Source organism: Occallatibacter sp. FHG110214_02, assembly GCF_059115385.1.
On record NZ_JBZYWK010000009.1, the window covers coordinates 115,194 to 172,864 of the forward strand.

At 57.6% G+C, this 57,671-nt stretch carries 46 protein-coding genes (2 of these 46 cut by a window edge); 25 read left to right on the top strand and 21 right to left on the bottom strand.

Annotated features, from left to right (window positions below; all coding sequences use genetic code 11):
• Nucleotides 1-2,495, bottom strand: the 5' portion of a protein-coding gene (locus AC5S3R_RS10470) for a TonB-dependent receptor (protein ID WP_494266983.1). It extends 388 nt beyond the left edge of the window; the window shows 2,495 of its 2,883 coding nt (coding positions 1-2,495); its start codon is at nucleotides 2,493-2,495; its stop codon lies beyond the left edge, outside the window.
• Nucleotides 2,496-2,666: 171 nt separating this feature from the next.
• On the opposite strand from AC5S3R_RS10470, the gene AC5S3R_RS10475 reads away from it, so the two are divergent.
• Together AC5S3R_RS10475 and AC5S3R_RS10480 are read left to right on the top strand one after the other, a co-directional pair.
• A complete protein-coding gene (locus tag AC5S3R_RS10475) occupies nucleotides 2,667-3,377 on the top strand; it encodes a response regulator transcription factor (RefSeq protein ID WP_494266984.1) in 711 nt (236 codons plus the stop codon).
• A gap of 3 nt (nucleotides 3,378-3,380) precedes the next feature.
• Nucleotides 3,381-4,790 carry a sensor histidine kinase gene (locus AC5S3R_RS10480; protein ID WP_494266985.1) on the top strand — a complete coding sequence of 470 codons (1,410 nt, stop codon included), beginning with the start codon at nucleotides 3,381-3,383 and terminating at the stop codon, nucleotides 4,788-4,790.
• Here AC5S3R_RS10480 and AC5S3R_RS10485 read toward each other — a convergent pair.
• Both AC5S3R_RS10485 and AC5S3R_RS10490 read right to left on the bottom strand, forming a co-directional pair.
• Nucleotides 4,787-7,237 carry a zinc-dependent metalloprotease gene (locus AC5S3R_RS10485; RefSeq protein ID WP_494266986.1) on the bottom strand — a complete coding sequence of 817 codons (2,451 nt, stop codon included), beginning with the start codon at nucleotides 7,235-7,237 and terminating at the stop codon, nucleotides 4,787-4,789. The genes AC5S3R_RS10480 and AC5S3R_RS10485 overlap by 4 nt on opposite strands.
• A gap of 51 nt (nucleotides 7,238-7,288) precedes the next feature.
• On the bottom strand, nucleotides 7,289-8,419 hold the full coding sequence (locus AC5S3R_RS10490; protein ID WP_494266987.1) for an alpha/beta hydrolase: 1,131 nt from the start codon (nucleotides 8,417-8,419) through the stop codon (nucleotides 7,289-7,291).
• A gap of 88 nt (nucleotides 8,420-8,507) precedes the next feature.
• Here AC5S3R_RS10490 and AC5S3R_RS10495 point away from each other — a divergent pair, with 88 nt between their 5' ends.
• From AC5S3R_RS10495 to AC5S3R_RS10505, 3 genes are all read left to right on the top strand, one after another.
• Nucleotides 8,508-9,578: a Rieske 2Fe-2S domain-containing protein gene (locus AC5S3R_RS10495; protein WP_494266988.1), complete on the top strand. Its 1,071-nt coding sequence runs from the start codon at nucleotides 8,508-8,510 to the stop codon at nucleotides 9,576-9,578.
• 1,188 nt (nucleotides 9,579-10,766) lie between these two features.
• On the top strand, nucleotides 10,767-11,225 hold the full coding sequence (locus tag AC5S3R_RS10500; protein WP_494266989.1) for a TlpA family protein disulfide reductase: 459 nt from the start codon (nucleotides 10,767-10,769) through the stop codon (nucleotides 11,223-11,225).
• Between the two features lie 383 nt (nucleotides 11,226-11,608).
• Entirely contained in the window at nucleotides 11,609-12,529 is a 921-nt protein-coding gene (locus AC5S3R_RS10505) for a TIGR03435 family protein (RefSeq protein ID WP_494266990.1), read from the top strand.
• Nucleotides 12,530-12,696: 167 nt separating this feature from the next.
• On the opposite strand, the gene ftsH is transcribed toward AC5S3R_RS10505, so the two are convergent.
• The gene (gene ftsH, locus AC5S3R_RS10510; RefSeq protein WP_494266991.1) at nucleotides 12,697-14,616 is read right to left on the bottom strand and encodes an ATP-dependent zinc metalloprotease FtsH; all 1,920 of its coding nucleotides are present in this window, start codon (nucleotides 14,614-14,616) and stop codon (nucleotides 12,697-12,699) included.
• A gap of 278 nt (nucleotides 14,617-14,894) precedes the next feature.
• Nucleotides 14,895-16,235: a tRNA lysidine(34) synthetase TilS gene (gene tilS / locus AC5S3R_RS10515; RefSeq protein WP_494266992.1), complete on the bottom strand. Its 1,341-nt coding sequence runs from the start codon at nucleotides 16,233-16,235 to the stop codon at nucleotides 14,895-14,897.
• A gap of 215 nt (nucleotides 16,236-16,450) precedes the next feature.
• Here tilS and ispD point away from each other — a divergent pair, with 215 nt between their 5' ends.
• The 4 genes from ispD to gltX all read left to right on the top strand — a co-directional run bounded on the left by ispD (nucleotide 16,451) and on the right by gltX (nucleotide 20,409).
• On the top strand, nucleotides 16,451-17,149 hold the full coding sequence (ispD, locus tag AC5S3R_RS10520) for a 2-C-methyl-D-erythritol 4-phosphate cytidylyltransferase (protein ID WP_494266993.1): 699 nt from the start codon (nucleotides 16,451-16,453) through the stop codon (nucleotides 17,147-17,149).
• 251 nt (nucleotides 17,150-17,400) lie between these two features.
• Nucleotides 17,401-18,018 (top strand): 2-C-methyl-D-erythritol 2,4-cyclodiphosphate synthase, encoded by a 618-nt coding sequence (gene ispF, locus AC5S3R_RS10525; RefSeq protein ID WP_494266994.1) that lies wholly within the window; start codon nucleotides 17,401-17,403, stop codon nucleotides 18,016-18,018.
• Between the two features lie 245 nt (nucleotides 18,019-18,263).
• Nucleotides 18,264-18,578: a hypothetical protein gene (locus tag AC5S3R_RS10530; protein ID WP_494266995.1), complete on the top strand. Its 315-nt coding sequence runs from the start codon at nucleotides 18,264-18,266 to the stop codon at nucleotides 18,576-18,578.
• A gap of 385 nt (nucleotides 18,579-18,963) precedes the next feature.
• A complete protein-coding gene (gltX, locus tag AC5S3R_RS10535; protein WP_494266996.1) occupies nucleotides 18,964-20,409 on the top strand; it encodes a glutamate--tRNA ligase in 1,446 nt (481 codons plus the stop codon).
• A 73-nt stretch (nucleotides 20,410-20,482) separates the two neighbouring features.
• On the opposite strand, the gene AC5S3R_RS10540 is transcribed toward gltX, so the two are convergent.
• Entirely contained in the window at nucleotides 20,483-20,986 is a 504-nt protein-coding gene (locus AC5S3R_RS10540) for a protein-disulfide reductase DsbD domain-containing protein (protein ID WP_494266997.1), read from the bottom strand.
• Complete coding sequence (locus AC5S3R_RS10545; RefSeq protein WP_494266998.1) at nucleotides 20,983-21,615, bottom strand: TlpA family protein disulfide reductase; 633 nt, start codon at nucleotides 21,613-21,615, stop codon at nucleotides 20,983-20,985. The genes AC5S3R_RS10540 and AC5S3R_RS10545 overlap by 4 nt, the downstream gene beginning before the upstream one ends.
• A 121-nt stretch (nucleotides 21,616-21,736) precedes the next feature.
• Here AC5S3R_RS10545 and AC5S3R_RS10550 point away from each other — a divergent pair, with 121 nt between their 5' ends.
• The 3 genes from AC5S3R_RS10550 to AC5S3R_RS10560 all read left to right on the top strand — a co-directional run bounded on the left by AC5S3R_RS10550 (nucleotide 21,737) and on the right by AC5S3R_RS10560 (nucleotide 27,079).
• Nucleotides 21,737-22,705: a KpsF/GutQ family sugar-phosphate isomerase gene (locus AC5S3R_RS10550; protein WP_494266999.1), complete on the top strand. Its 969-nt coding sequence runs from the start codon at nucleotides 21,737-21,739 to the stop codon at nucleotides 22,703-22,705.
• A gap of 111 nt (nucleotides 22,706-22,816) precedes the next feature.
• On the top strand, nucleotides 22,817-24,598 hold the full coding sequence (locus AC5S3R_RS10555; protein ID WP_494267000.1) for a proline--tRNA ligase: 1,782 nt from the start codon (nucleotides 22,817-22,819) through the stop codon (nucleotides 24,596-24,598).
• Nucleotides 24,599-24,700: 102 nt separating this feature from the next.
• The gene (locus AC5S3R_RS10560) at nucleotides 24,701-27,079 is read left to right on the top strand and encodes a transglycosylase domain-containing protein (RefSeq protein ID WP_494267001.1); all 2,379 of its coding nucleotides are present in this window, start codon (nucleotides 24,701-24,703) and stop codon (nucleotides 27,077-27,079) included.
• A 2-nt stretch (nucleotides 27,080-27,081) separates the two neighbouring features.
• On the opposite strand, the gene AC5S3R_RS10565 is transcribed toward AC5S3R_RS10560, so the two are convergent.
• The 3 genes from AC5S3R_RS10565 to AC5S3R_RS10575 form a co-directional block, all read right to left on the bottom strand.
• On the bottom strand, nucleotides 27,082-31,803 hold the full coding sequence (locus AC5S3R_RS10565) for an Lhr family helicase (protein ID WP_494267002.1): 4,722 nt from the start codon (nucleotides 31,801-31,803) through the stop codon (nucleotides 27,082-27,084).
• 29 nt (nucleotides 31,804-31,832) lie between these two features.
• The gene (locus tag AC5S3R_RS10570) at nucleotides 31,833-32,378 is read right to left on the bottom strand and encodes an adenine phosphoribosyltransferase (protein WP_494267003.1); all 546 of its coding nucleotides are present in this window, start codon (nucleotides 32,376-32,378) and stop codon (nucleotides 31,833-31,835) included.
• Nucleotides 32,379-32,470: 92 nt separating this feature from the next.
• Complete coding sequence (locus AC5S3R_RS10575) at nucleotides 32,471-32,752, bottom strand: acylphosphatase (RefSeq protein WP_494267004.1); 282 nt, start codon at nucleotides 32,750-32,752, stop codon at nucleotides 32,471-32,473.
• 64 nt (nucleotides 32,753-32,816) lie between these two features.
• Here AC5S3R_RS10575 and AC5S3R_RS10580 point away from each other — a divergent pair, with 64 nt between their 5' ends.
• Both AC5S3R_RS10580 and AC5S3R_RS10585 read left to right on the top strand, forming a co-directional pair.
• The gene (locus AC5S3R_RS10580) at nucleotides 32,817-33,389 is read left to right on the top strand and encodes an anthranilate synthase component II (RefSeq protein WP_494267033.1); all 573 of its coding nucleotides are present in this window, start codon (nucleotides 32,817-32,819) and stop codon (nucleotides 33,387-33,389) included.
• A 107-nt stretch (nucleotides 33,390-33,496) separates the two neighbouring features.
• Nucleotides 33,497-34,417, top strand: coding sequence for a hypothetical protein (locus tag AC5S3R_RS10585; protein WP_494267005.1), 921 nt, complete (start codon nucleotides 33,497-33,499; stop codon nucleotides 34,415-34,417).
• 169 nt (nucleotides 34,418-34,586) lie between these two features.
• Here the strand turns inward: AC5S3R_RS10585 and AC5S3R_RS10590 are convergent, their stop codons facing one another.
• Both AC5S3R_RS10590 and trpE read right to left on the bottom strand, forming a co-directional pair.
• A complete protein-coding gene (locus AC5S3R_RS10590; RefSeq protein WP_494267006.1) occupies nucleotides 34,587-35,009 on the bottom strand; it encodes a hypothetical protein in 423 nt (140 codons plus the stop codon).
• A 345-nt stretch (nucleotides 35,010-35,354) separates the two neighbouring features.
• On the bottom strand, nucleotides 35,355-36,893 hold the full coding sequence (trpE, locus tag AC5S3R_RS10595) for an anthranilate synthase component I (RefSeq protein WP_494267007.1): 1,539 nt from the start codon (nucleotides 36,891-36,893) through the stop codon (nucleotides 35,355-35,357).
• Nucleotides 36,894-37,431: 538 nt separating this feature from the next.
• Between trpE and AC5S3R_RS10600 the strand changes: the two genes are divergently transcribed.
• The 3 genes from AC5S3R_RS10600 to AC5S3R_RS10610 all read left to right on the top strand — a co-directional run bounded on the left by AC5S3R_RS10600 (nucleotide 37,432) and on the right by AC5S3R_RS10610 (nucleotide 41,857).
• Nucleotides 37,432-38,709, top strand: coding sequence for a Glu/Leu/Phe/Val family dehydrogenase (locus AC5S3R_RS10600; RefSeq protein WP_494267008.1), 1,278 nt, complete (start codon nucleotides 37,432-37,434; stop codon nucleotides 38,707-38,709).
• A 277-nt stretch (nucleotides 38,710-38,986) separates the two neighbouring features.
• Nucleotides 38,987-39,625, top strand: coding sequence for a CDP-diacylglycerol--glycerol-3-phosphate 3-phosphatidyltransferase (pgsA, locus tag AC5S3R_RS10605; protein ID WP_494267009.1), 639 nt, complete (start codon nucleotides 38,987-38,989; stop codon nucleotides 39,623-39,625).
• 156 nt (nucleotides 39,626-39,781) lie between these two features.
• Nucleotides 39,782-41,857: a phosphocholine-specific phospholipase C gene (locus AC5S3R_RS10610; protein WP_494267010.1), complete on the top strand. Its 2,076-nt coding sequence runs from the start codon at nucleotides 39,782-39,784 to the stop codon at nucleotides 41,855-41,857.
• 502 nt (nucleotides 41,858-42,359) lie between these two features.
• On the opposite strand, the gene AC5S3R_RS10615 is transcribed toward AC5S3R_RS10610, so the two are convergent.
• A complete protein-coding gene (locus tag AC5S3R_RS10615) occupies nucleotides 42,360-43,160 on the bottom strand; it encodes a GvpL/GvpF family gas vesicle protein (protein ID WP_494267011.1) in 801 nt (266 codons plus the stop codon).
• A 450-nt stretch (nucleotides 43,161-43,610) separates the two neighbouring features.
• Between AC5S3R_RS10615 and AC5S3R_RS10620 the strand changes: the two genes are divergently transcribed.
• Nucleotides 43,611-44,543: a S1/P1 nuclease gene (locus tag AC5S3R_RS10620; RefSeq protein WP_494267012.1), complete on the top strand. Its 933-nt coding sequence runs from the start codon at nucleotides 43,611-43,613 to the stop codon at nucleotides 44,541-44,543.
• Between the two features lie 88 nt (nucleotides 44,544-44,631).
• Here AC5S3R_RS10620 and AC5S3R_RS10625 read toward each other — a convergent pair whose 3' ends face one another.
• The 4 genes from AC5S3R_RS10625 to AC5S3R_RS10640 form a co-directional block, all read right to left on the bottom strand.
• Nucleotides 44,632-46,389 carry a DUF885 domain-containing protein gene (locus AC5S3R_RS10625; RefSeq protein ID WP_494267013.1) on the bottom strand — a complete coding sequence of 586 codons (1,758 nt, stop codon included), beginning with the start codon at nucleotides 46,387-46,389 and terminating at the stop codon, nucleotides 44,632-44,634.
• Nucleotides 46,390-46,498: 109 nt separating this feature from the next.
• Entirely contained in the window at nucleotides 46,499-47,002 is a 504-nt protein-coding gene (locus AC5S3R_RS10630; protein ID WP_494267014.1) for a DUF2062 domain-containing protein, read from the bottom strand.
• Between the two features lie 112 nt (nucleotides 47,003-47,114).
• On the bottom strand, nucleotides 47,115-47,738 hold the full coding sequence (locus AC5S3R_RS10635) for a uridine kinase family protein (protein ID WP_494267015.1): 624 nt from the start codon (nucleotides 47,736-47,738) through the stop codon (nucleotides 47,115-47,117).
• A gap of 2 nt (nucleotides 47,739-47,740) precedes the next feature.
• Nucleotides 47,741-48,622, bottom strand: a complete 882-nt coding sequence (locus AC5S3R_RS10640; protein WP_494267016.1) for a purine-nucleoside phosphorylase — start codon at nucleotides 48,620-48,622, stop codon at nucleotides 47,741-47,743.
• Nucleotides 48,623-48,737: 115 nt separating this feature from the next.
• Here AC5S3R_RS10640 and AC5S3R_RS10645 point away from each other — a divergent pair, with 115 nt between their 5' ends.
• Together AC5S3R_RS10645 and AC5S3R_RS10650 are read left to right on the top strand one after the other, a co-directional pair.
• Nucleotides 48,738-49,025, top strand: coding sequence for a PQ-loop domain-containing transporter (locus AC5S3R_RS10645; protein WP_494267017.1), 288 nt, complete (start codon nucleotides 48,738-48,740; stop codon nucleotides 49,023-49,025).
• A 3-nt stretch (nucleotides 49,026-49,028) separates the two neighbouring features.
• Nucleotides 49,029-49,298 (top strand): DUF2277 domain-containing protein, encoded by a 270-nt coding sequence (locus tag AC5S3R_RS10650; protein WP_494267018.1) that lies wholly within the window; start codon nucleotides 49,029-49,031, stop codon nucleotides 49,296-49,298.
• 35 nt (nucleotides 49,299-49,333) lie between these two features.
• Here the strand turns inward: AC5S3R_RS10650 and AC5S3R_RS10655 are convergent, their stop codons facing one another.
• From AC5S3R_RS10655 to cdd, 4 genes are all read right to left on the bottom strand, one after another.
• Nucleotides 49,334-49,759 (bottom strand): hypothetical protein, encoded by a 426-nt coding sequence (locus tag AC5S3R_RS10655; protein WP_494267019.1) that lies wholly within the window; start codon nucleotides 49,757-49,759, stop codon nucleotides 49,334-49,336.
• Between the two features lie 4 nt (nucleotides 49,760-49,763).
• A complete protein-coding gene (locus AC5S3R_RS10660) occupies nucleotides 49,764-51,017 on the bottom strand; it encodes a NupC/NupG family nucleoside CNT transporter (RefSeq protein ID WP_494267020.1) in 1,254 nt (417 codons plus the stop codon).
• A gap of 154 nt (nucleotides 51,018-51,171) precedes the next feature.
• Nucleotides 51,172-52,572: a thymidine phosphorylase gene (locus AC5S3R_RS10665; protein WP_494267021.1), complete on the bottom strand. Its 1,401-nt coding sequence runs from the start codon at nucleotides 52,570-52,572 to the stop codon at nucleotides 51,172-51,174.
• 13 nt (nucleotides 52,573-52,585) lie between these two features.
• The gene (cdd, locus tag AC5S3R_RS10670; protein WP_494267022.1) at nucleotides 52,586-53,014 is read right to left on the bottom strand and encodes a cytidine deaminase; all 429 of its coding nucleotides are present in this window, start codon (nucleotides 53,012-53,014) and stop codon (nucleotides 52,586-52,588) included.
• A gap of 186 nt (nucleotides 53,015-53,200) precedes the next feature.
• Between cdd and AC5S3R_RS10675 the strand changes: the two genes are divergently transcribed.
• The 5 genes in view from AC5S3R_RS10675 to AC5S3R_RS10695 are tightly spaced (at most 23 nt apart) and all read left to right on the top strand, a layout consistent with a single transcriptional unit that may run on beyond the window.
• The gene (locus AC5S3R_RS10675; protein WP_494267023.1) at nucleotides 53,201-55,465 is read left to right on the top strand and encodes a chemotaxis protein CheW; all 2,265 of its coding nucleotides are present in this window, start codon (nucleotides 53,201-53,203) and stop codon (nucleotides 55,463-55,465) included.
• A complete protein-coding gene (locus AC5S3R_RS10680) occupies nucleotides 55,462-55,935 on the top strand; it encodes a chemotaxis protein CheW (protein ID WP_494267024.1) in 474 nt (157 codons plus the stop codon). The genes AC5S3R_RS10675 and AC5S3R_RS10680 overlap by 4 nt, the downstream gene beginning before the upstream one ends.
• Before the next feature lie 23 nt (nucleotides 55,936-55,958).
• Complete coding sequence (locus AC5S3R_RS10685; protein WP_494267025.1) at nucleotides 55,959-56,327, top strand: response regulator; 369 nt, start codon at nucleotides 55,959-55,961, stop codon at nucleotides 56,325-56,327.
• 1 nt (nucleotide 56,328) lies between these two features.
• Nucleotides 56,329-57,471 (top strand): protein-glutamate methylesterase/protein-glutamine glutaminase, encoded by a 1,143-nt coding sequence (locus AC5S3R_RS10690; RefSeq protein ID WP_494267026.1) that lies wholly within the window; start codon nucleotides 56,329-56,331, stop codon nucleotides 57,469-57,471.
• Nucleotides 57,455-57,671, top strand: the start of a protein-coding gene (locus tag AC5S3R_RS10695; RefSeq protein WP_494267027.1) for a CheR family methyltransferase. It continues 686 nt past the right edge of the window; 217 of the gene's 903 nt are visible here — the first part of the coding sequence; its start codon is at nucleotides 57,455-57,457; its stop codon lies off the right edge, out of view. The genes AC5S3R_RS10690 and AC5S3R_RS10695 overlap by 17 nt, the downstream gene beginning before the upstream one ends.

A 57,671-nucleotide genomic window follows, 5' to 3' on the forward strand; every position in this document is an offset into this window, starting at 1 on the left:
ATATTCATGCTGAACTGCGCAGGCCCATTCCCCATGTTGTATGCGATTCGCGCAGCACTCGCGCTCGGATTGATATCGAAGTCGCCGTATTTCGTCGTCACAACGTCCGTGCTGGCAGTGGCAGACGTCGCATACGAAGGCCGGTCGTTGAACTGGTTGTCTCCATTCAAATCCCCGCCAATCGTAATGTTGAACGGGCTTCCGGAATCCGCAACAAGAAACGGGCTGATCGATATGCCAAACGGAGCCTGGTAATTTCCGCCTATCAGGAAGCGATTGCGAACATCAAAGGTCGCACGCCCGTAGTCCGCACCCGGATTCGTCTGGTTAGAAGGAAAATAAGTAGCGCCCGAAGTATCCGCCTTCGCAAAGCCAAGCTGATAAAACCCGAACAGCGCAAGCTTCTTCGCGCGAATCGAGTAATTCACCATCAACTGGTTCTGGTTGTACACGCCGCCCGACTGGAACTGGTAAATATTCTCGTCAATCCCATTCGGTCGCGTTCCCGTTCCAGCCACCGGGTCATACGTCGAAGCAATATACGCGTTGATATTGTCGCTCATGTACTGATGCACACCACGCGAGTTGATGTACGTAGCAGAGACTGTAGCAATCTTGCCGAACTGATGCTCCACACCCACCGCCGCCTGCATATTCACGGAAGCCTTCAAGTTCGGCGCCAGCGAATAAAGCGTGGGCGCAGCCACGCTGCTGGCCGCAAGCTCTGACGGCGAAGGAGCATTGGAAGTGAAGGTCGGATTCTTCACCACATACTGCTTCTGGTTCACGCCATTCTGATGAATCGCATCCAGCACATACGCTTCCGAGAAGCGGTCAAAGAACCATCCATACCCCGCACGAAAAACCGTACTCGCCTTCTTCCCATTCCGCGCCGCCGGAGCCCACGACAACGCAAGCCGCGGAGCCCAGTCCGCATGATCGCTGATGCGGTTCTGCCCCTCATAGCGAACGCCATAGCTAAACGTAAAATTCGGACGCACGCTCCAATCATCCTGGAAGAAAAACGAAGCATCGAAGAGGTTAACCGAAGCCGTCGTATTGCCTGCAGTCACGTCATACTCCGCAGGCGCGCCCGCCACATAGTCGCCCATCGAGGAATAGATGTAGTTGCCATTGAAGCCGGACGTGGAAGAGTTCACATCATGCGTAAGCCGCAGCCGCGTACCAAAGTTAAGCGCATGCTTTCCTTCCGCCGCAGTGACATAATCCTGAAATTCAAACTGGTCCTGATTATCGTGAACCGTACCAGAGTTGCTTCCGCCTCCGGTAAAATCTCCCTGCACGGTAACTGTCGGGTCGGTATATGAAGCAACCTGCCCATCGCGTGCAGCAATGTACTGGAAGCGCATCTCGTTCACGATCTTCGGGGACACAACCTGCGTGTCGCTAATCTGCAGCGTGTGCTCATGATTCAGCACATCATAAGCCTGCGTCTGCAGCGAAGTTCCACTAACGCCGCTGTTTGTCTGCTTCTGCCGGTCAAACATGTAGCGCACGCTCAACGTATTGTTCGCGCCAAGCTGAAAATCAAAACGCGGACTCACATCAAGCCTCGACTGAGGATTCGCCACCGCAAGCGAATAATCTTCGGGGTTGCCGTTAGCATCAGGAATTTTCGCATTGATGATGGCATTGGATTGGTTGTTGCGGCTGAACACGCTCGCAAACCATGACGCGCTCTTGCTCAACGAACCGCTCGCGCTGCCATTCATAAATGTCGAATAATACGATGGCTCATCCTTCACAAAAGGGTTGAGCGAGTTAAAGCTGCTGTCATTTCCATTCATCATGAAAGAACCATGCAGCTTGTCCGTACCCGGCTTGGTCAAAATCTCAATACGCCCATAGCCCAGCTTGTCATACTGCGCGGAAAACGGATTGCGGTTCACGCGAATCTCGCGAATCGAGCTCTTCGGCGGCAACTGCCCACCGCTGAATCCGTCGATATAAATCTGCCCGCCGCTCGGACCAGCCGCAGGACCAGCAAGCGCCGTCAACTCATTCTGCAAATCATCCGGATCATCTGAAAGAGCATCCAGATCCTTGCCCTTGATAACCAGCGCGCTCGCATTGTTATCCGGGCTCACGCTCACGCCGGTATCTTCCGTGCTGACCTTCACCTCGGACTCAACCGTAATCTCCAGCTTCACGTCCTGCGTTACAACCTTGCCGCCAAACACCATCACGTCGCTCACCACGGCCTTGTCAAAGCCCTGTGCAGTAACGGTCAGCGTATAGCGCCCTGGGACAAGACGCGTCATCTCATACGTGCCCACAGCATTGCTCTTCGCTGTGCGCGAGCTTCCACTCGTGCTTGAGAGCGTAATATCCGCCTGAGGCACCACCGCGCCAGACGGGTCAGCAACAGTGCCCTTCATGCCGCCAGTAGCTTCCTGGGCAAACAAAGTAGCCGTCATGCCAACCACCACCAGCAAGCCGGCAACGAATCGAACAAGAGTAGATTTACGAATCACGATTGCGCCTTTCTGAACTACATCCAGAAGAACGCAAAGCCGCAACGAGTGCGGTTACATTGAGTAACGCTGTGTAAAGTTGTGTCACGCGCTCCGTGACCATTCATTACAAGGATTTTCCGCAAAAGAATGCGCCGCGGCGTTACCCTAATGCAGGAAGCCTGCAAACAGATGGAAGATATCCTCCTGATCGACGACGATGTTGAATTATGCGCCATGCTGACCGACTACCTCGGTCGCTATGACTTTCACGTCACAGCCGTGCATCGCGGCGACACCGGCCTTCAAGCCGCGCGCAGCCGCACCTGGCCCATGATTCTGCTCGACATCATGCTGCCCGGCATGGATGGCCTCGAAGTTCTCAAACAACTTCGCACCTTCTCCTCCAGCAATGTGCTTCTCCTCACCGCTCGCGGAGAAGACGTAGACCGCATCATAGGCCTCGAAATCGGTGCGGATGATTACCTCGCCAAGCCCTTCAATGCACGCGAGCTCCTCGCCCGCATTCGTGCCATCCGCCGCCGCAGCGCAGCACCTGCGCAAGCAGGCAAGTCTTCCGCGCTCATCGTCGATGACCTCGTGCTGGACCCTGCCGCGCGCACCGTCACGCGCAACGGCGAGCGCATCGAACTGACAGATGTCGAATTCACACTACTCGAAGTGCTCATGCGTTCCCCCGGCAAAGTAGTCGAACGCGAAAGCCTTGCCGAAAAAGTCCTCGGACGCAAATTCAGTCCCTTCGACCGCAGCCTCGACATGCACGTAAGCCGCCTACGCAAAAAACTTGCCAGCAAGGACAACACGGAAGACCGCGTCAAAACAGTTCGCGGCACAGGCTATCAGCTTGTGCTCCGCCGAACCGTCGCAAGCGGAGGAAACTAACCCATGCGCGGACTCTTCCTGAAAATCTTTGCCATCTTCTGGATTGCGCAAAGCCTCATCTTCGTCATCTCAACAGCGCTCATCATTCGCCAGCGCTTCCCCAGTCCCAACATTGTCTCCGACGCGCTCGACAGCAACCTCCGGCACAATGCCGCAGCAGGCCTTCAAGCTTACGAATCAGGCGGCTGCGCAAGCTTCGCCAACAACGCCGCGCGCTATGAGCCTTCCGGCTCCGCACTGCTGGATGAGCACGGCCAACTCATCTGCCAAACGCCAAATGCACTATCCCTCGCTGGCCTCGTCCCACACTTCCCCGACAGAGTCGATGGCCGCCAGGTCAACGATCATTCTGTGTGGCTGATCCCAATCACATCCAACACCGGCATCAAATACGAATACGTATGGTTCCAGCCTGCAAGCTCCATTCAAAGACCACAGCCGCCACCGCTGCACCGCAATCCATTCTTCCGCTTCGCATTTCCGCAGTTACCCGTCGCCATCGCAGTCGGCGGCGTCACAACCTTCGTGCTCGTGCTCCTGTTCACACGTCCTCTCGTGCGTCTGCGCAAAGCCGCACGCAAACTTGCTGCGGGAGACCTTGCAACACGCGTCGAAGAATCTCCAACCGCATCCGCAAGCGCACACTCTGACGAGTTCCAAGGCCTCGTTCACGACTTCAACCACATGGCCGAGCGAATGGAATCGTTAGTAGGCGCACAAAAACTTCTCGTGCGCGATGTCTCCCACGAACTTCGCTCGCCGCTTGCACGCTTGAGTGTCGCGCTCGATTTAGTGCGAGAAGACGCTCCCCGCGAACTCGACGAACATCTGGCCCGCATTGAACGTGAAGCCGAAAGACTCAATCAACTCATCGGCCAGTTGCTCACTCTCTCCTCAATGGAAACCAAAGAGGGCGCATCCAATTTCAAGCCAGTCTCTCTCAATGAAATTTGCGAGCAAATTGCCCCCGACGCCGAGTACGAAGCCAAACAGCGCTCCTGCACAGTCAGCCTTGAACAAACCTCTGACTGCACAATCCAGGGCAACTGGGAACTACTCTATCGCGCCATAGAAAACGTAATCCGCAATGCCATCCGCTACACCGAACCCGGAACAGAAGTCACAATCCGCATTACAAAAACAACCGCGGACGCAAAGCAATTCGCAACAGTCGAAGTAAACGACCACGGCCCCGGCATCCCCGAAGCAGAACTCGCCAACGTCTTCCGTCCCTTTTATCGACTCGACAGCTCACGCAGCACGGAGACAGGCGGCTACGGCGTAGGCCTCGCCATCACAGACCGCGCAGTAAGACTGCATGGCGGAACTGTGCGAGCCATCAACCGTGCCGAAGGCGGGATATCCATCCAGATGACATTCCCCGCCTCCAGCCCGGCATATCGCGAAGCTTAATCTTCGTCCTCGCCAATCGGCATTCCCGGCGGAATATCCAAACTCGGCTCCGGCTGAAACTTCGTATGGTCGTGTTCAAAGTCCGCAATGCGCAGGCGAATCGCTTCGCCACCCGCAGTCTTCGGCTGCTCCTGCCCAAGCGCATGCAGCTTGGCCTCCACAATCGCGCTTGCAGCAAAACTCGTCTCGCGATTCTCCGCAAGCCGGAATAGCGCCTCGTAAATGCGCGCCTTCACCGCCTCGCTCACAAGCGTACTCAACCCGCCGGTCTGCGAGTCCGCCGCATGCAACGCCGCATCAATCACGTCATCCAGCGTAGGCATGCTCGCATCCCGCGCGTGATACTCCACCAGCCGATTCGCGCGCGCCGGATTAAACAAGAACTCAAGCTCCATATCCGCCGCGCTCTCCGCTGTCGCAATCGGATCAAACGTAAGCGCCGTGTGCGAAGCAAAACTCTCCACCGTACGCGGTGTTCCCGGCGCACGCGGCGGCAACTGCTTCAGCAGCGACTCAGGAATCGTCAGCACCTCCGGCGATAGCGTCTTCACCACCGCTGCCAGCGCAGCCCGCTGCTCCGCTGCCGGAACAATCTTCGGCTGCATCTGCCCATCGCCGCGCACTGTGTAGCGATAATCCAATCCACCAATAATCTTCGTCGCCGCCTCAGACTGGTAGCGATAAAGCAAGTACAGCGGCACCAGCGTATCCTCAAGCTCCGCCGTAGGCTCGCCCATCCGAATATTGTTCTCGCCAAACCTATCCAGCGCTGCCTTGCGAATCGTCAAAATACGATTCAGCTCCTCCGCAGCATTCGTGCCGTTATCCCACAAGTGCGCAATCGGAGAAGCCGACCCCGCAGGCCGCGCATCCGCATCGCTCAGGTAGCGAATATCCTTGCTCTCCGCTGCATGCAAAATCCCATCCAGCGCCGCACCGTCTTCATAAGGCTTGCCGTTCTTATCAAACTCGCGATAGCCATAATCAATCGCAACCTTATCCCACACGCCAATCCCCACTGGATACGCATGCGCCACGCTCGGCACACCATTCTTATCCAGCGTGATGTAAGGGTGCGGATACTCCATCACGGACATCGTGTCATCCGGCGAGTGCGGCATCGTGCTCGCCGCATAGTTGTGCATCAGCCCCAGCGTGTGCCCGGTCTCATGCGCCGCCAGTTGCCGAATCCGCTGCAACACCATTGCCAGCGCCGCATCATGCTCTGCGTCGGGAATCTTCCCGTCCTTGTACGGAGCCAGAAGCCCTTCCGCAATCAGATAATCCTGACGCCCGCGCAAGCTGCCCAGCGTCACGTTGCCCTTCACAATCTCACCTGTTCGCGGATCGGCAATCGCAGCCCCATAACTCCATCCACGGTTGTAGCGGTGCACCCACTGAATGATGTTGTACCGCGCATCCATCGGGTCCGCCCCCTCAGGCAGCACATCCACCAGGAACGTGCCTTTCGCCCATCCCGCCGCATGAAAGGCATCATCCCACCAGCGGCATCCTTCCACCAGCGCCGAGCGCAGCGGCTCCGGAGCACCGCGGTCCACATAGTAGTGAATCGGCTTCACCGCCTCGCAGTTCTCCGTGCAGTTGGGGTCTTTCTTCACCAGCCGGTGCCGCACAATAAACTGCTGCTCCACTGGCTCGCCCAGCGGAGTATTCATCTCGCGATACTCCGTCTGAAAGAATCCCGAGCGCGGCGAAAATCTGCGCGGCACATACCCCGGCTCCGGCAGCTTCAAAAAGCTGAACCGCTCATGCACCGTCATCGCACTCGGATCAGGCGTAACATTCGCCACCAGCCGCGCACGGCTCGGATCGGAAGTAGCAAGCGTCAACAGGCTCTCCACTTCCGTATTCTCCGGAAAGCTCTTCGTAAACTCGGGCACAATCACCGAGCGCGACTCATCTACGGTGTAGTTGCCCTGCTTCGCGCGAGACAAAGTCTCCGCCACGCCATGAATATCGCGCAGGAAAAACTTCGTCGCATCGACAACCGCAAGGTCCCCGTCCATGCGAACAACCTCAAACCCCGCCAGCACCGAAGTCGGAAACGACTGCGCCACTGCCAGCTTCTCCGCCGGCTCGCTCAGCTCCGTGCGAAACCGTATATTCTCCTCAACCAGCAGAATCCTGTTGCCAACGCGCTCAAAGTGCACCAGCCGCGTTCCACCGCGGCCTTCCGTCTGCCCGCGGTCCAGCCCCAGGTCATTCTGCCCCACGCCATACGGCAGCGAGTCCGCCAGAATATACTCCGGCGACTGCGCGCCCGAGTGTTCCGTCAGCGGAACCCCAAGGTAAAGCTGCCCCTTCTTGGCATCCCAGTGGACAGGCAGCAACGAACCGTCCTGCTTGAGAACAGCATCAGGACTCTGCGCGGCGAGAGACGCCGCAACCGTCAACAGCGCGACAGCAAGCACTCTGCGAGGATTCATATTGAAATTATTTGTACCACTACCGCGCAAATCATCATGCGAAATTCAGATTCACTGCACCGCAACCGGATATCCCTTCCACAGATATTCCAGCGCCTCCGGCAGCGTCTGCTTCCTCACCGCCCCGTCCACATGCCCCGCATTCCGCGCAAAAACAAACTGGTAGGGATACCCCTTCTCCGCAAGCACATGCGCCATTCTCTCGTTCGCCAGCACCCAATCGTGCATCCCATCGCGCATCACGTTGGGATTGAACAAATCGCGGTCTCCCACCTCCAGCCACAACCGTAGCGGCTTGCGCGGCGAAGCCAGAATCAGATGCTCATGAAATTCCCAGGCCCCATGCGGAGTCTTCGCATCGCCAGGCCACTGCTGATTGATGTACGTGCCCGAATACGTCAGCACGCGATGATAAAGCTCCGGGTGATACCACGCCATAATCAGCGCACACGAACCGCCCGAACTTCCGCCCATCGTTGCGCGCCCATCCGGATCGTGAGTCAGCTTGACGTGATAGCGCGACTCCACCTGCGGAAGCACCTCCTGCTCCACAAACTCCGCATAGCGGCCAGACATGGTGTCATACTCCAACCCGCGCTCGCTGCCCTGCGCGTCTCCTCCGCCATTGAAAATCGAAATCGCAATCATCGCCGGAACCCGCCGCGCCGCAATCAACGAATCAAGCACCGTAAAAAGCAGTGAGTCCGGCCCATCCGCTCCCACAATAAACGGCGCAGCCGTCCCCGGCTTATACTGCTTCGGAATGTAAACCGTAACGCGCCGCGTATAAGGCGCGGGATGGCTCGTAGTAACAATCAACTTCGCAGGATCATTTGGATCAGGCGTGCCAAACGTGCCGGCCGTGCGCGCAATCCCCGGATAAAACCTGCTCTCCGCCGAATTCAGCACAAACTCCCCAACATCCCCATGCGGAATATCAGCATGAACAACAGCCTCATCCGCCGGAGCATGCGTCGGCCCAAGAATAAAATTCCCATCCTTATCTGCAGGCGGCAGCCCGCCATCCGCAAGCTCCTGCGCCTTCACATAACCCGGCGTATTCGCATCCCGAGTCGGCGGAACAGGACGGCTCTGCGCAACCACTGGCGCAGCAGTTTGCGAATACATCGCCGAACAGCCAAGCAGCAAAACCGCGCCGCAACAAACACGATAGAGAACCATGCAACTCCCCTCAAACCTCGCAGCGAAGTATAGCCTGATTTCCATCAAATCTTATGGATTCATCATTTCCGCCGCCTAATAATGGCACATGGCCTCCTCTTTCCTTCCATCCTCCGAATTGGCCGCGCCCGCCGCACCGGCTAAGCTGCCGAGAGAATGCACATTCACGGAATCGGACTGGCGAGCCCTCGCAGTGCACTGGTATCCCGTAGCGCACTCCCATCAAGTCACATCCAAGCCGCTCGCCGCGCGCCTGCTCGACGAGCGCGTCGTCCTCTATCGCATCTCCGACGGCTCCATCGTGGCTGCGCGCGACATCTGCTATCACCGCGGCGTCCCCATGAGCCTCGGCCATGTAGAAGGCGATGAAATCGTCTGCAAATATCACGGCCTGCGCTACAACCCTGAAGGCCGTTGTACCTGCATCCCCGCCCACCCCAACGGAGCCATCTCCCCGCGCCTGCACCTCGACATGTATCAGGCTCAAGAGAAATTCGGCTTAGTATGGGTACGCCTCGTAGACAACGGCCCACAGCCTCTCCCCGCGCTCGACGAGTGGGATGACCCTGACTACCTGCAAGTCCATCTCGATAGCGTTGACATCAACGCAGCCGCAGGCCGCCAGATTGAAGGCTTCCTCGACGTAAGCCACTTCGCCTTCGTCCACAAAGAGAGCTTCGGCGAACCCGACAACCCCGTCGTGCCCGACTACAAGGCCACCAAAACCCCGCGCGGCTTCGTCGCCGACTACATCAGCACCGTCAGCAACTACGCTCACGGCTACAAGCACCTCGCCCCGCCCGACTTCCCCTGGCATCGCCGCTTCGAGGTCTATCTCCCCTTCACCGCCAAGCTCACCGTCACCTTCCCAAACGGCGGCAAGCTACACATCCTCAACGCCGCCTCACCCGTCTCCGCGCGCAAAACAAAACTCTTCGTCCCGCTCTGCCGCAACTTCGACAAGGACGCCCCCATCGAGCAGACCCTCGACTTCAACTACCAGATCTTCGCCGAAGACATAGAAATCGTAGAAACCCAGTTCCCGGAAGACCTGCCCTTAAACCTGCACGACGAAGCTCACTTCCCCGCCGACCGCAGCTCCGTCACCTACCGCAAGGGGTTAGCCGCGCTAGGCCTAGGCCGCCAATTCACCGCATGAAACGGCTAAGTGCAAAAGCCGCTAACAGCGTTCTTACTCACCGGCAAAGCACAATCTGACAACCTCATAACTGGCCGAATTTTATCGCCAATATTCAATGAGAGAGGCATCTCATCTCTTTCTGCCCAAAGCCGGGCAAGCAATCCCGCAAAACACACGCAACTCAACCAGCAACAATTTGCGAGCAGCACGATGGCGTATTCGAATCCCGCCCCCCCTGGAAAGCTGAATTCTAAGGACCGGTAATTACTGCACAATAAACTTCAATCGCCCATACAACTCAGGCGACCGCACGCATTCATTCCTATAGAAATTGTGCAAACAGCTACTGCCCGTTTCAGAATCACAACGCGAATGCACTGATATCAATAAAAACCCAATAAGACGATGTTGACATATTCAGCCATTTACAGTACATGGAATCCATTGATTGACGGGACCCAGTGATGTGTAGTTACTGTTTACTTGGCGTTTTTGCGATCCATAGTTGATCATTATTCGCCGAAGACTTGCGTTGAGAGTGGGATCCAATCTCTGAGACATATCCAAGCATAATCACCTTTGTTTGGTAAACATCTACGCTTATGCTTTTGATGAACTCAGCATTTGGGTTCTAAGAATAGTGCGTATCTCAAGAATGACGACAAAATTAACGTGGCGTTCTTGAAGAAAATGCGAACAGATGAATTTGTTCTAAACACTCCATCTCAAGAAAAGGGGCAGTCATGAAATTGTCTTTACGCCAAAAAGTTGTTGCTTTGTCTGCGACCGCACTTCCAGTTATAGCTCTGATGATTTTCTTTTTAGGGCTACCACGGCAGGCGTTTGCACATACAAACTGTGTTTATGCAAATCAGCAATATTCCCCAGGTGCCTCGGTTGCTTGTACCTATTCGTATCAAGGGCAGGTCTATCAAGGAAGCCAAACATGCAATACCAATGGAACATGGAGCGACTGCGCATAGTCTTGTCTGTGGTGTGATGGGCATCTGCGGAAGGTGCCCATCATTGCAGATGCTTCAATGCGAGATTTTGATAATAATCATTCTTAAATAGGGGGCAATGACGGTGCAAGATAACAATCTACCGAACCTCCCAAGTAGGCCATTATGGGCAGACTTTATCATGATCGCCTGTTTATCAATCTCACTTGCCTGCAATGTAGTCCTAGGGTGGAAGGTTAGGTCTTTGCTCGCAATTGCCCCTCCACCATCTGCTCGAATTGGCATGCAGCTTACAGGGATTAAGGCAAAAAAACTGTCAGGCGAACCAATTAGCCTGTCTTTTAGTACCTCCGAGCCAACTGTTCTTTATGTGTTTAGGCCAACATGCAAATGGTGTGCGGCAAATATAAAAAACATTCAGTCACTAAGCACTCAACGTACAACGAAGGAACATTTTATCGGCATTTCGATTTCTGCTGATGGTCTGAGCGCATATCTGAAGAGTATGCCCCTTCCATTTCCGGTTTACATTATTGATGACCAGTCTGAACTCAAAAATCTCAGTTTCGTGGGCACACCACAGACGATCGAGATATCTCGAGATGGAAAGATCATCCAGAATTGGGTAGGAGCGTATAGTGGGGACACTGCTATTTCAATTCGGCGCAATTTCGCTGTTACACTCCCCCGGTTTGGTATCTAATGGAGAATAGAGAAATGCGCATTTCGTTAAAAGCAGAGATATTGAAATTTGTAGTTATCCCCTTACTTTTCGTTACACTCGTTGCTCTGGGGTCTGTGCTATTGAACCGTCCCTCGAGAGATGCAGACACAATGTGTCGAGATGAGCAGGGAAAATTTTATTCTGTCGGCGCACAAAGAAAAGTCTCATCCAGTCTGCAGCGTTGTGGGCCGGGAGGCAGATGGCAGCCTGTAAATTAGCTAGCCTCTACAATCTCGTTGCAAATCTTTGTTTATCCATCGGAAGTGCAATGCAAGAACCGTTACCACCACATGGTAATAAAGCTGAATGTAAGAGTGCATTAACCACTAGGCATCTACAGTTACTTGGAGCGCATAACGTTCATGATAAAAATCATCAAGCTTATTGAACTTAGAGTACCTGTTAAGTGCACCTGGCATTTTAGCAACAAATGCGCTATGGGTATTCTCCTGGCAATATTGATGGTGTGTGAAGTATGCTCCAGCCAAAATGAAAGAAAGATCAATACTCCAGCGGCTGACAATAAGATACTTGTACTGGATGTTGCGACTGTAAAGCCTGCTTCTGAGAGTGCAAGTGGCTGGCAATTGCAATTTACGATGGATGGCTTTGTCGCAAAAAACGTGCCTATTCGACAAGTCATTCAGGAAGCATATGGCATTTATGAACCATATCGATTATCTGCCGGCCCCGAGTGGGTAGAATCGGTCCGCTATGACATTGAAGCAAAGATGACCAATGCTAGTGTGGAAGATGTTCGAGATATTCCCCTGGACCAGCGCAGACGAATGCTTCAGGAACTCTTATCCGAGCGCTTTCAGTTGAAAATACATCACGAGCCCAAAGCTCTTCCGGTTCTTGAACTTGCTATTGAAAAAAACGGCATAAAATTTCATGAATCACCATCCGCACACGAAGACGAAGGCGAGATCAAGGGCATTGACGGACTGGTGCGGCGAAGTGGCAACGGCGCCCTGGATGTCCAGAAAGTTTCGATGGCCGGATTCGCTCAGATATTAAGCCGCGAATTTGGTGGCAGGATCGTTCTGGATAAAACAGGCTTAAAAGGCCGCTACGATATAAGCTTGCAATGGGTTCAGGGTGACGCTCAGAGGCCAACCATGAATACTGCAAATGGGCAGATGCCTTCGTCATTGCCAGATGAATCTGATTTCTCTCTGACTGCAGCGTTGCGGCGGCAACTTGGCCTCAAACTTCAATTGGTAAAAGAAACAGTAGACACAATCGTCGTAGATCGCATCGAAAAACCTTCCGCCAATTAGCAGCTTATTCTTATGAAAAGCTTGGTTATTTGTATCGGCTTGCGCGTTCGTGTAGTGCCGGGTGCCCCAGTCTCCTACTTTTGGAAACCTAAGATAACAACCCACCCACTGCAAACAACAAAGGCCGCTCTTTCGAGCGGCCTTTGTTTTGAAGCATTGTGCAATGGTTAAGCGGGTGAAGGCGAACCTTCCGGGAAGCCAGCGCCACCGCGGCTCTCCGGCTTGTACACCTGCTGCGGCGTGCCGCCCGAGCCATCCGAAGGAGCAGCCAGCGAAGACCGCATCGGAGGCAGTTCCTTGCCTTCGATAAGCAGCTTCACTTCTTCCGCATCAATCGTCTCGCGCTCAAGCAATGCCTGCGACAAGCGGTGCATCGCATCCTGGTGCGTGTTAATCAGCGAGTAAGCCGACTGGTACGCCTCATCAATCAAGCGGCGAACTTCGAGATCAATCTGCCGCGCCGTCTCTTCGCTGAAGTCACGGTGCTGCGCAATCTCGCGGCCCAGGAAGATCTGCTCTTCCTTCTTGCCGAAGGTCAGCGGACCAAGGCGGCTCATGCCGTACTCGCAAACCATGCGGCGAGCAAGGTCGGTAGCCGTCTCAATGTCCGAGCCCGCGCCGGTAGACATCTGGTTGAGGAAAATCTCCTCCGCCACACGTCCGCCGTAAGCCGTAGCCAGACGGGTTTCGAGATATTCCCGCGTATAGTTGTGGCGGTCATCCGGCAAATACACCGTAACGCCCAGTGCCATACCGCGCGGAATAATCGTCACCTTGTGAATCGGGTCCGAGTTGTCACGCAGATAGCTAACCAGCGCGTGACCAGCTTCGTGATACGCCGTAACCTTCTTCTCCGTATCCGTCAGCAGCATCGACTTCCGCTCAGCGCCCATCAGGACCTTGTCCTTGGCCAGCTCAAAGTCGTACATCGTAACCTGCTTGCGGCCCAGGCGAGCACCATTCAGCGCCGCCTCGTTCACCATGTTGGCAAGGTCCGCGCCAGAGAAGCCCGGTGTCCCACGCGCCAGCACGTTCAGGTTCACATCGTCAGAAACCGGAACCTTCTTCACATGCACGCGAAGCACTTCCTCGCGCCCGCGAACATCCGGAAGACCCACAACCACGCGGCGGTCAAAACGGCCCGGACGAAGCAGCGCAGGATCAAGCACGTCAGGGCGGTTCGTCGCGGCAACCAGAATCACGCCATCGTTCGATTCAAAGCCGTCCATCTCAACCAGCAACTGGTTCAGCGTCTGCTCGCGCTCATCGTGCCCACCGCCAAGACCGGCACCACGGTGACGGCCCACCGCATCGATTTCATCAATGAAGATGATGCAAGGCGCATTCTTCTTGCCCTGCTCAAACAGGTCGCGAACGCGGCTCGCGCCCACGCCTACAAACATCTCCACAAAGTCCGAACCGGAAATCGAGAAGAACGGCACATTGGCTTCACCAGCCACAGCACGCGCCAGCAAAGTTTTACCCGTTCCCGGAGGTCCGACGAGCAGCACACCCTTCGGAATCCGTCCGCCCAGCTTCTGGAACTTCTGCGGTTCGCGCAGATACTCGATGATTTCCTTCAGCTCTTCCTTGGCCTCATCCACGCCGGCCACGTCCTTAAACGTAACCTTCTTCTGCTGCATCGAAAGCAGCCGCGCCCTGCTCTTGCCAAAGCTCAGCGCCTTGTTGCCGCCGCTCTGCATCTGGCGAATCATGAAGAACCAGATCGCGCCAATCAGCACAAACGGTCCAATGTTCAGGAGAAGCTGCAGCGGCAGGTTGCTCGACTCCTGCTTAATCTTGAAGTTCACGCTGTGCGCCAGCATTGCGCGCTTCAGGTCCTCGTAGTTGCCACCGACAGTCGTGTGGAACTGGTCCTTCGCTCCCTTGAGATGCCCGCGCAAATCGGGCCCCTGGATCTCAGCGTCCTGAACCTGGTCCGCATTCACCTTCGCATACAGATCCGAGTACGGAATCTCCACATCCTTCGCGCCCAGGTTTGCGCTCTTGGACACAACGGCCCACAGCATTACCAGGCACACAAGGATAAAAAGCCAGAACATGATGGTTTTGACAGTCGAATTCACCAGGACTCCTCTTTCCCGGCGGGGAGAATCCGATTCAAAGGACAACTCCAACGCCTACTGCATCCATATAAGACGCGCAAACTCGCTTCCACGTCACAAAAATGAGTGATTCTCACTCAGAAAATTCAAGACGTCCCACAAGCGCCGCCCCGAAAACCCCGGGCAACCCGCCCAAAGAGATTCCGGAGGAACAGTACTTCAAATTGTACTCCCGCCGCACCTTCCCCGCAGCACTTACCAAAGGGAAATACGCACCCCACACCAACGGTGTTCCCAGCCTAGTTCCCAAGTACCTCCACCTTCACATCCAATCCCGGCACCGCCTCCACCACAACTCCCTGCATCCAAACAATCTTCCCCTGCCATTCCACCACCGGCCAAACCGCCCGGTCCGCCCCGGAAACCTTCATCCGCTCCAGCACTTCCTTCACCTTCCGAGGCCCGGAAGAATGCCGCAGCGTCACCCGGTCCCCCGCCTTCCAGTTCCGCAATATCGCAGCATCGGCAGAAGCCCCCAAAATCCGCACCCGCACCCCAAAATCCGCCGACTCCAACTCACCCGGCACCGGAATCTCCACCGCCCCCGGTACAGCCCCCGCATCCACCAAAGCCAAAATCGCCAACCGCAGCTCGCGATGACTCCGCTCCGCCCTCAATCCGCCAGCCAGCTCTCTCCGCTGCCCCGCCAACCCAGACAACGCTAAAGAGCGGAGCTCTTCCGTCCCCGCAAAGTCAAGTGCAACTCCCAGCTTCCCCGTTACAAACCGCAAAATCCGCCGCTGCATCGCCACCGGCTGCGCAGCCAACTGCCCAATCTCCAGCGCAATCCCCTCAACCCCTGCGCCAGTCCCAGCCCGTCCCCCACCCCGAACCGGCCTCCCCGGCAAAATCATCGGAGCAGCCACCCGCGCCACTTCTTCATCCCACCAGTCCTCTTCTCCACGCGCCAGCTCCGCCATATTCGCCAAATGCTCCCTCAACCTCGGATTCCACCCTTCCAGCAGCGGCAGCAACTCATGCCGAATCCGGTTCCGCGTAAACACCGTGTCGGCATTCGTAGAATCCTCTCTCCACCCCTGCCCCAACGCCCTCAAATAGCTCTCAATCTCCCCCCGCCTAACCCTCAGCAGAGGCCGCACAATCACGCCCTCCTCAAACCGCACCACAGGATGAATCCCCGAAAGCCCTTCCGTCCACGCCCCACGCAAAAACTTCCCCAGCACAGATTCCGCCTGGTCATCCAGCGTATGCGCCGTAGCAACTGCATCGAGCGGCACGTCCCGCATCAGCTCCCGAAACCACGCATACCGCACCCGACGCGCCGCTTCCTCAATCGACTCCGCACCCTTCCCCGCCGCAGCCCGAGCCTCGGCCTCCACATCCACCCGAGCCTCATGAAATGCCAACCCCAGCTCCGCAGCCAGCCCCCTCACAACCCCCAAATCACCGTCAGCCTCATCCCCGCGCAATCCATGATGCAGATGCGCCACATGCAGCACCAGCCCAAGCTCCGCCGCCCGCGCATGCAGCGCCCTGAGCAACGCCACCGAGTCCGCCCCGCCAGACACACCAACCCCCAGCCGCATCCCCGGACGAAGCAGCGCAGCATCCAACTTCAAACTGTAAGAATCCCCTCGCATCAAATGGATGATAAAAGTAGCTCTCAGCTTTTAGCTATTGGCTCTTAGCGTGCGAGTGCTCCACAGCCCGCCCAAAGCCCATGTCTTCGGTTGCGGGAACCCGCGAAAGCCTCGTTCTCCACACCCGAGCTAGAAGCTACGAGCTAATAGCTAAAAGCTTCCGTCAACCCAGTCCTGCTATACTCCCGCTTGTTATGCAGGTATTCGCAATCCTACCCGCGGCGGGCATAGGCACACGCATGGCCTCAGCCGAGCCCAAGCAGTTCCTCGCCCTCGGCGGCGTGCCCATTCTCATCCACTCGCTCCGCGCCTTCGACGCCGTTCCGCGCGTCACGGCCATTTATATCGCCGTCCGTAAATCGGAAATCGAGCGCGTCCAGGCCCAAATCGCCGAGTACACCATCGGCAAGCCCATCCACGTCGTCGAAGGCGGTGACAACCGCCAGGAATCCGTCGCCCACGCCCTCGCCGCAGTCCCCGCTGGCCCGGATGACATCGTGCTCGTCCACGACGCCGTCCGCCCGCTTATTGACGCCGCCACCATTGACCGCACCATCGACGCCGTAGCCGAGCACGGAGCTGCCATCGTCGGCCTCCCCGCCGTCGATACCATCAAGCAGGTCGAGCGCACCGCCCACGGAGCACTCATCACCTCCACCATCCCCCGCGAATTCGTAGTCCTCGCCCAGACCCCGCAAGGCTTCCGCTACGGCCTCCTGCAAAAGTCCTTTGCCGAGGCCACGGCAGACGGTTTTGTCGGCACCGACGAGGCATCCGTAGTCGAGCGCGCCGGCAACGCGGTTGCCGTAGTCCCCGGCTCTCCGGTTAATCTGAAGATTACCCAGCCCGGCGACCTCGACCTGGCCGAGTTCTACCTCCGCCAGCGGGGCTAGCCGCCTGTGCAACTGCGGCCTTCGCCCGCCGTGCAGCATCGGTGACGCTCCCGCTGGTCGCGAATAACATTCTTGCGGGTAGAAAAGGTAGACCGGGGATTTATCCCCGGTAATCACGGGGAAGAATCTTTGAGGGCTTTAGCCCCTGAGGTTTTGCTTTTACGGCGCATGGCTTAAACGCGCCTCTTAATCAAGAAACTGCCTGGGGTTTTAGCCCCCGCCCGCATCGGGCCTTGGAGAAAGCAAAGAAAATGGACACACGCATCGGCTTAGGCTACGACTCGCACGAATTCAAGCCCGGTGTCCCGCTTTACATCGGCGGCCTCAAGCTCGACCACCCCGAAGGCCTCGCCGGACACTCGGACGGCGACGTGCTCCTCCACGCCATCACCGACGCGCTACTCGGCTCCGTAGCCGCCGGCGACATCGGCACCTTCTTCCCTCCCGGCGACCCGCGCTGGAAGAACGCCGACTCCTCCATCTTTCTTAAGCTGGCCCTCGAAGAGCTCAAGCACGCTGGCTACCGCATCGTAAACGTGGACGTATCCCTCGTCCTCGCCGCGCCCAAAATCTCGCCCATCGCTGGCGAAATGCGCATCCGCGTAGCCGAACTGCTCCGCGTAGAACTCAACCAGGTCAGCATCAAGGCCAAAACTCCGGAAGGCCTCAACCTCGACCACGTAGCCCAGTGCCACGCCATCGCATTAGTCGAGCGAGTCACCGAAGAAGAAGACCTCAAGAGCATGAGCGCCGTAATCGAATCCCAGCGCCAATTGGAAGACGTAGTAGAAGACCTGCTCTCCAGCGTCCACGGCCTCCCCAAAAAGCGCGGCACCAACCCCGTCTACGACACAGAAGACATTACGTAAAGCAGGGACAAGGGAATAGGAACAAGAGAAAAGCGCGGCGAAAGCCGCGCTTTTCTTCTACATCCCACAAAATAAAACAACGCCATCCTGAACAAAGCGTTTTTTCAGCGGAGCCGAAGGACCTGCTTTTGTGCTTGCCTTTGCTTTCTACTCCCTGTTCCCTGTTCCCTGTTTTTCCTTGCCTTTCCCAAAAACCCGCCGTACCGTTGCACCTGAGTTCGTATCCCACAGCAACGGAGCACCGAATGCACACCCTGGCCCTGTTTCTCCTCCAAAGCACCCCAGATCAGGAAGCAATCCAGAAGATGGTCCTCGGAATGATGGCCCTGCTGCCCCTCTTCTTCCTCATCGGCGCAGCAATCCTCATCATCCCGCTCTGGTTCATCTTCAAAAAAGCCGGCTTCTCGCCCTGGCTCTCCCTCATCGCCCTTGTCCCTCTCGGCTGGCTCATCCTGCTTTATGTCCTCGCCTTCGCCGAATGGCCCTCCCAGCGCCGGGCTCTGCAAGCTTCTTGGCCCAATGCCCCATTGCCGCCGCAGCCGCCCTACCCACAGCCATAAACTCTCTGGAAAAATAAATCTCAAATCTGTGGATAACTCTTGCGCTCAATTAACCCCATATATGCCATACTCAAAATCAGCAAGAAGAACGGCCCGATTCTGCCACGGAATCGGGCCGTTCTGTTTTTCCGCTAACTCGCTAATTCATAAAGATAAGGAGAACCCAATGCCGTCAATGGCAGGCACAACCCCCTGTACCCTGCCTTCTACACAGTTCCACAGTTCGCGCATAAAGAAACTGCACAGCCCCTGTGCAATTCCCCGCAACCTACACAAAATAAACAGCATGAAAAAGCACCCCGCTGTGCGCATACACACGGAACGCCAGCCTGGGAATAGCGCAGCACAGTGCGATAGCATGGAGCTTAGGAAAGAACAGCCAGAAATGTCTCAGGAAACAGCCTCTCCCAAGCCCATCCGTGTCCGTTTTGCGCCTTCACCCACCGGCTACCTCCACGTCGGCGGAGCTCGCACCGCCCTCTTCAACTGGCTCTTCGCCAGGCACACCGGCGGAACCATGATCCTCCGCATCGAAGACACCGATTTCGAGCGCTCCAGCGAAGAGATGGTCGAAGGCATCCTTGTCGGCATGCGCTGGCTCGGCCTCACCTGGGACGAAGGTCCCTTCTACCAGTCCCAGCGCCTCGATCTCTACAAAGCCACCGCGCAGAAAATCATCGACGCCGGCCACGCCTACCCCTGCTTCTGCACCAAGGAAGAGCTGGAACAGCGCCGCGCTGAAGCCACAGCCGCAGGCCGCCCGCCCATGTACGACCGCCGCTGCCGCAAAATCTCGAAGGAAGACGCCCAGAAGCGCATAGCCGCCGGCGAACCCGCCGCCATCCGCTTCGCCGTCCCCAAAGAAGGCTCCACCAGCTTCAACGACGCCGTATTCGGCAAAGTGGAGTTCGCCAACACCGAAATCGAAGACTTCGTCCTCCTCCGCTCCGACGGCATCCCGACCTACCACCTCAGCGTAGTAGCCGACGACATCGACATGCGCCTCACGCACATCATCCGCGGCGCAGACCACATCTCAAACACGCCCAAGCAAGTCCTGCAATACCGAGCCCTTGGCGCAGACCTGCCAACATTCGCGCATGTCCCGCTGATTCTCGGGCCCGACAAGACGCGCCTCTCCAAACGCCACGGCGCAACCAGCGTCATCTCCTACAAGCAAATGGGCATCGTGCCGGAAGCCTTCACCAACTTCCTGTCCCTCCTCGGCTGGACGCCCGGCTCAATCAAAGACGAAAACGGCAAAGACCGCGAAATTTTCTCAACCGACGAGCTAATCAAGCTCTTCTCGCTCGAAGGCATCAGCAAATCCAACGCCGTCTTCGACAACGACAAGCTAGCCTGGTTCAACACCGAGTACATCCGCGCCTACCCGGCAGAATTGCTTAAACCGCTAATCGAAGAAGAGTGGAAGCAAGCCAACTTCACTCCCACGCGCAGTGAGTCAGAAATAGCCGAAGCCATCGAGCTTTTGAAGCCACGAGCCCGCAACCTAAAGGACTTCGCGACAGCCTTCCGCGCCTACTTCGCCGACGAGTATGAAATCGACCCGGCAGCCGCGCAGAAGTTCCTGACCGGCGACGTGCCCGTTCTGCTCCGCGAATTAGGCCAGCGTTACGCCGACACCGAAGAATTCACCGAAGCCTCCACCGAAGCAGTCCTCCGCGCCTTCGCCGAAGAAAAGGGACTAAAAGCCGGGGCCCTGATCAACGGCTCCCGCGTAGCCTTAACAGGCCAGGGCGTAGCCCCCAGCCTCTTCGCAGTAATGATCGCACTCGGAAAAGACCGCGTAGTAACAAGGCTGACGAAATAACCGAACCGATCGCAAAACAAAGGCCGCCGATGCCAAGCATCGGCGGCCTTTGTTCTAATAGCTGGAAGCTGCTTTATTTCCCCACCACATCAAACGCAACATTCACCGTCTTAGGCGGCATACACTGCGTCTGGTCGCAAGCCTGGTACCGCAGCTTAGCCTCAACCAGGTGGTCTCCCGGCTGCGCCGTAATGTGAGCCTGAATCGCAAACTCACCTGAATAAACACTTAACTTAGTCCCCGGCTCCGCCGGCAACACATACTCGTGTCCATCCGGATAATTCGCACCATCCAGCTTCACGCCAGAAGCAGCCGGAATCGTCAGCGACGTCGGCAGCAGCAGCTCATCCTTCGGCGTATGGGAGTTGATATGCAGCCCATCCGCAATCCGAAAGTGCAACGCTACCGCCGTAGACTTACCCGCCGCAACCGTAACCTGCTCCGGATAGAGATACTGAACCGCATCGCTCTTGGCAAACGAATGCGCAGGCTTATCAAAGAAAGGAGAAGGAGACTGACCGTAAATAGAAAGCCCCGCAAGCAGCAACACAGCCGCAACGCTGAATCGCTGAATCACTTCCCTGCTCCCAGCGACTTCTCAATCTTTGCCGCAATCTCGTTCTCAGACGTAAGCCCGGTCTGCGTAGCAACTACAACGCCATTCTTGTCCACAAAGAACGACGACGGCATCGCATCCAGCCCGCCGTAATCCTTGCTGATGCTGTCGCCGTTAATCAGCACCGGATAAGGCATCTTCATCTGCGTCACAAACTTGTTGATAGCAGCCTTGTCCTTCGCCCATCCGTCGGTATCGTCAGCCTTCAGGTCATCGCCCTCGGCAGAGATGCCAAGAATCTCAAAGCCCTGCGGCGCATACTTGTTGCGCAACTCCACCAGCCACGGCGTCTCCAGCTTGCACGGAGCGCACCACGTAGCCCAGAAGTTCACCAGCACGGCCTTGCCCTTGTAATCGGCCAGCGTCACCTTCTTGCCGTGAATGTCCTCAAGCGTAAAGTTCGGCGCAGGCTTATTCAGCAGCGGAGAAGGCGGCCCGTCATCCCCGGCAATCACCATCTCCGGCGGCAGCGTTGCAGCCATCACTTTATCGGCAGCCTGTTTGCGGTACTCCCAGTTAGCCCAGCCAGCCCAGGCAAACCCGGCAAGCAGAAAGAGCGTAATGCCAAGAACAAGCGTATTGCGCTTCACGGTTATCGACCTCTGTTTTCTATTGTACGAGCCATTGGACGCAGCACCCACCACTGCGGTTACGCGGAAAGTACCGTAAAATCAAAAACCGATGCCAGGCAAGAACCCACAACCGGAAACCATGACTCCCGCGGAACTCGTCCGCACCGAAGCTGCCGCGCTCGAAGCACTCGCCACGCGCCTTGACGGCCCCATGCAGGAGCCCTTCACGCAAGCCGTCGAGCTAATCCTCCGCTGCGGTGCCTCCAATGGCCGAGTCGTCGTCACCGGCATGGGCAAAAGCGGCATCATCGCGCAAAAAATCGCCGCCACGCTCAGCTCCACCGGCTCCCCGGCGCTCTTCCTGCACCCTGCAGAAGCTGTCCACGGCGACCTCGGCGTCCTCATGTCCGGCGATGTAGTCGTAGCGCTTTCCGCAAGCGGAGAAACCGAAGAAATCCTGCGCCTGCTAGCCACGCTCAAGCGCAAAGGCGACGCGCTCATCAGCTTCTGTTGCAACTTGAACTCAACACTAGCGCAAGCCAGCGATGTAGCCCTCGACTGTTGCGTAGACCGTGAAGCCTGCAGCCTGAACCTCGCGCCAACAGCCTCCACAACCGCCATGCTAGCTCTTGGCGACGCACTAGCCATCGCCGTAAGCCTCCGCAAGGGCTTCCAGCCCGAAGACTTCGCCGACCTGCACCCCGGCGGCAAACTCGGTAAAAAACTAGCCAAGGTCCGCGAGCTGATGCACTCCGGCGAAGCCATCCCCGCCGTCACGCCAGCCACGCCCATGACCGACGTAATCTTTGAAATGTCCTCAAAGAAACTAGGCATCACAACCGTCCAGCAAGACGGAAAACTCCACGGCATCATCAGTGACGGCGACCTTCGCCGCCTGCTCCAGCGTGAAGGCGGAGCAGCCCTGAGCCGCACCGCTGGCGAAGCCATGAACGCCAAGCCCGCCACCATCAGCGCCGACGAGCTAGCCGCCAAAGCCCTGTCCATCCTCGAAGAGCGTAAAATCACCTCGCTCATCGTCATCGACGCCGACCAGAAGGTAGAAGGCGTGCTCCACCTGCACGACCTATGGGGCGTGGAACTCATTTAGCCGCGCATCCGTAAAGTTATAAGGCAGATGAGTACCGGCATTTAAAATAGACACTGCTTCCTATTCGCTCAGCGCCAATCTGAATTGGCGGGAAAGTTTGCGCGTTTTTCTATGCACCGTTGGTCCAAACTCTTTGTCCCCACTCTTCGCGAGGCCCCGGCAGATGCCGAAGTGGCCAGCCACAAGTTTCTGCTGCGCGCAGGCTACGTTCGCCAGCTCGGTGCAGGCATGTACAACTATCTCTTCCTCGGACAGCGCTCGCTGAACAAGATCATCGCCATCGTCCGCGAAGAGATGGACAAGATTGGACAGGAGTTCTACCTGCCCGCCCTTCTGCCCAAGGACATCCTGGTGGAAAGCGGACGCTGGACCGTCTTCGGCGATAACCTGTTCCGTTTCAAGGACCGCAAAGGCGCTGACCTCTGCCTCGGCATGACGCATGAAGAAATCATGACCGTCATTGCCCGCAGCGAGCTCCGCAGCTACAAGCAACTCCCGCAAATCTGGTACCAGATTCAGACCAAGTTCCGCGACGAACCGCGCCCCAAGTCGGGCCTTCTGCGCGTGCGCCAGTTCACCATGAAGGACTCTTACTCCTTCGACCTGAACGAGGCCAGCCTCGACCATAGCTACAACCTGCACGACGCGGCCTATCGCAACATCTTCACCCGCAGCGGCCTCAAGTTCGTCGCCGTGGAAGCCGACTCCGGCTCCATGGGCGGCTCGCAGTCGCAGGAGTTCATGGTCTATACCGACGCCGGCGAAGACCTCATCGCAAGCTGTCCCGTCTGCAACTACGCGGCGAACATTGAAAAGGCCACCTCGCGCCTTGAGCCTGTCGCCGAGCTGGAACCCACCGGAGACGGCAAGCCTGAGCTGATTCACACGCCCGGCATGGGAGCCATCGCGGACATCGCTGCCTTCCTCAAGATGCAGCCCGCCAACGACATCAAGTGCGTGGCCTACATGGTGCTCAAGCACGGTGAAAAGGACACATGGCACGGCGTCGCAGCTTTCCTGCGCGGCGACCATCAGGTCAACGAAACCAAGCTTCTCGGAGCCTCTGGCGGTGCAGAACTGCGCACCATGCAGGCAGAGGAACTGGAAAAGTACCTCCACGGCCCAGCCGGATTCCTTGGCCCCGTCGGCCTGCAGCATGACGAGAAGCCGCTAGGCGACGGCTTCACCGTCGTCATCGACAAGTCGCTCGAAGGCCGCCAGAACCTGGTCTGCGGAGCCAACAAGCTCGACTATCACTTCCGCAACGTAACCCCGGGCCGCGACTTCACCTGGACACTCAGCGCTGACATTCGCAACGTCAACGAAGGAGAAGCCTGCCCCGTTGAGGACTGCAGCGGCAAGCTCGTTGTAGGCAAAGCCGTCGAAGTAGGCCACATCTTCAAGCTCGGCGACCGCTACACCAAGTCGATGGGCTCGCGCGTGCTCGACGAAAACGGCAAGGAAGTCACGCCTATCATGGGTTGCTACGGCATCGGCGTAGAGCGCATTCTCACCGCCGCCATCGAGCAGTCCAATGATGCCAACGGCTTCTGGCTGCCCGCCGCCATTGCGCCTTTCCAGGTTGTCGTCACCGTCACCAACGTTGCTGACGCCGCTCTCCGCGAGACCGGCGAAAAGCTGGCTGTTGCCTTGGAAGATGCCGGACTCGACGTGCTGCTGGATGACCGTGACGAACGCGCCGGAGTCAAATTCAAAGATGCAGACCTTGTCGGCATTCCCTACCGCATCAACGTCGGGAAAAAAGCCGCCAGCGGATTGGTAGAGCTAGTAACACGCGCCAAGTCACAAAGTGCAGATGTGGCGGTGGATGCAGTCGCACATGAAGTGAAAGCGCGCATTGCGGAAGAACAGCTATTAGCCGTCAGCTCTTAGCTGTTCGCTTTCCCGCTATCTTTTACACCGTAGTGAACTAAACTGATGGCCGACAAAAGCGCACGGAAAGCTAAAGGCTAATAGCTGTTTTAAGGAGCAGCAATGGCACTCAAAATTAAATTAAAATCGCCCGCAAGCCAGCACTCGTGGTCCTCCATGCTGGTAAGTGCCCTGCTGATTGGCGTTGCAGCCTGCATTATTGTTGTTTGCACGGTCGGCGGATATTTCTATTTCAAATACGGCAGCATTGTGGATGAGCGGCTTAAGCATCCGCTCTTTACCAACACAGCACAGATTTATGCTGCTCCCCGCGAAGTTCGCCCGGCTCAGAAGCTTTCGATGAGCCTGATTACCAATGAGCTTCGCCAGGCGGGATACACCGACTCCAGTGCAGACAAGAAATCTCCACTCGGTACATACAGCGAATCAGGCAACTCCATTGAAGTCTCGCCCGGTCCGCAGTCGTACCACGCGCCAGACAGCGCCACCATTCACTTCAACAACGGCCAGGTCAGTTCCATCACTGACAACCGCGGCCAGCAGCTTGCCAGCTACGAGCTCGAACCGCTGCTGATTACCGGCCTGAGCGACGACGCCAATCGAACCAAGCGCCGCCTCGTCACCTACGAGGAGATTCCGCAAAACCTGGTGCATGCCGTGCTTGCGATTGAAGACCGCCGATTCTTTGAGCACAGTGGCGTCAACTACATCAGCATGCTTGGCTGGGCGTGGCATGACCTGCTTCACGACCGCAAGCACAAGGGCGGCGCGTCCACACTCACCATGCAGCTTGCCAAGCTGCTCTTTGTCGCGGACACCGGCACCATCAAGTACAAAATCACGCAAATCATGGTGGCCTTCCACCTGGAGCACCATTTCACCAAGCAGCAAATCTTTGAGGCATATGCCAACCAGGTGCCTCTCGGCCAGCGCGGCAGCTTCTCCATCAACGGATTCGGCGAAGCGGCACAAACCTACTTTGGCCGCGATGTACGCCAGCTCGATCTAGCGCAAGGCGCCATGCTTGCTGGAATTATTCAGCGCCCCAACTACTTCAATCCATGGCGCCATAGCGACCGTGCCATCGAGCGCCGCAATCTCGTGCTGGATTCGATGGTGGAAACAGGGGCCATCACCAAGGACCAGGCTGAAAGCGCCAAGGCCGAACCGTTACATCTCTCTGCGGGTAGCGTAGATGCAAGCGAAGCGCCATACTTTGTTGACCTGGTTCACGAACAACTTCTGCAAAAGCTCGGCGACCGCGGCGCAAACCTCGACGGCCTCCGCATTTACACCTCGCTGGACCCGGACCTGCAGCGCGCTGCTACGGTTGCCGTCGAAGGCACCATTCACGTTGTAGACGAGTTGGTAGACCGGCGCCATGCCAAGGAAAAGAAGCTTGGCCAGCCTTATGTTTACCCGCAAGTTGCTTTGGTCGCACTCAATCCTCATACCGGGCAGGTTCTGGCGCTCGTCGGCGGCCGCAGCTATGGCGCATCGCAGTTGAACCACGCGGTTGCAAAGCGGCCAACAGGCTCCATCTTCAAACCGTTCGTCTATGGAGCAGCCTTTGCTACAGCGGTGGAAGGCACCATGCTCAGCGGGCAGGATCACCTCTTCTCTCCTGTCACCATGTTGAAGGATGAGCAGACGACCTACGATGTTGGCGGGCAGTCTTATACTCCGCGCAACTTTGAGGGCGAGTATCACGACGAAGTCACAGCACGTTACGCACTGCAGAAATCTCTGAACAACGCCACCATCGGCCTCGCAGCCATGGTTGGCTTTGACCGGGTAGCTTCGCTCGCGCGCTCTGCTGGTATTAAAAGCGCTCGCGGGACACCCGCCATGGCCATCGGCGCTTATGACGCCACTCCGCTCGACATGGCTGGCGCCTATACCACGTTTGCCAATGGTGGTCTGCATATTGACCCGTGGATGCTGGCCAGTGTCCGCACCACTTCTGGCGACGTCATTACAGACTTCACACCGACATCGAAACAAATCCTCGACTCTCGCGCTGCCTTCCTCACAACCAGCCTGATGCAGAACGTAATCAACGCAGGCACTGGTTACGCAGTTCGCCGCAGAGGCTTCACGTCACCTGCCGCAGGTAAAACCGGCACCGACCATGACGCGTGGTTTGCCGGTTATACCACCAACCTGCTCTGCATCGTGTGGGTGGGTAACGACGATTACACGGACATCAAGCTACAGGGCGCGGACGCTGCGGCTCCCATTTGGGCTGAGTTCATGAAGAAAGCCGTGCAGCTGCCGCAGTACTCCGATACGCACGAGTTCTCTGCGCCTTCCGGTGTGCATTTCTCCCCTCTTCCAGACGGAGGCACTGCCGCGTTTCTGGATGGCACCGACCCGGAAATTACGTTGCCCGACTCCGACGACCATCGTAACCTGCTGCAAAAGATATTTGGCCTGGGTGATAAGCCGAAGGCTCCGCCTCAACCTCAGACTCAGCCGTAGCGCTACTGCGTTTCTTCCAGTTGCGCTGCGCTCTGCTGAGCGGATAGTGGCAGACGCCTCAGGTGCATCCCCAGCGGCCCCGGATAAAAACCTGCATCCATCAGAAAACTCGCCATGGGATGCGATGCGACAGGCACGCCGTTGATTGTAGAAATAAGAGCGGCATGACGCTCACCAGCTTGCATCCGCTCCTGCCCCCGCGCACTCAGAAACTGCGCCAAACCTGCCGCCGCGTGGGAGCGCTCCGGTTCTTCGCTCGGCAGAAAAAACAGCAGATTGGGATTATTCCTGCGCATCCACGCAATCAGTTCTCCATTGCGTAAGATTACCTCCGCATACACAGCACGTGTCAGCACGCGCGGCGCCGATTCCGAGTCCACCTCCGCAACGGGAATCTCTGGCCAACGCAAAATCGAGCCGTATGGATTTGCCGGATCGGCTGCGGCCATCTGCACAAACTCTGTCTTCGCTGTATCTGGCGCGCTGCGCAACCTTCTCAACAAATCCAGTGCCGACGGCAAAGCAAACTGAGTGGCACCAAGTCCCGCTACGAAATATCCTCTGCGAACACGCCCGCTTTCTTCCAGAGCTTTCAGCACATCATAAACAGCGCTAAAGCCACCGGGCACATTGTCCGCCGCGACAGATTCGCGTAGCAAAACACCATAACGGTTGAGCAACTGTAAAGCCAACGCATGACTCCGGGCAGTCGCAGACAGCGCAGGATTTACATTTTGCGCAAGAGCCCAGCGCCCTTGCGCTGAAGGAGGCATCGTGCGCCGCGAGCGGAAAGCCATGCCCGTATGAACGCGTCGCGCAGGTCGCACACTTTCAGGCCGCTCAATATAGGCACGAAGCGCGTGCAAGGAGTCATTGGTTACAAGCCCGCGCCATACGAGACTCCACAACGCGTCAATAGACTCGCCGGAATAGCCCCCGCCTGCAGCCTCATGCAATGGTTCAAAAAAGCTTGCTCCTGTTGCGCCTAGCACGGCGAGCAATTTCTCTTCGAGTTCTGTCAGTGGTTCTACCTGTACGCGTGACAGCGCCAATAAAGGCTGCTTATCGACCAGATAGAGTGCAACACGTCCGTCCCGCTCCCCTAATGGCTCAATCCCTGCCCATGCAACTTCGCCGGAGGTAATCAAGGTATCAAGCCAGGCTGGTTCATAGCCCGCGATGCGTGCGGGAAGAATCGACGACTCTAATAGCGAAGCTGGCAGAGGCGCGCCTTGCAGATTTTCAATCACATCTAACAGCGCATCAAGATGTGCTGCGTTTCTGCGCGGCATAGCCAGCCCTTGCCAATGCGTAAGAAAGCGTGCGAGAGTGTGCGACTCAACAGGCTCCACCTCTTTGCGCAGCTTTGCCAGTGACTTTCGCCTAATCTGCCGCAAAATCTCCGCGTCGCACCACTCGCGATGAACGCCTCCTGGACGGAATTCGCCTTCCAGTATTCGTCCCTCCTGCGCAAGCTCACGCAGAGTTGCCTCTACTGGCGCTATACGCAATCCGAAGCGTTCCACAACCTCCCGGGAAGTGAATGGGCCATGTGTTCGTGCGTAACGCCGTACAAGCTCCAGCAACGGACGTTCAACTGGCGCTAGAAAAGCCTCAGCAATTCCCTTCGGCAAGGTGATTCTCAAGGCATCGCGATAGCGTGCGGCGTCTTCTATCGCAATCAAACGGCGCTCACTCCCAATTGGCACCTCTATCAATCGGCGAACACGCACCAATCTATCGATATGTGCAAGCAGATCGTGTGAGGCTATGCGTTGTGCCAGTTCTTCGCGTGACAAATCCCCTAGCTTCAGGAACAGGTCGTGGATTCCATCCGAGGAACGAGCATGTGTTGCCTCCGTCAGACATTGTGCTGTCGCTTCGACCTCTGCAATCGCATCCGCATCCAGTAGTTCGCGCAAATCTGCCTCGCCCAGCAGCTCGCGCAATTGCTCATGATCGATGGTCAATGCCTGGGCCCGCCGCTCTGCCAACGGTGCATCTCCGTCATAGAGAAAATTGGCGACGTAACTAAACAGCAGAGACGATGCGAAGGGTGACGGCTTTTGCGTATCCACGACATGCACATGCGTGACACGCTGCTCAATGGAACGCAGTGTCTCGATAAGCGCAGGCATATCAAAAACATCTCGCATACACTCGCGGTACGCTTCAAGCACGAGTGGAAACGAAGGATAACGCGAGGCTACGCTTAACAGGTCATAAGACCGTTTGCGCAACTGCCATAGTGGAGAACGCTGATTGACGTGCTTGCGCGGCAATAACAATGCGCGTCCCGCAGCCTCGCGAAATCTTCCCGCAAACAACGCCGTTGCACCAAGCTGGCTTAGCACCAACTGCATTGCTTCAGCAGAAGCAACGCGAAACCACTCCGCATCGGGAGGCTCGTCTGTGTCTGGAAAGCGCAGAACAAAGCCATCGTCGCCCCATAGCGTTTCCACATCCGAGCCGCCAGATGCGCGAATCTTTGCGGTCACAGCCATTGCCCATGGAATATGAATGCGGCTGCCGAATGGCGTGAGTACGCAGACTCGCCAGTCGCCCAACTCATCGCGGCAGCGCTCAATCACGATGGTTCGGTCATCGGGAACAACACTGGTCGCAACTTCCTGGTCGGCGAGAAACTGCATCAGGTTCTCTGCAGCCACAGTGTCCAGGTCATGCTCGGAGACGAGATGGGCAAGCGCTGCCGCCTTTGGCATCTCACGCAGCTCGCGAATCAACGCGCCTATGCGATGCCCAAATTCCAGTGGACGGCCTGCGCCATCCCCTTTCCAGAAAGGCATTTTACCCGGTTCGCCGGGCGCAGGCTCAACGAGAACGCGGTCATGCGTGATGTCTACAATGCGCCAGGTAGATGCGCCGAGAATGAAGGTCTCATTCGTGTGCGTCTCGAAGACCATCTCTTCATCGAGTTCACCTACACGCACCGACTTGCCGGTATTGTGTGCGAGAAAAACGCCGTACAATCCGCGGTCGGGAATTGTGCCGGCATTCAAAATAGCTATGCGGGCTGCGCCATCTCTTGCTGTAAGTACATTGCGAATTCTGTCCCATGTGAGGCGAGGCCGCAGATCCGCAAATTCATCGGATGGATAGCGTCCACTCAGCAAATCCAGAACACCTTCAAAGGAGGTGCGCGTTAGCCCGCCAAAAGGTGCTGCTCTGCGCACAAGGTCGTAGAGCCCATCGACGGAAACTTCCGGCTTTGCTCCGGCAACATCTTCTGCAGCCTCGGTTTTGCGCGGCTTCTTCTTGTCAGGCTTTGCTGCAACAGCCGGATGCGCCACAATTGCAACAATCTGTTGCGCGAGGACATCGAGCGGATTGCGCGGATAGCGCGTGGATTCGATGTGGCCCTCGTGCATGGCTCGTGTGGCGGCGGCGCAAGCTATGAGGTCGGCGCGATACTTGGGAAACAAAATACCCTCGCTTACCGCATTCACCTGATGGCCGGCGCGGCCAATGCGCTGCATGCCACTGGCAACGGACGGAGGCGCTTCAATCTGGATAACAAGGTCTACTGCGCCCATGTCGATGCCAAGCTCAAGCGTGGACGTGGCACAGAGCGCTTTGATCTTGCCTGCTTTTAGCTGCTCCTCAATCAATGCGCGTTGGTGCGCAGCGAGTGAGCCGTGATGGGCCGACACGATTGGTTCGCCAGCCAGATCATTGAGCGCTCCTGCAAGGCGCTCTGCAACCTGGCGGCTGTTGACGAAGAGGATGGTCGAGTTGCGTTCGCGAATCAACTCAAGCAGGCGCGGGTGAATTGCATTCCAGATAGAGACACGGCGCGGGACTTGGGAAGCTGACTCGCCCGGAGGGGCTTCGAGCGCTTGCAGACGCGCCATATCTTCCACGGGAACTTCAATGCGCAGCTTTAGCTGCTTTTGCGCACTGGCATTGACTACTGTGACGGGGCGATAACGAACTGTGGATGTTTCAGTATCTTCGACCGACCATGCTGTTTCGGCTGCACTGTTGGCTTTTGTTTGTACCGTAGCTGCCAGCTCTACGCCGCCAAGGAAACGAGCTACTTCTTCCAATGGACGCTGTGTTGCGGAAAGGCCGATGCGCTGCAGCGGCTTTTTTACCAATGCTTCGAGACGTTCGAGTGTGAGCGCCATGTGCGCGCCACGCTTGGTCGGCACCAGGGCATGAATTTCATCGATAATGACTGTGTCTACGGTTCGCAGCGCTTCTGACGCCTGCGAGGTGAGCATGAGATACAGCGATTCAGGCGTGGTGATGAGAATGTCCGCGGGATGACGGCGGAACTTCGCTCGCTCGCGCTGCGGCGTGTCTCCTGTACGCACGCTGATGGATGGCTCATAGAACGGAACTCCTGCCTGACGCGCTGCTTCTGCGATTCCAAGTAAGGGTGCGCGTAGATTGCGCTCCACATCGACAGCCAGCGCTTTCAGCGGAGAGACATAGACGATGCGGGTTCCCTTCGCTGCATTGTCTGCGCGAGGGTGGAGCATGAGGCGGTCAAGGCACCAGAGAAATGCCGTCAGTGTTTTGCCGCTGCCGGTTGGCGCGAGAATCAGGGCGTTTTCGCCGCGTGCGATCACGGGCCACCCCATGCGCTGCGGCGCAGTGGGCTCGCCATAGGCATGGCGGAACCACTGCGCTGTAATGGGATGAAAGTTGGCGAATGCCTCGTCTGTGTCTTTCCCGGATTTGGATGTCCTGCGAGCCATGCTCGTTCAGGATACGCCCGCTAACAAGCCTATTCGTCGTAGTGCAGGAGGCTGAAGACGTCGTACTCGGAGAAGCGGTCGCGCCCCTTGAGGAAGTCGAGTTCGACTGCGAAAGCGAGGCCCGCAATTTCGCCGCCAAGCTGCTTTACGAGCTTTACTGTCGCTTCCATGGTGCCGCCGGTGGCAAGCAGATCATCGACGAGGACAACACGCTGGCCGGGCTGGATGGCATCGAGGTGAATTTCGAGCGTGTCGGAGCCGTATTCGAGGTCATACGTTACGCGGGCAACCGGCGCGGGCAGCTTGCGCGGCTTGCGGACGGGCACGAAGCCTGCGTTGAGACGGTAGGCGAGTGCGGGACCAAAGATGAAGCCGCGAGCTTCGATGCCGAGGACGAGGTCAATCTTCTGCTCGATGTAGTGCGCCGCGAGGGCGTCGATCATCTGCGCGAAGCCGGTCTTGTCCTTGAGCAGCGTGGTGACGTCGTAAAAGAGGATGCCGGGCTTGGGAAAATCGGGAACGGTGCGGACAAGTGCTTTCAGGGCGTCTACGTTGATTTGCTTTGAGCTAGGCATGGATGAACCGGCATCTCCTGTGCGTATGTATGGAAGAAAACGGCTGCATCAGGATGCCGACTTCCCTTTCAATTATACGGAATGTGCTGCACTCACCACGCGCCTTCGATTTTGAAGCTGTCGAGGTTTGCAGCTTCGCTTTCGTCCAGCTTGTGCTCCAGAACGCCGTCTACGCGGCTGCCGCGTGGGCCTTTGTAAAGGCTGGTACGTAGCTCGTCGAGGTCTTGCGGCTCGCCTGCCACGACAACTTCGACTTCGCCTTCTTCGGTATTGCGTACCCAGCCGCGCAGGTCTAACTCGCTGGCTTCGCGATGGACGAACCAGCGGAAGCCTACGCCCTGCACACGTCCGCGAACGAGAAAATGGAGAACCATGAGGCAAGTGTGGCAGAGCAGGATTGCGCAATGCAAGAGCACAACGCGCTACACTGGAATCTCCATGGTCTTTGTGCTCGATAACTACGACTCGTTTACTTACAACCTCGTGCAGTACCTTGGTGAGCTGGGTGCAAAGGTGGAAGTGCGCCGCAATGATGAGCTCACCGTGGAAGAGGTGGAGGCTCTGAAGCCGGAACGGATTTTGCTTTCGCCGGGACCGTGTACGCCTTCAGAGGCTGGGATTCTTGTTCCGCTTATCAAGCATATGGCGGGCAAAGCGCCTATCTTTGGCGTTTGCCTTGGGCACCAGGCGATTGGCGAGGCTTTTGGCGGAGATGTTGTTCGCGCCAAGAAGCTGATGCATGGCAAGACGAGTGAAGTGCAGCATGACGGCAAGGGCATTTTCAACGCGCTGCCTACTCCGCTGACTTGTACGCGCTACCACTCGCTGATTGTGGCTGAGGAGTCGCTGCCGGCTGAGCTTGAGGTTACGGCTACGGCGCAGGATGAGAATGGGCCTGTCATTATGGGGCTTCGGCATAGGTCGCTGCCGATTGAGGGTGTGCAGTTTCATCCGGAGAGTGTGCTGACGGAAGGCGGGCGGCAGATGATTCGGAATTTCCTGGGAATGTGAGCAGGCTTGGTGATATGGAGCTGGGAAAAGGCAACCGCAGATCCTTCGCTCCGCCTACCCCACGCACGATACAACCGTGCGCGGGGCCCCAAAGCGCTTCGCTCAGGATGACACACCTAAAATTTGTGGAACTGAAAAGCGGTTTTGCTCTCCTTCTAGTCGGCTTGCTGGCTTCTGCTGCATGTGCGGCGCAGCAGGCTGTGCCTGCTACTCCGATTGCGATTGTTCCGGTTGACTCCTCTACTACTGTTACCGGAGCGCTGGAGATTGCTTCCGGCAAGGCGATGATTGGCGCCAGCGGGTCGGTGACTTCCGGTGGGAAGACTACCGAGATTGTGCTGCCGCATCGCGGGGTTCTGCGGGTTTGCGCCTCTACTACGGTGAAGCTTGCTTCGGATGCTTCTGTTCCGGCGGGAGATACGCCGGGGTTGGTGATTGGACTGGACCGCGGCGCGGTGGAGGCCAGTTTTGCCACGGGCAAGAATGCTGACGTGGTGCTGACGCCGGATTTTCGGATTCTCATTAGCGGGGCTAGTTCTGGTAATTCCGGGGCTGCTGAGTTGAAGGTGCGGCTGGGAGAGCATGGCGATACTTGCGTGGATAATGCCGGCGTGAATGCTCCTTATGTGCTGGTGAGCAGCGTGTTTGAGGGCGGCGCTTATCGCGTGCAGCCGGGGCAGCGCGTGATGTTTCAGCATGGCTCGATTCGCGAGGTGGCGGACCAGGAGAAGGAGCCTTGCGGGTGTCCGGCGGAGGCGAAGCATGAGGCGAATGAGTTTCCGCTGGCGGAGAGTGCGGGGCTTGGCCCAGCTCCGCCGGTTGTAGCCGTTCCGCAGGGGACGCAGGAAAAGGCTCCCGAGGCTACGGTGGCGATGGAGCATAATGCGGCTCCGGTGGTTCCGGAGGCTGCGCCTGCTTCTGCTGCTCCGGCTCCGGTTGCTGCGGCTCAGCCGCAGCCTGCGCCTAAGAAGCAGGGCTTCTTTACGAGGCTTGGCGGGTTCTTCCGGAAGCTGTTTGGGGCGGAGTGATTTTTCTCGTTCTTGCTGGTTCGATTGCTGGGGATAAATCCCCGGCCTACCCTTTGTTCCTGATGCGTCCGGTGTTGTTGGTTCTCTCGTAGAATGCTTTGAATCAATCGGTTAGGCACAAAAGGGGTTAATTGAGCGCAACAGTTTTCCACAGATTTGGAAAATATTTTCAGGGGGTGGTTGCTGCGGGTGCCAGAGCGGGAGTGGCTGCCGCTGGCGACTGGATTTGCTGGGTGGCGGCGTCGGGAGCGGGGGGCTGGGGCTTTGGGTTCTGGCCGTTGAAGTAGAAGTTGATGATGATGATGAGAATTCCGGCTACTTCTGCTACGGTTGCGCCGCCTAGCCAGTGCATGAAGTCCTGCTGGAAGGTGAGGACTCCGGCGCCCCAGAGGAAGATGATGGCCAGCGTGGTGGTTGTGGCCAGCACGAAGAGGCTCATGAGGGTGATGGCGATGAATACCCTGGGGTCGCTGATGTGATTCCAGAAGATGAAGAGAAAACCGTTGGCGGCGAGGATGAGCAAGACACCAATGACCAGGATGTAGCCGATCCAGTGCCATTTGCTGATGCCAGTGGGAGGATTGTCGGGCATACGCCCTCCTTCACAGACGATTGAGATTTCGGAGGATTCTGCGTGAGGGGATATTACCGCAATGGCGGGGGAAACGGAATGAAAAACTGGGGAAGATTGGAGTGAGGGTGGGATATGCGCATTTGTGATTGTGCGGAGAGAAAGACTACTGCAAAAACAACCGTAGATCCTTCGCTCCGCCTACCCCACGCACAATACAACCGTGCGCGGGGCTCCAAAGCGCTTCGCTCAGGATGACACACCTTCATTTGTGGGAGAGCTTAGACGGGGAAAACTGGCGGTATGGGTATTCCCGGTTCCCAAATGCCAGGGACCGGGGGCACCCGATGTGGTGGTGAGAATGGGTTAGAGTTCTCTTGCTCGTTCTATGGCGCGGATCACGGCCATGGATTTGTTGATGCACTCCTGATATTCGGCTTCGGGATTGGAATCGGCTACGAGGCCTGCGCCGGCCTGGATGGCTCCGTGGCCGTCTTTTACCGTTAGTGTGCGGATGGCGATGCAGGAGTCGAGGTTGCCGGAGAAGTCGGCGTAGAGGATAGCTCCACCGTAGACGCCGCGGCGGGCTGGCTCCAGTTCCTCAATGATTTCCATGGCGCGGACCTTGGGGGCTCCAGAGAGAGTTCCGGCTGGAAAACAGGCGCGGAGGGCATCGACGGCGGTGAGGCCCTTGCGGAGGCTGCCTTCGATTTTGCTGACGATGTGCATGACGTGGGAGTAGCGCTCGACGTACATGAGGCGGTCTACCTTGACGGTGCCGAAGCCGGAGACGCGGCCTACGTCGTTGCGGCCCAGGTCTACGAGCATGACGTGTTCGGCGCGCTCCTTTTCATCGGTGAGCATTTCTTTGGCGAGGGCTTCGTCGGCTTCCTCGGTGGCTCCGCGAGGGCGGGTGCCGGCGATGGGGCGGTACTCGATTTTGCCGTTCTGGACTTTGACTAAAAGCTCAGGGGACGAGCCAGCGATTTCCAGCGCCAGTGGTTTGGAATTGGCGGCGGATTTTTTGCCGGGTTTGGCGGGAGTGTCCACGGCGAAGCGCAGGAAGTAGAGATAGGGACTGGGGTTGACGGTGCGGAGGGCGCGGTAGATCTGGAAGGTGTCCACGCCGGGGTCTACGTCGAAACGCTGCGAGAGGACGGTCTGGAAGACGTCTCCGGCGGCGATGTACTCGCGGGTTTTCTCGACTGCAGCGAGGAAGTCCTGCTTGCGGGTGCGGTATTTGACTTTGAGCTTGCCGGTATCCTTGGCGGCCTTGAGTTTGGGCAGAGGCTGGGCCAGGCGCTTCTCTAATTTCTTAAGGCGCTGGATTGCCTTTTCGTAGGCATCTGCTGGTGGCGTTAGGGTTACGTCGGCGGTGACTACGAGCCAGATTTCCTTGCGTACGTGGTCGAAGGCCAGAACTTCATCGAAAAAGAGGAGGCAGGCATCGGGGATTTGTTGCTCGTCTACGGCTTTTTCGGGGAGGCGTTCGACGAGGCGGACGGCGTCGTAGGAGAAGAAGCCGACTGCGCCCGCTGTAAACGGCGGCAGGCCAGGAAGGCGCGCGGGGGTGTGGCCGCTGAGGGCGTCGCGGAGGATGGCAAAGACGTCGCCTTCGATGTGGGTGGTCTTTTTGCCTTCGGTAATGGCGATGTTGTGGCCACGGGCGACGATGCGCTTGTAGGGCGAGAGGCCGATGAAGGTGTAACGGCCTACCTGCTCACCTCCTTCTACCGACTCCAGTAAGAAGCACTCGTTTTCCTGCCAGGCGGCGCGGAGGAAGGCGGAGACTGGGGTTTCGAGGTCTGCGGTGAGCACGCGGCAGACGGGGACGAGCGTGTGGTTCTTCGCGAGGGCGAGGAACTCTTTGCGGGTGGGCTGGACGGCTATGTTGGCTTGCTTCACGTTGTTCAGTGTAAAAGACTGGGGATAGGGTACGGGGTGTGGAGCACAGGGTTTTAGATAAAAGGGTGAAAACTATAAAGCGGAAAGACTGTAAAAAGCAAAAGCTATAAAAGACAACCGCAGATTCTTCGCTCCACCTACCCCAATGCGCTTTGCTCAGGATGACAACCGATGATTTGGTGGGAACGCTTGGACGGAAGGCGGTGGTCTTGGTATCCCGGTCCCCAAATGCGAGGGACCGGGGGCACCCGAAGTTTGTGGGACAGCAATCGCACGCCTGTTCCCTGTTCCCTATATCTGGAATGGTACGGGTGGGTTGACTGGGCTACCTGGCGGGACTAGACTTTGCAAGGTTTGGGCCGATTCAGCGAAAAAGACGGCTCAAAGGCCCGTTTTATAGGGGTTTCATGATGTGCGGGGGACACGAAAGGCTTCCGGCGCATCTAAACAAATTGTGCCGCTACAGCAGGATACGGACTAGGAGGGCTTCCCCGTTTCTGGCCGGTTCCGGCAAAGCGAAAGGATTTGACGAAAGTTTATGGCTACTCTTACATCGACCGTGACATTGGACCAGGAGATTAACCCCTGGGAAGCGCAGAATGCACGGTTTGAATTCGCGGCGCGAAAGCTGAACCTGGAAGAAGGACTTTGGAAGGTACTTAGCTCGCCGTCGCGTGAGGTGATTGTTCATTTCCCCGTGATGATGGATGACGGCAGGATTGAGGTGTTTACGGGCTATCGCGTGCAGCACTCACAGGCGCGCGGGCCGGCGAAGGGCGGGATTCGGTATGCGCCGGATGTGACGCTGGATGAAGTGAGGGCGCTGGCTAGCTGGATGACGTGGAAGTGCGCGGTGGTGAATATTCCGTTTGGCGGCGCGAAGGGTGGCGTGATTTGCGACCCGGCGAAGATGAGCCGCGCGGAGCTGGAGCGCATGACGCGACGGTATACGTCGGAGATTATTGATTTCATCGGGCCGGAAAAGGATGTGCCCGCGCCGGATATGAATACGAATGAGCAGACGATGGCGTGGATTATGGACACGTACTCGATGCACATGCGGCAGACGGTGACGAGCGTGGTGACGGGCAAGCCGGTGAATATTGGCGGTAGCCGCGGACGCACGGAAGCTACGGGACGCGGCGTGATGGTGGCTTGCAATGAGAGCCTGCGCTATCTGAATTTGTCGCGGGAAGGCTGCCGCGTAATTGTGCAGGGGTTTGGAAATGTTGGCTCTAACGCTGCACGGCTACTGATGGAGAACGGGTACAAGATTATCGGCATTGCCGAGAAAGACGGCGGGCTCTATAACCCGAACGGCATCGATATCCACCAGTTGACGGAGTACAAGTATCGCAACGGCAACGTGCTTGGATTTAAAGGCGCGGAGGCGATGCCGAGCGATGAACTCATCACGATGGAGTGCGAGATCCTGGTTCCGGCGGCGATGGAGAATGTGATTACGAGCCGCAATGCGGAGCTGCTGAAGGCTCGCATTATTGTGGAAGGCGCGAATGGGCCGACTACGGCAGTGGCTGACGAGATCCTGGCAGAGAAGCGGATTTTTGTAGTGCCGGATATCCTGGCGAACTCGGGTGGCGTGACGGCGAGCTACTTTGAGTGGGTGCAGGACAGGCAGGGGTACTTCTGGACCGAGTCTGAGGTGAATGAGCGGCTTGAGACGATTCTGCGGACCAGCTTTGAGGATGTGTTGCGGTATGCCGAGGCGCATGATGTAAACAACCGCATTGCGGCGTATATGCTGGCGATTGATCGCGTGGCGTTTACGATTCGTCAGCGCGGGATCTACGCCTAGGCATTGCATGCAGCGGGTGCGCGCTTCGCGCGCCATTGTTGCGAATACCTGGGGTTGGGCGAGGCTTATGTCTCGCCCAACTTGTTTTTGGGCGGGGATGAAGTGTGGGAGAGTTCGCCGGTTGTTAGTTTTCTATTGGGAGAATCCAAGCGGAAAGAAGTGGAACCGCGACTCATGCGCTGCGTCTAAGCGAATATAGTAGTAGAGAAGAAAGCCTTCGCCCAGATTTTGGCACGATAAACGGCAGACTGCACGATAACTTTAGCTGAGATACCGCGTGAATCTACCCAACTCCATCACGATGAGCCGGATCTTGATGATCCCACTGCTGCTGTGGATGCTCTCCTCGAAGTTTCCATATGGAAGCCCGTGGCAGGAGTCTTCGGCTGCGCTGCTGTTCATTCTTGCTTCCATTACGGACGGGGTGGATGGGTACCTGGCTCGCAAGCGTGGGCAGATTACGACCATCGGCATGCTGCTGGACCCGCTGGCGGACAAGATTATGGTCACGGCGGCGCTGATTGCGCTGGTGGCTTATACACCGGATGTGGTGAAGGTGTGGATTGCCGTGGTCATCATCAGCCGCGAGTTCCTGATTTCAGGGCTGCGGTCGATTGCTTCGTCCGAGGGCTTTACGATCCAGGCGAGCGATCTGGGAAAGCTTAAGACTGTGCTGCAGATTGTCTCGGTGACGGCGGCGATTCTTTCGCATTACTGGTTCCAGTGGCAGTTTGGGCTGCTGATTATTCCCGTAAAGTGGACGGCGATTACGGGGATGTACTTTACGGTGGGCGTTTCGACCATTTCCGCGATTGATTACTTTATCGGCTTCTGGAAAAAGATTGACCGGGCGAGCGCGGACAGGCGCAGCTCGTTTGTGTTGAGCCGGAATAAGGATACGCAAGGAGCGAATTAAAGCTGCCTCTCTATCGCTGTGCGCAGGTCATTTTCTCGCTATAGATTTCAATCTGTTATTTATCTCCGTGTAATTGCCCGAGGCTAGGGTTCATCCACGATGTGGGCGTGAGCATTGTCCGTGTCGTAATTCCAAGTGGATGAGGTCTATTCTCCGATGGCAATCGATCGTCGTTCTTTTTTGGAGCTCCTAACCACGGGCGCTCTCAGCGCCGCCTTCCCTTCCAGCATTGCCCGCGCTCTTACGATTCCCGCACACAACCGGACAGGGACAATTCGCGATGTGGAGCACATCGTCATCCTGATGCAGGAAAACCGCTCCTTCGACCACTACTTTGGAACGTTGCGCGGCGTGCGCGGTTATGGCGACCCACGCGCTATCAAACTACCTTCGGGCGATCCGGTGTTCTACCAGCCGAACGGCGGCGACTACCTGCTTCCCTTTCATCCCGGCGCGCCTAGCCTCGGACTGCAGTTTATCCAGGACCTGGCGCACGACTGGACGACCACACACAATGCCTGGAACCAGGGCGTGTACGACCAGTGGGTTCCGCAAAAGGGCACGACCACGATGGCGCACATGGTGCGCAGCGATATTCCTTTTCACTATGCGCTTGCGGATGCCTTTACGATTTGCGATGCCTATCACTGCTCTCTGCTGGGGCCGACAGACCCCAACCGCTACTACATGTGGACGGGCTGGGTGGGCAACGATGGACAGGGCGGCGGCCCGGTGATTGATAACGCCGAGGCGGGCTATGGATGGTCCACCTATCCGGAGCGTCTGCAGAAGGCGGGTATTTCATGGAAGATTTACCAGGACGCCGGCGATGGCCTGACGGCTGCGGGCTTTTGGGGATGGAGCAGCAGCGATGCCTACATTGGCAATTACGGCGATAACTCGCTGCTTTATTTCCACCAGTATCAGAATGCCGCCGCGGGCAGCCCGCTGGCGAACGGGGCAAAAACCGGCACGAATATTTCGGCGGGCGGAACGCTCTTTGATGAGTTCCGCAAGGATGTGCGGTCTGGCAAGTTGCCGCAGGTCTCGTGGATTGCAGCGCCTGAGGCTTATACGGAACATCCGAACTGGCCTGCCAATTTCGGCGCGTGGTATGTCTCTCAGATGCTCGAAATTCTGACCGAAAACCCAGAGGTCTTCAGCAAGACGGTCTTTTTGCTGACCTATGACGAGAACGACGGGTTCTTCGACCATGTGCCTCCGCCGACGGTTCCTCCCAGCGATGCGCAGGGAAAATCGACGGTTGCGATTACCAACGAGCTTTTCGACGGCTCGGCGACCTATCCGGTTTCGGAGAATCCTGCGGGGCCGTATGGAATGGGCATGCGCGTGCCGATGCTGGTTATTTCGCCGTGGAGCAAGGGTGGATGGGTAAACTCGGAGGTTTTCGACCACACGTCGATCATCCGCTTCATTGAACAACGCTTTGGCCCGCACAATCCGGAACTGGTGGAACCGAACATCACTCCGTGGCGCAGGGCGGTGGCGGGTGACCTGATGTCGGCGTTTAACTTTGCCAATCCGAATGACGCGTCTGTGCCGCTGCCGAAGACAGTGGCTTATATTCCACCGGACACCGAGCGGCATCCTGATTATGTACCTGTTCCGCCGACTGACCAGGCGATGCCGCAGCAGGAGCCGGGAACACGGCTTGCGCGCGCGGTGCCGTATGAACTGGAGGTGAGCGGCAGGGCTTGGAACGGCGCATTTGAACTGACCTTTGGCAATGCCGGAAGGAAAACCGCTGTGTACCAAGTTTATGGTCCGAACGGTCCGTGGACATATACGGTGAGTCCGGGCGAAAAGCTGTCCGATGGCTTCGCGACGGATTCGCAGGGGAATTACGACCTTTCGGTTTATGGACCGAATGGCTTTCTGCGGGTGTTCAAGGGCAACCTGTCTGCGCACGACGCGGCCTCGCTGGATATTTCGGTTTCCTACCTGGCGTTTGCGGACAGCATTGCGGCAAGGATTACCAATGCCGGGCACAAGGCCGCGGAGGTGAATATCAGCGATGCGTACAGCGGAAAGAACCTCTTCCACAAGCTGCAGCCCCGCGAAACGAAGGAGCTGGAGTGGTCGCTGGCGCACACCTTTAACTGGTACGACTTTACGGTTGCGGCAGGCTCGGGCTTCCTGCGGCAGTTTGCAGGGCATGTGGAAACCGGGAAGGACAGCCGGACTGACCCTGCTATCGCGAAGACGGTTTAACGAGATGTGGGCAGCGGCTGTTTCTGTGTGTGCTGCCCGGATTTGATGGGAAATAAGGAAAAGCCCTCGCTGGTGCGAGGGCTTTTTGTTTGCGGTAGACCCGGCGTTTGGGTGTTTTTGTGAATATCCGAGAACCAAGGCAAGGAACAGCTTTGCAATAAGCCCTCCGAGTTGCTTATTGCAGGCTGGAGTCAGGCAGGAATATTGCAGTCGATCTTTGGCTAAGACAGATGGATGATTTCCATTCTTGTCTATCTGTGCGTTGAATACCGAAAGGTTCTATCACGATGGCACGGTGGAGTTTATTTTGAGCTTTGTAATGGAGTCAGCGGAAAAGCATACCTCAGGGCCTAAGGCCCGACAGATTGTGCTGTGCTGATTGCCGGGGCTAAAGCCCCGGCCTACCTTTGTACATCTGTGTGTCGATGGTCTCGTTGCAGGTCCATAGCAAAAGCCCCCGCCGGAGCGGGGACTTTGTTTGTGGCTAAAAGCTAACGCTTGCTTAGGCCATTGCGGGGACCGGCTCGGCGGCGCGGGGCGCTGCGGCTACTGCGGCGGGCGCATGTGCCGGGGCGTGGCTGCCGCGGGTGAGGCGGTGGACGAAGTGATAAGGAGGCCAAGGGCCGGAGATCTGCATCTGGCATTCCTTCATGGTGGCGGCGGTTGAGAGGAACTTGTTCTGGTAGCGCTCGACACACTTGCGCTCGATGAGGTGCGAGATGTCGAGGACCATTTTGCCGTTTTCGGCGACGCGGCAGGTTACTTCCTCATCTAGCGGGTTGAAGAGGCGGCGCATCTGGAAGCTGACGGCACGGGCGCGGGTCTGGCGTTCGCGCTGGCGGGTTGCGTTTTCGCGGAGGCTGGAGAGGTACTCGCGGCCTACGCCTTCAGCATGGGTGTACCCGGTGAGCGCCCCGGTGCAGCAGTCGTCTACAACAATCTTGATGTGCATCTCGGTTTTGCCGCGGAGCTTATCGATGTTGGAGAGGAACTGGCGCTGGTTGGAGCGGATGGACTTGCGGAGGGATTCATCCGAATCGAAGACTGTGCCGAAGCGGAATGGGAGAACTGTGGAGTGCTGAAAACAATCGGCAATGACGCGTGCATGGTCGATTCCCGATTTCTGATTCAGGTTGTCACTTGGGTTATGCTCGCTGACGACGATTGCGAGATCACTGGCTGGATAAAGGAAAACCTGGTTACCGCTGACCCCATGCACGCTCACCATGGGAACGGGTTTTCGATGTCTGGCCAACTCTGGAAATGCTTGCTTTTCACCGATGCAGTAGGCATACCATGCCATATTTATATCGCTCCCTGCGGCCGCCAATGCGTGCCGCTCATCTGTGTACTGCGGGGAATTAACTGCATGCTGCCAAAACACACGCCGGGCGGAGCGGAGAGGATTCTGCTTTCCCGATCGAAACTGTCAGGAATATAGTCCCTTGAAAATACGACTGGCAATGACCCGAAGCACTTGGTTAGCGATTGGTGGCTTGGTTTCACAAAATGGTATTTGTGTTATCAATTTTTGCGTTTGTTTTATGAAAATTACGGAAAAGTGTTTGGGATTGGGGCAGTTTTGGGGTGCAGGGTGCGAGGAAAGCAAAAACTGTTGCTGCGGCAGATGCGAGGGCTTATGCAGGTTTATTGTCTTGTTTCTTTTGCTGGTCTTGTTAGAGGTGCGGCTTGGTGGGCTCGTTGTGCGGGAATTTTCAAACGGGGTGGATGGGGGCGACCGTATACTTTTTTCATGCTGGCATTTCGTTCCTCCTTGTCCGTTGCTTTTCCTGCGCTTGTGGCGCTTGCCTTGACTGCTGCCCTGCCCCGGCAGGCTCATGCCTGGGGCGATGAAGGCCATCGCATGGTGAATCGGCTGGCCGCCTCGAACCTGCCTAAGGATGTGCCTGAGTTTTTGCGCTCGGAGAGTGCGATTCACGAGATTGAGTACCTTGGGCCGGAGCCGGATCGTTGGCGGTCACAGGCTGAGCCGGAGCTGGTTTCGACGCAGGCTCCGGAGCACTTTATTGACCTGGAGCTGGCGGATGCGCTGGGTGGGGCGCTGCCGCACAAGCGGTTTGATTTTCTGGCCAAGGCTTATGCGGCGGGGCAGAATCCCGCGAAGATTGGGTTGCAGCCGTGGGAAGCTGTGGAGGTTTGGGAGCGGCTGAAGGCGGCATTGCGGACCTATCGCCTGCTCTCTACGCAGCACAAGGAGACGCGCGAGGTTGAGGCGTCGGTGCTGTTTTATGCGGGGTGGCTGGGGCACTATGTTGGCGATGCTTCGCAGCCGCTGCATACTACGGTGCAGTACAACGGATGGACCGGGCCCAATCCGAATGGCTACACGACGGAGCACAAGATTCACTGGCAGTTTGAGGGGCTTTTTGTGCACGACAACGAGGAGACGCTGGCTGCGGACGCGAGCAAGAAGCTGACTGCGGCGCGTGTGATTGACGGCGATATCTTCGACCAGTACATGGGCTATCTGCGGCATACGGCGACATATATTGAGAAGGTTTATCAACTGGAGAGGGCCGGCGGGTTTACGGGTAAAGGCTCGGAGGAGTCGCGGGAGTTTACTTCGGAGCGGCTGGCTGCGGGCGCGAGCATGCTGCGCGACATGATTTACACCGCGTGGGTGGATAGCGGGCAGCCGGTGCCTGCGCCTAATTATGGGATGTAAGGGATTTGGTTGCAGAAAAGGCGGGAGCGATGCTCCCGCCTTTTCTGTTTGGCTTCCACTTCAGAAAAACATTGCTATGTCAGCGAGCTTACTCGCCGGCTGATGTTGATAGTTGGGCCTGAATCCAGCGGTTTACACGGGCGTCGAGGATGTCGAGCGGGAGCGCGCCGCCGGAAAGAATTTCGTCATGGAAGGTTTTGAGGTCGAACTTTACGCCTAGCTTCTCTTTGGCGCGTTCGCGCAGCTCGCGGATTTTGAGCTGGCCCAGCTTGTAGCTGCAGGCTTGACCGGGGCCGCCGATGTAGCGGTCGGTCTCGGATTGAATGGTTGGCTCGTCGATGGAATGGGATTTGCGCATGTAATCGACGACCTGGTCGCGGCTCCAGCCCATGTCGTGAATGCCGGTATCGACGACGAGGCGCACGGCGCGGAAGAGCTCGGAGCGCAGGCGGCCGTAATCGGAGCCGGGGTCTTTGTAGAAGCCGATTTCCTTACCTAGCTCTTCGGCGTAGAGTCCCCAGCCCTCGGTATAGGCGGAGTTGCCGCCGTGCTTGCGGAATTCGGGCAGGCCGGTCAGTGATTGCTGGATGGTGATTTGCAGGTGATGGCCGGGGACGCCTTCGTGATAGGCGACGGCTTCATCGTTGATGAAGCTGCGGTGTGTGGGGTCAGAGACAGCGACGGAGACGCGGCCAGGGCGCTTGCCGTCGGGAGTTCCGCCCTGATAGTGGGTGGCTGCGGCGGCCTGGAAAGGCGGAATCGGCTCGACGGTTACGGCTGTTTTGGGGAGCAGGTTGAAGAGCTCGGGCAGGCGCGGCTCCATGGCTGCGATGTACTTGCGGAAGTCTTCTACGATTTCTTCTGCGTTGGCGGGGCGGTACTTGGGGTCATTCTCAACGTGGTCGCGGAAGCTTTCTAGGTCAGCGTAGCCGTTGGCCTTCGCGAGAGCAGTCATCTCGCCGGTGATGCGAGCGACTTCCTTGAGGCCGATGTTGTGAATCTGCTCGGCGGTGAGGTCGGTGGTGGTGAAGCGGCGCAGGGCGGCCTGATAACGGCGTTTGCCGCCGCCGAGCGAGTTGACGGAGAGCGTGGTGCGGCAGTTGGGGATGTACTTGGTGCGGATGAATTCGGCGAACTGTTTATATGCCGGGAAGACTTCCTTGTTCACCGTGTTGGTGATTTCATCCGTAAGGCGCTTTTTATCGGCATCGGAGAAGCTGGCGGGGAATTTTTTGAGAGGCAGGATGTAAGGGTTGGCGGCGATGACGCCTTCGGCCTGCACGGGGATTTTTTCCGCGAGGAAGCGGACGGGGACGAGGTGGTCTTTGACGCCGGCGCTGAGCACTTCTTCGGTCTGCTGAAAGGCCTTGGGGATTTGGTGCAAGCGGGCGATGTAGTCCTCGTAGTGCTTGACGGAATCGAAGGGCATGGAGAGCGGCAGGTCGGCGAGGCGGGTGTGGATGCCACCCTGCATCTCGTACTCTTTCAGATCGTAGTCTTCGACGCGCTGTTGTAGCTCGCGGAGAAAGAGGTCGTGGGAGATGAGGTCTTGCTCGGGAAAGCCAGTGGGGTCGATGGCCTTGATGCGGGCGAGGTCGGCTACGTCGAGTTTGTGGCGGGCGGCGGGGGCGGCGAGCGAATAGTCGCCAAGCTGGTCGTTATAGCGGTAATCGCCGACGGAGGTTGCCATGGTGGGATTCATCTTGAGGCTTGTCTGCCATGATTCGTCGAAGAGGGCGTTTTGAGCGGCCAGGCGTGAGGCTACAGAGCTGGACGTCTGGGTGAGAGCGACTTGCGACACTGCGGCCAGGAACAGGGCGGAGACAGCAAGCAGTTTAGGATTCATGCGGACAAGCGTAGCAGAGGTTTTTAACTTTATCCGCAAAAATTTGACGCGGCGCATCCTGAGCTTACGCTTCGCTTAAATGTGTGGCAGAGTTTGGGGAGCCGGACGGTTATACCTGGTCGGCTTGTGCGAGGGCGGGGACGCGGCGCAGAAGCACCGTGAGCATGGCGGTGAGCAGCAGCACGAGAGGGACAGCAATCATGAGCCAGCCGAGAAGTGCCTGACCGGCCATCATGCCCATCTGCTCAAGCAAGCGCACGGAGGAGTGGCGGATAAGCTCGATGGGCGAGTGAGTGAGCATGCGGATATCGACGGCGCTGCGTGCGGCGAAGGGAGATATCCAGCCGCCGAGGCGTAGAAAAGGCACGATGAGCGCTACCTGCAGCGGCATGGCGAGGTAGTTGGCGGCTTGAATTGCCGGGAGGTTGAGCCGGAAGAGGACAGCGGCCATGGCGCAGAGGGCGGTGGGGATTCCGATGACTGGAATGCAGCCGAGCACGAAGCCCAGTGCAAGCGCGAAGGCGAGGCGGCGGGGGGCAATTCCCTGCTGCAGGGCTTGCCGCACGGCCTTTGGGGCTTGAAGTGCTTTCCAGTTGGGAAGGAAATTCCGCATCGCTACTCCCACAGTAGTGTTGATGCAGTGAATTACGCTTCAGGATGCAGTGAATCTTTCGTGACTGGAATCAAGTTGGGAATCTTTGTGCTTGTTTTGGACAGGGGAGGAGTTATAAGAGGCTGCGGCGGCGCAGTTCAGAGACGACCTGTTCGACTTTGAAGTCGAGGTCTTCGGAGCCGTCGAGCTTGAGGTCGGCGTGGATGGAAGAGGGGCGGACGTGTTCGATGCAGGCGGGGCGCACAGTTTCGGCGTACTGATGGCGCACGGATTCCTCGGTGCGGCCACGCTCGATGATGTCGCGGCGGAGACGGCGCTCGAAGCAGACTTCATCGCGGGTTTCGACGTAGACACGGAGCTGATAGAGCGGGAGCAAATCAGGATAGACGAGGGCGAAGAGGCCTTCGACGAGCAACAGCTTTGTAGGGCCGATGCGCTCGGTCTGGCCGGAGACGCGGGTGTGGGTTGCGAAGTCGTAGATGGGGCGGTCGATGGCTTCGCCGCGGGAGAGCGCGGCGACATGCTGCGCGAGGAGCGGGCTTTCGATGATGGCGGGGTCGTCGAAGTTCTGGAGAGCGCGCTCGGCGGGTGGCATGTGGGAGAGGTCGAGGTAGTAGCTGTCGAGCGGGAAATGGATGCCGTTGAAGGCGCGGGCGAGTTCGCGGGCGAGGGTGGTTTTGCCGGAGCCGGAACAGCCTGCTATCCCCAGGACTACTGTTTTTGCGGTATGGCTCACGTTCAGGATTGTGCTCCTGTGGTGAGGTGGTTGGCGATGCGCTCGGCAATTCTTGGAATAAGGCGCTTGAGTAGTGCAGCCAGCGTGTGCTCGACTTTGCGACCTGCTTCAAAGACCTCTTCGTGGCTGAGCTGGGTTTCGCTGAGGCCGGCGGCAAGGTTGGTGACGCAGGAGATGCCGAGGACTTCTATGCCCATGTGACGGGCGACGATGGTTTCCGGCACGGTGGACATGCCGACGAGCGTGGCTCCCATGGTGCGGAAGGCGCGGATTTCAGCGGGGGTCTCAAAGCTGGGGCCGGGGGTGGCGAGATAGACGCCTTCGTCCAATTGCCAGTTTTCTTCGCTTGCGGCCTGTTGCGCTAGGGCGCGGAGAGGCTTGGAGTACGTTTCCGTCATGTCGAAGAAGCGGAGGCCGGTGCCGGGCCGGGTGGCGAAGCGGGGTTCGTTGGGGCCGATGAGTGGGTTGAAGCCGAGTGCGTTGATGTGGTCGCTGAGGGCGACTAGCTGGCCGATGTGGAGGCCGGGGGCTATGCCGCCTGCGGCGTTGGTGAGCACCACGGCGCGGATGCCGGAGAGGCCGAGAACGCGCATGGGGAATGTTACCTGTTGCGGCATGTAGCCTTCGTAGAAATGCACACGGCCCTGCATGACAAGGGCGGGCGTACCATTGAGCGTGCCAGCGACGATGCGGCCGGTGTGGCCTTCCACTGTGGATTGCGGGAAGTGCGGGATTTCGGCGTAGGGAACGAAGATGGGGTTCTCTACTGCGTCGGCGACGGCGCCGAGGCCGGAACCGAGCACGATTCCGATTTGCGGCTGGAGAGAGCCGAGCCGGGACTGGAGAAATTTTGCGGCTTCTTGAACCTGGTCGTAGTAACTCATCGCCTTTGGGCTATTTTACAAGGGAGTGAACGGATGTGTGAGCAAGTCAGCAGGCCAGCGGGTCGGCAAGCCAGCGAGCGATACACTTGGGACAACACTCTTGTGGAGTTTGCTGATGAAAGAGATTGTCGCCGTTATCTTTGGGCTGGGGCTGGTTTGCAATGCGCTGCTGTTTGTGCCGCAGGTGATTGCCGTGTGGCGGAAGAAGACGGATGAGGGCGTGTCGCTGATTACCTTTGGCGGGTTCAGCGTGCTGCAGGTTATCGGGATTGTGCATGGGGTGTTTCAGCATGACTGGTCGCTCATTTTAGGCATGACGGCGAGCTTGCTGAGCTGCGGGACGGTTACGCTGCTGACGGCGTTTTACCGCATGAAGCGGCTGCAGCGCGAAGGGAGGGCGTGAGGCATGTGCCGGAATATCAAGATGCTTTTCAACTTCGATCCGCCGGTTACCGAGGCGGAGATTCATGCGGCTTCCCTGCAGTATGTGCGGAAGATTAGCGGGTTTGTGAAGCCTTCCAAGGCAAATGAAGCGGCTTTTGATGCGGCTGTGGATGAGGTTGCCGCGGCTTCTGCGCGGTTGCTTGGATCGCTGGAGACTGTGGCTCCGCATCGCAATCGCGAAGAGGAAGCGGCGAAGGCTAAGGCGCGTGGTGCGGCTCGGTTTGGGGGTTAAACGAGCGGTCCATCTCCGGCTCCAGTGCTAAACAATTAGTCTTGCGTCTTGAACTGATCCCAACCTGCGTCTTCGGTTTTTCTAGACTTTCGCGCAAATGAATACCAAATTGAACCCGTCTTGCTTGTCTCTATAGTCATCTTCTCCTTCACATGGCCACTTGGAACCACAATGAACTCGTCTAACCTCTTCTTTTGAGGGTCGCCTAGATTGACGAAAACATACATGTGAGACTCATCGCCCATTGTCTTTGCATTTGGGCTTAACAACCAAAAATTTGCATTTCCAGCATTTGTTTTTACCTGAACCGACCACGTCGTTTTGCACTGGTGATCGGTAACAAGTAAATCTGCTCCCGCAGCGCCACGTGAAGTAACAGACACAATCCAATTTCGCTTCGACAACTCAGCCGCAACTAAATACACGCCGACCATGCCGGTCATCTGACTTTTTGATGCCATTTTCCTATCCCAAAAACATTCCTGCAATTGATGCGGAGATGAGGTTGGCCATGGTTCCGGCCAGCATGGCGCGGATGCCTAGCTTCGCCAGATCGTTGCGGCGCTCGGGGACCAATGCGCCGATGCCGCCGATTTGCATTCCGATCGAGCCAAGATTCGCAAAGCCGCAGAGGGCAAAGGTGGCGATGGTGAAGGCTCGCGGGGAGAGCGTGGACTTCAACCCACCGAGTTGGATGTAGGCGATGACTTCATTGAGCGCCATGCGCGTGCCCAGCAGGTCGCCGATGGCGAGGCAGTCGTGCCACGGAACGCCGATGAGCCATGCTACGGGCGCGAAGACGAAGCCGAGGATTTGGCCGAGGCTCGATGGGAACCAGCCGAGGTGCATGTGAATCCAGCCGAGGAACATATCGAGCAATGCGACTAATGCAAGGAAGCTGATGAGCATGATGGCCACGTTCATGGCCAGCTTGCCGCCGTCGATGGTGCCGCGGGCGATGGCTCCGATGAGGTTTTCTTCCTTGTGCTGCTCGTCTTTGGGGATGACGACTTTGCCTTCTGTCGCTGGCGTTTCCGTTTCGGGCACGAGCATCTTGGCCATGAGGATGGTTCCGGGCGAGGTCATGATGACGGCGGACAGCAGGTGGCGTGCTTCGACGCCCTGCGAGATATACATGGCCATGATGCCGCCGGAGACGTGCGCCATGCCGCTGGTCATGATGGTCATTAGCTCGGAGCGTGTGGCCTTCGAGAGAAACGGGCGGATGGTAAGCGGGGCTTCGGTCTGGCCCATGAAGATGGAGGCCGCGACGTTCATGCTTTCCGCGCCGGAGATGCGCATGGTTTTGAGCATGATCCATGCAAGGGCACGGATGATGAACTGCATGAGGCCGATGTGGTACATGACCGCAAAGAACGCGGAGATGAAGATGATGGTGGGCAGGACCTGGAAGGCGAAGACAGAGCCGGATGCGGGCGCGATGAGTTTGCCGACGGCTCCGGCGCCGGGCTTGCCGAACTCCCCAAAGAGAACGTTGGTGCCGGCGTAGGTGGCGGACAGCATGCTGTTGACTACGCCGCCGGCCCAGGTCATGAACTCCTGGCCGAAGGTGAACTTGAGCACGAAGAAGGCGAAGAGCACCTGCAGGCCGAGGCCCCACGCAACGGTGCGCCAGCGGATTTTGCTGCGATTGGTAGAACCAAGCCACGCCGCCAGCAGGACGGCTGCAATGCCCAACAAGCCTGTAAATCTGTCCAAGAGGGCTCCTTCGGAGCTAGGGACTAAGGGACATAGGGACTAGGGACTAGAAAAACTGCTTGCTAGGAACATCAAATTGCGCAGAGCGTTATCGCGGAACGGAAAGCAGCTTGCGGCTTTGGACACACTGACTAGTCCCTAGTCCCTATGTCCCTTAGTCCCTGCCTTTCTGATTTACCTTAGCAAACTTGGCTAGATATTCTCCTGCTTTTTCTGCGGTGAAGGTGTGGCTGACTAACTGGCCTGCGTCGTGATTGGGCTGCTGGGCAATGTGGATAGCAGATTGGTAGAGCGCGATGGCTTCGTCGATATGTGCCTGACTGGTGCCGTAGAAGGTGGCGATGGGCTGGCCTTTTTCCACCCGCGCGCCGCGGCGGGCGTGGAAAACGATGCCTGCGTGCGGGTCTACGGGCTCACCGGCTTTCTCGCGGCCTGCGCCGGTGCGCTGCACGGCCCAGCCAATCTGCGTGGTGTCCATGGATGCGATGTAGCCGCTCTGCCATGCTGTCAGCTCGCGTGTTGCGGCGGGCTTGTGCGCGGCTTCCATGTTGTCGAAGAGGCGGATGTCGCCGCCTTGCGCTTCGACCATTTGCAGGAAGATTTTTTGTGCGGAGCCGTTGCTGAGTGCTTGCTCTGCTAGTTTGTAACCGCTCTCTGCTGTGTTGGCTTTGCCGCCGAGGTGAATCATCCATCCGGCGAGGATGAGGGAAAGCTCTCGCAGGTCTTCGCTTGCGGTGGGGCGTTCGCCGCGCAGCAACTGCATGCACTCGATTAGCTCAATCCAGTTGCCTGCGGTGCGACCCAGCGGCTGGTCCATGTCAGTGAGCAAGGCTACTGTGCGGGTGCCTGCGGCTTCCGCTGTGGCAACCATCAGTGCGGCGAGGAACTCTTCGTCTTCTCGCTTGCGGAGGAATGCGCCGGAGCCGGTTTTTACATCGAGCACTAGCGCATCAAGACCGGCTGCGAGTTTTTTGCTGAGGATGGATGCGCAGATAAGGCCGGCGTTTTCTACTGTTGCCGTGCGGTCGCGCAATGCGTAGAGGATGCGGTCGGCGGGGACCAGCTTTGGCGTCTGGCTGACGATGGATGCGCCGCACTTGCGCAGCACAGCTTCAAACTCTTCCAGCGAGAGAGCGGTGCGATAGCCGGGGATGGATTCCAATTTGTCCAGAGTTCCGCCGGTGTGGCCGAGCGCTCTACCGCTAATCATGGGAACGATGACGCCGCAGGCTGCGGCGATGGGTGCGACGAGGAAGCTTGTCTTGTCGCCTACGCCGCCGGTGGAGTGCTTGTCTACTGCTGCAACGCCAAGTGGCCTGGGGTTGAATTTTTCGCCAGAGTCGCGCATAGCCAGCGTTAAGGCGCGTACTTCATCAAGCGCGAGGCCCTTGAGCCATGCGGCCATGAGCCATGCGGCTAACTGGTCTGAGGGGATTGACTCATCTGCCGCACCTTTGACGAGGAATGCTATCTCGCGTTCGGTGAGCGTGAGGCCGTCGCGTTTTTTGCGGATGATATCTACCGCGTGAAGTGGTGTTTCCGCATTGCTGCTCATAAAAGGTTGCGCCTCACTTCAGTTTCATCTCGAAGCAGCATGGAAGCAGCTCGGCAAAGCTCATGGTTCGCGTGCCTTCTGAAGAGGGGAAGATGACCGGAGCGTCCGGATCTGCAAACTCGGCGAGCATCTGGCGACATGCACCGCAGGGTGGGCTGGCGGCTTCGTTGAGGTTCGCTACGGCAACTGCATGGATGCGAATTGTGGGACCGAACTCCGCGATGGCACGCACCAGTGCGGAGCGCTCGGCGCACATTGTGAGGCCGTAGCTTACGTTCTCTACGTTGGTGCCTGTAACGATGGAGCCGTTGTCCAGCCTGATTGCCGCGCCTACACGGAAATGCGAGTAGGGCGAATAAGAATGCTTCGCTACGCGGCGCGCTGCTTTGACCAGCAGGTCCAACTCTGCTTCGTTGACCGAATTGTTCTCCACGCTCTGCATGAGAATTTGAGGCTAGCACAGTTGGCGTGACTCATTCTGCGACGGTGCAACTTCTAATTACCTGTTCACAAACTCGCGCGTACCTGTTTTCCGCGCATGCTGCTCTGTTTTCGCTCAAGTTGGCGGGTATCCCTCCGATAAACGGTATTGAGTCTCAACACTACGCCTGCCTGAACGAGTGAACCCATGGATGAGTTGACGAGGGAGTTTCTAATTGAAAGCCAGGAAGGGCTGGACCGCATGGAGCGGTGCCTGACCGACCTTGAAGGCCGACCGGACGATAAAGAACTGTTGTCTGAGATCTTCCGCTCGGTGCATACCATTAAAGGCACTACGGGATTCCTTGGGTTCAAGCGGCTGGAGAAGCTGGCGCACTCGGGCGAAAACCTGCTTGGGCTTTTGCGCGATGGCAAGCTGACCGCTGAGCCGCACATTGTTACCGGGTTGCTGCAACTGCTGGATGGGCTGCGCTCGATTCTTCGCATTGTGGAAGAGACAGACGGCGAAGGCGAGGACAGTGACGGCGAACTGATTGCCCGGCTCGATGAGTTGCAAAAGCCGGCGGCTGCTCTGGATGCGTCAACGGCGGGGCTTGCTTCTTCACAGGTGATGAATCCGCTGCTGCTTGCAATTGAGCAGGCCAAGAAACAGGCGGAGGCCTCTGCGGTCAAGCAACTGCCGCAACTGACGAAGGTTGCTGTGACTGAAGCGGCGAAACCCGCCCCAGTCGCGGCTTCCGCGCAACCGGCACAGACTGCAAATGCAAACGCGAACTCCGCTGCGGAAAGCACGTTGCGTGTGGATGTGGCGCTGTTGAACCAGATGATGAACCTTGTGGGCGAGTTGGTGCTGACACGCAACCAGGTTCTGCAGGCTACCGCAGCCGACCCAAAGATGACGCTGCTTTCACGGCGGCTGGATATGGTAACGGCGGATTTGCGCGAGTCCGTAATGAAGGCGCGCATGCAGCCGGTTTCCAATATCTTTTCCAAGATGCCGCGCATTGTGCGCGACCTTTCGCAGCAGCTCGGCCGCAAGGTTCGGTTGGAGATGGAAGGGCAGGATACGGAGCTTGATAAGAGCTTGCTGGAAGCTATCAAGGACCCGCTCACGCATGCGGTGCGTAATTCTCTCGACCACGGCATTGAGCCGCCAGAGAAGCGCATGGCTGCCGGGAAGCATGCGGAAGGCACGCTGAAGCTGCGCGCGGCGCAGGAAGGCAGCCATGTGGTGATTGAGGTCTCCGATGATGGCGCGGGGATTTCACCGGAGAAGGTTCGCAACAAGGCAATTGAACGCGGGCTTATTACGGCAGAAGCTTCTGCGCATCTGCCGGAGCGCGAACTGCTGAACCTTATCTTTCTGCCGGGGTTTTCTACTGCCGCTGCTGTGACCAGTGTGAGCGGGCGCGGCGTTGGTATGGATGTAGTGAAGACCAACGTGGAAAAGATTGGCGGCAAGGTGGAGATTGAGTCGCGCATGGGCAAAGGCACCACGCTGCGGCTGCGTATTCCATTGACGCTGGCGATTATTCCCGCCCTGATTGTGCGCTCGCTTGAGCAGAGCTTTGCGGTGCCGCAGGGCGCGCTCTCGGAGCTTGTGCATGTTTCGGCTGAGAACGTTGCTGGCTCGATTGAGTGGATGGATAATGCGCCGCTCTATCGTTTGCGCGGGCAGTTGTTGCCGCTTGTTTTTCTTGACCGCATGCTGACGAAAGGTAAGGGAGGGCGCGGGCTTGAAGGGCGCGATGTCTTCATTGCCGTTCTTGATGTGGATGGGCGCAGGTATGGACTCATCATCGATAGCCTTGCCGACCCGGAAGAGATTGTTGTGAAACCGTTGAGCGCGGTGCTGAAGGATATTGGGCTTTACTCCGGTGCTACGGTGCTGGGCAATGGCGACCTCGCGCTGATTCTTGATCCAGGCGCGATTGCTGCTAAGGCTGGCGTGAGCATGAGCACGGAAGAGGCAGAGATGCAGCTTGAAGAAGCTGCGCAGGAAGAGGATCACGGCACAGAGTATCTACTTGTGGAAGTGATGCAGCGGCGCGCTGCGGTGCAGCTCTCGGATGTGTTGCGGATTGAGCAGGTGCCCTTCTCTCGCATTGAGTACATGGGCATGCGCCCGGTGCTCAACTTTGACGGACAGCTTCTGCCTGTAGAAGATGCGGGCGGTATTTTGCAGCAGGCGCATGGTGAGATGCAGCTCATCATTGTTGTCTGCCGCGATGGCAATCGGCAGGTGGGAGTGGCTGTTAGCAATGTTCTGGATGTTGCGGCGGGCAGCGAGTTGTTTGAGTCCGGAGCGGCACAGGCTGCGCCAGGCGTCACGCTGCTCAAAGACCGCGTGACGAACATTGTGGACCTTGGCAGTGTGGCTCCGCTTGAGATGCAGCAGGCCACGGAATCGTGGGAATCGTATAGCCCGGCATTTGTGGAGAGCGCAGGATGAGCACACAGGCATCGCAGAAACACGCCGCGGCCTCGCAAACAGCGGAGGTCTGCTCCTTTCACCTTGGAGATGGGCTTTTTGGATTACCCATCTCTCACATTCTTGAAATTGTTGGCGGAGCCAGGCCGGAGAATGTGCCGCTTGCACCGTCCTTTGTTGGCGGGCTGGTACATTATCGCGGGGATGTGTTGACGGCTGTCAGCGCACGCAAGCTGCTTGATATGCCGCCGCTGGAAGGCAAGATGCCGGACCTGCTGGTAGTCGAGGGCGCGAACGGATGTTTTGGCCTGCTTGTGGATTCCGTGCGCGAGGTGCTTACCGTGGAGCAGGAATGCTTTGAACAGAATCCGTCTACGGTGCATGAGCGCTCGAAGGAGCTGTTTGCGGGTGCGTACAAGCTGAAGGACAAGCTGATGGTGATATTGAATCGCGAGTGCATCGACCCGCTTGAACTTGCGAAGGTCAACTAGAGCACGAGGGGCCTGGAGAGTTTATGCGAGCGCTTATCGTTGATGATTCCCGCTTTATTCGCATGCACCTGCGCGGCCTGCTCGCGCTGCGCGGAATTGAATGTGCCGAGGCTGCCGATGGCATGCAGGGGCTTGAGGCATTGCGCAACTCCGCGCCGTTTGATTTTGCGCTGCTTGACTGGAATATGCCGGGCATGACGGGACTCGACATGCTGAAGCGCATGCGCGCTGAGGGCTTCACTTCCGTGAAGGTGCTGATGGTGACCACGGAAGATGAGAACGACCACATTCTGCGCGCACTGGAAGCAGGTGCGGATGAGTACCTGATGAAGCCATTTGAAGAAGAGGCGCTAACCGATAAGCTCGCGATGCTGGGCCTGGTGGAGGCGTAAGATGCCTGGGCCTCCTGGAGTGCTGCGCACACGTGTCCTTATTGTGGATGACTCGGCGGTGATGCGCAGCTTGCTGCGCTTTGTTGTTTCCAAAGAGCCTGCCTTGGAAGTAGCCGGAACCGCGTCTGATGGACGTTCTGCGTTGAATGCGCTTGGCATGCTGAAGCCGGATATTGTGCTGCTGGATGTGGAGATGCCCGTGATGGATGGGCTTGCCACGTTGAAGGCAATGCGTGAGCGCGCACCGAAGCTGCCTATCATTATGTGCAGCGCGCTGACGCAGCGCGGCGCTACGGTGACGATTGAAGCGCTTGCGGCGGGTGCATCGGATTATGTTGCCAAGCCTGCAGGGCAGGAGAATCGCGAAGCCGCTACACTGGCGCTTACGCGGGAACTGATTCCGAAGATTCGTGCGTTGACGGCACGGCGTAGTGCCAATTTTGCTGCCAGGTTAGAGCGCTTGCCTTACAAGCAAGTGGTCCAATCTGGCATGGTTCCTGCACGCCCTATTGCGCGGCGGACTGCGCCGGCGGTGCTGGCAATTGGTGTTTCTACGGGAGGGCCAGCGGCGCTCGACATTCTGCTGCCTGCGCTGCCTGCTTCGTTTCGATTGCCTGTGCTGATTGTGCAGCACATGCCGGAGATATTTACGCGCCAGCTTGCGGAGCGGCTTAACACGCGCTGTCCGCTGCATGTTTGCGAAGCGGAAGAGGGCTTGCCTGTGACAGCAGGCAACGTCTACATTGCGCGGGGCAACTGGCATATGCGGCTGCTGCATGGGGCGGCGCATGGGACACCTCCGGCGCTGCATCTTACGCAGGAGCCGCAGGAAAATCATTGCAGGCCCGCGGTGGATGTTTTGTTTCGCTCGGTTGCACAGATTTATGGGGCATCCACGCTGGCCGTGATGCTGACCGGCATGGGCTACGACGGGCTGGCCGGATGCCGCATGCTGCATCAACTTGGCGCAACCATCCTTGCGCAGGATGAAGCTACCAGTGCTGTATGGGGCATGCCGGGCTCGGTTGTTCATGCAGGGCTTGCGCATGCAGTTTTGCCGCTTCCTATGCTTGCGCATGAGATTTTGCGCATCACACAGACTTCCTATACAGAAGCTCAGCCACTTCATGAAAAGGCGGTATAGCGTGGAATCCGTTACCAACGCATCTTTTCCGCCCAGTGCGCAATCGGGCCCCGGTCATGACTTGCAGCGTTCTGCTGATTTCGACTATCTGCGCGAGATGGTGCAATCGCTTTCGCATAATGTTCTCGACCCCTCACGCGATTATCTTTTTGAGACGCGGCTGGCACGGCTATTGCGCAATTACGGCATGCGCAGCATTC

Coding starts and splice junctions, on each gene's coding strand:
- AC5S3R_RS10475 (WP_494266984.1), top strand. CDS start 2,667: ATGGAAGATATCCTCCTGATCGACGACGATGTTGAATTATGCGCCATG.
- AC5S3R_RS10480 (WP_494266985.1), top strand. CDS start 3,381: ATGCGCGGACTCTTCCTGAAAATCTTTGCCATCTTCTGGATTGCGCAA.
- AC5S3R_RS10485 (WP_494266986.1), bottom strand. CDS start 7,237: ATGAATCCTCGCAGAGTGCTTGCTGTCGCGCTGTTGACGGTTGCGGCG.
- AC5S3R_RS10490 (WP_494266987.1), bottom strand. CDS start 8,419: ATGGTTCTCTATCGTGTTTGTTGCGGCGCGGTTTTGCTGCTTGGCTGT.
- AC5S3R_RS10495 (WP_494266988.1), top strand. CDS start 8,508: ATGGCCTCCTCTTTCCTTCCATCCTCCGAATTGGCCGCGCCCGCCGCA.
- AC5S3R_RS10505 (WP_494266990.1), top strand. CDS start 11,609: ATGATAAAAATCATCAAGCTTATTGAACTTAGAGTACCTGTTAAGTGC.
- ispD (WP_494266993.1), top strand. CDS start 16,451: ATGCAGGTATTCGCAATCCTACCCGCGGCGGGCATAGGCACACGCATG.
- ispF (WP_494266994.1), top strand. CDS start 17,401: ATGGACACACGCATCGGCTTAGGCTACGACTCGCACGAATTCAAGCCC.
- AC5S3R_RS10530 (WP_494266995.1), top strand. CDS start 18,264: ATGCACACCCTGGCCCTGTTTCTCCTCCAAAGCACCCCAGATCAGGAA.
- gltX (WP_494266996.1), top strand. CDS start 18,964: ATGTCTCAGGAAACAGCCTCTCCCAAGCCCATCCGTGTCCGTTTTGCG.
- AC5S3R_RS10550 (WP_494266999.1), top strand. CDS start 21,737: ATGACTCCCGCGGAACTCGTCCGCACCGAAGCTGCCGCGCTCGAAGCA.
- AC5S3R_RS10555 (WP_494267000.1), top strand. CDS start 22,817: ATGCACCGTTGGTCCAAACTCTTTGTCCCCACTCTTCGCGAGGCCCCG.
- AC5S3R_RS10560 (WP_494267001.1), top strand. CDS start 24,701: ATGGCACTCAAAATTAAATTAAAATCGCCCGCAAGCCAGCACTCGTGG.
- AC5S3R_RS10565 (WP_494267002.1), bottom strand. CDS start 31,803: ATGGCTCGCAGGACATCCAAATCCGGGAAAGACACAGACGAGGCATTC.
- AC5S3R_RS10570 (WP_494267003.1), bottom strand. CDS start 32,378: ATGCCTAGCTCAAAGCAAATCAACGTAGACGCCCTGAAAGCACTTGTC.
- AC5S3R_RS10575 (WP_494267004.1), bottom strand. CDS start 32,752: ATGGTTCTCCATTTTCTCGTTCGCGGACGTGTGCAGGGCGTAGGCTTC.
- AC5S3R_RS10580 (WP_494267033.1), top strand. CDS start 32,817: ATGGTCTTTGTGCTCGATAACTACGACTCGTTTACTTACAACCTCGTG.
- AC5S3R_RS10585 (WP_494267005.1), top strand. CDS start 33,497: ATGACACACCTAAAATTTGTGGAACTGAAAAGCGGTTTTGCTCTCCTT.
- AC5S3R_RS10590 (WP_494267006.1), bottom strand. CDS start 35,009: ATGCCCGACAATCCTCCCACTGGCATCAGCAAATGGCACTGGATCGGC.
- AC5S3R_RS10600 (WP_494267008.1), top strand. CDS start 37,432: ATGGCTACTCTTACATCGACCGTGACATTGGACCAGGAGATTAACCCC.
- AC5S3R_RS10610 (WP_494267010.1), top strand. CDS start 39,782: ATGGCAATCGATCGTCGTTCTTTTTTGGAGCTCCTAACCACGGGCGCT.
- AC5S3R_RS10615 (WP_494267011.1), bottom strand. CDS start 43,160: ATGGCATGGTATGCCTACTGCATCGGTGAAAAGCAAGCATTTCCAGAG.
- AC5S3R_RS10620 (WP_494267012.1), top strand. CDS start 43,611: ATGCTGGCATTTCGTTCCTCCTTGTCCGTTGCTTTTCCTGCGCTTGTG.
- AC5S3R_RS10625 (WP_494267013.1), bottom strand. CDS start 46,389: ATGAATCCTAAACTGCTTGCTGTCTCCGCCCTGTTCCTGGCCGCAGTG.
- AC5S3R_RS10630 (WP_494267014.1), bottom strand. CDS start 47,002: ATGCGGAATTTCCTTCCCAACTGGAAAGCACTTCAAGCCCCAAAGGCC.
- AC5S3R_RS10640 (WP_494267016.1), bottom strand. CDS start 48,622: ATGAGTTACTACGACCAGGTTCAAGAAGCCGCAAAATTTCTCCAGTCC.
- AC5S3R_RS10645 (WP_494267017.1), top strand. CDS start 48,738: ATGAAAGAGATTGTCGCCGTTATCTTTGGGCTGGGGCTGGTTTGCAAT.
- AC5S3R_RS10650 (WP_494267018.1), top strand. CDS start 49,029: ATGTGCCGGAATATCAAGATGCTTTTCAACTTCGATCCGCCGGTTACC.
- AC5S3R_RS10655 (WP_494267019.1), bottom strand. CDS start 49,759: ATGGCATCAAAAAGTCAGATGACCGGCATGGTCGGCGTGTATTTAGTT.
- AC5S3R_RS10665 (WP_494267021.1), bottom strand. CDS start 52,572: ATGAGCAGCAATGCGGAAACACCACTTCACGCGGTAGATATCATCCGC.
- cdd (WP_494267022.1), bottom strand. CDS start 53,014: ATGCAGAGCGTGGAGAACAATTCGGTCAACGAAGCAGAGTTGGACCTG.
- AC5S3R_RS10675 (WP_494267023.1), top strand. CDS start 53,201: ATGGATGAGTTGACGAGGGAGTTTCTAATTGAAAGCCAGGAAGGGCTG.
- AC5S3R_RS10680 (WP_494267024.1), top strand. CDS start 55,462: ATGAGCACACAGGCATCGCAGAAACACGCCGCGGCCTCGCAAACAGCG.
- AC5S3R_RS10685 (WP_494267025.1), top strand. CDS start 55,959: ATGCGAGCGCTTATCGTTGATGATTCCCGCTTTATTCGCATGCACCTG.
- AC5S3R_RS10690 (WP_494267026.1), top strand. CDS start 56,329: ATGCCTGGGCCTCCTGGAGTGCTGCGCACACGTGTCCTTATTGTGGAT.